The organism is Thermobifida fusca NBRC 14071 = JCM 3263 (assembly GCF_001592045.1).
GTDB classification, from domain to species: domain Bacteria; phylum Actinomycetota; class Actinomycetes; order Streptosporangiales; family Streptosporangiaceae; genus Thermobifida; species Thermobifida fusca.
In genome coordinates, this window is sequence record NZ_BCWB01000034.1 from 1 (window position 1) to 57671 (window position 57671).

The 57671-nt window shown below is 67.7% G+C and carries 45 protein-coding genes and 4 tRNA genes (1 of these 49 running past the window's edge); 36 read left to right on the top strand and 13 right to left on the bottom strand.

The window, feature by feature from the left end; translation table 11 throughout:
• The 3 genes from TF1_RS07305 to TF1_RS07315 all read left to right on the top strand — a co-directional run.
• Positions 1-859, top strand: an 859-nt coding sequence (locus TF1_RS07305) for a PP2C family protein-serine/threonine phosphatase (RefSeq protein ID WP_061783770.1), incomplete at its 5' end; no start/stop codon positions are given.
• 282 nt (positions 860-1141) lie between these two features.
• On the top strand, positions 1142-2485 hold the full coding sequence (gene mgtE / locus TF1_RS07310; protein WP_016189014.1) for a magnesium transporter: 1344 nt from the start codon (positions 1142-1144) through the stop codon (positions 2483-2485).
• 118 nt (positions 2486-2603) lie between these two features.
• Entirely contained in the window at positions 2604-2816 is a 213-nt protein-coding gene (locus TF1_RS07315; protein ID WP_011292621.1) for an antitoxin, read from the top strand.
• Between the two features lie 48 nt (positions 2817-2864).
• Here TF1_RS07315 and TF1_RS07320 read toward each other — a convergent pair whose 3' ends face one another.
• From TF1_RS07320 to TF1_RS07330, 3 genes are all read right to left on the bottom strand, one after another.
• Positions 2865-4748 (bottom strand): ABC transporter ATP-binding protein, encoded by a 1884-nt coding sequence (locus TF1_RS07320; protein ID WP_011292620.1) that lies wholly within the window; start codon positions 4746-4748, stop codon positions 2865-2867.
• 92 nt (positions 4749-4840) lie between these two features.
• Positions 4841-5344, bottom strand: coding sequence for an adenylyltransferase/cytidyltransferase family protein (locus TF1_RS07325; RefSeq protein WP_011292619.1), 504 nt, complete (start codon positions 5342-5344; stop codon positions 4841-4843).
• 412 nt (positions 5345-5756) lie between these two features.
• Positions 5757-5827: transfer RNA gene (locus TF1_RS07330), tRNA-Gly, on the bottom strand.
• A 107-nt stretch (positions 5828-5934) separates the two neighbouring features.
• Here TF1_RS07330 and TF1_RS07335 point away from each other — a divergent pair.
• The 5 genes from TF1_RS07335 to clpX all read left to right on the top strand — a co-directional run bounded on the left by TF1_RS07335 (position 5935) and on the right by clpX (position 10992).
• Positions 5935-6009 (top strand) — tRNA-Pro (locus TF1_RS07335).
• A gap of 230 nt (positions 6010-6239) precedes the next feature.
• Positions 6240-7631 carry a trigger factor gene (gene tig, locus TF1_RS07340; protein ID WP_016189013.1) on the top strand — a complete coding sequence of 464 codons (1392 nt, stop codon included), beginning with the start codon at positions 6240-6242 and terminating at the stop codon, positions 7629-7631.
• 229 nt (positions 7632-7860) lie between these two features.
• The gene (locus TF1_RS07345) at positions 7861-8448 is read left to right on the top strand and encodes a ClpP family protease (RefSeq protein ID WP_016189012.1); all 588 of its coding nucleotides are present in this window, start codon (positions 7861-7863) and stop codon (positions 8446-8448) included.
• 53 nt (positions 8449-8501) lie between these two features.
• Positions 8502-9170 (top strand): ATP-dependent Clp protease proteolytic subunit, encoded by a 669-nt coding sequence (locus TF1_RS07350; RefSeq protein WP_011292616.1) that lies wholly within the window; start codon positions 8502-8504, stop codon positions 9168-9170.
• A gap of 547 nt (positions 9171-9717) precedes the next feature.
• Positions 9718-10992 carry an ATP-dependent Clp protease ATP-binding subunit ClpX gene (gene clpX / locus TF1_RS07355; protein ID WP_016189011.1) on the top strand — a complete coding sequence of 425 codons (1275 nt, stop codon included), beginning with the start codon at positions 9718-9720 and terminating at the stop codon, positions 10990-10992.
• 35 nt (positions 10993-11027) lie between these two features.
• Here the strand turns inward: clpX and TF1_RS07360 are convergent, their stop codons facing one another.
• Positions 11028-11615, bottom strand: coding sequence for a PepSY domain-containing protein (locus TF1_RS07360; protein ID WP_061783771.1), 588 nt, complete (start codon positions 11613-11615; stop codon positions 11028-11030).
• Between the two features lie 175 nt (positions 11616-11790).
• Between TF1_RS07360 and TF1_RS07365 the strand changes: the two genes are divergently transcribed.
• The 14 genes from TF1_RS07365 to TF1_RS07430 all read left to right on the top strand — a co-directional run bounded on the left by TF1_RS07365 (position 11791) and on the right by TF1_RS07430 (position 29994).
• Positions 11791-13149 (top strand): bifunctional folylpolyglutamate synthase/dihydrofolate synthase, encoded by a 1359-nt coding sequence (locus TF1_RS07365; protein ID WP_038043976.1) that lies wholly within the window; start codon positions 11791-11793, stop codon positions 13147-13149.
• A gap of 5 nt (positions 13150-13154) precedes the next feature.
• Positions 13155-13493 carry a DUF4233 domain-containing protein gene (locus tag TF1_RS07370; RefSeq protein ID WP_011292612.1) on the top strand — a complete coding sequence of 113 codons (339 nt, stop codon included), beginning with the start codon at positions 13155-13157 and terminating at the stop codon, positions 13491-13493.
• Positions 13494-13648: 155 nt separating this feature from the next.
• Complete coding sequence (ndk, locus tag TF1_RS07375) at positions 13649-14056, top strand: nucleoside-diphosphate kinase (protein WP_011292611.1); 408 nt, start codon at positions 13649-13651, stop codon at positions 14054-14056.
• Between the two features lie 405 nt (positions 14057-14461).
• Positions 14462-14827 carry a hypothetical protein gene (locus TF1_RS07380; RefSeq protein ID WP_011292610.1) on the top strand — a complete coding sequence of 122 codons (366 nt, stop codon included), beginning with the start codon at positions 14462-14464 and terminating at the stop codon, positions 14825-14827.
• A 14-nt stretch (positions 14828-14841) separates the two neighbouring features.
• Entirely contained in the window at positions 14842-16047 is a 1206-nt protein-coding gene (rodA, locus tag TF1_RS07385) for a rod shape-determining protein RodA (RefSeq protein ID WP_016189009.1), read from the top strand.
• A gap of 222 nt (positions 16048-16269) precedes the next feature.
• A complete protein-coding gene (locus TF1_RS07390) occupies positions 16270-18204 on the top strand; it encodes a TIGR03960 family B12-binding radical SAM protein (RefSeq protein WP_016189008.1) in 1935 nt (644 codons plus the stop codon).
• A gap of 455 nt (positions 18205-18659) precedes the next feature.
• Positions 18660-19445: a TIGR03936 family radical SAM-associated protein gene (locus TF1_RS07395; protein WP_227481046.1), complete on the top strand. Its 786-nt coding sequence runs from the start codon at positions 18660-18662 to the stop codon at positions 19443-19445.
• A 118-nt stretch (positions 19446-19563) separates the two neighbouring features.
• A complete protein-coding gene (locus TF1_RS07400; protein WP_061783772.1) occupies positions 19564-22290 on the top strand; it encodes an Rne/Rng family ribonuclease in 2727 nt (908 codons plus the stop codon).
• A gap of 226 nt (positions 22291-22516) precedes the next feature.
• Positions 22517-22828 (top strand): 50S ribosomal protein L21, encoded by a 312-nt coding sequence (gene rplU / locus TF1_RS07405; protein WP_011292605.1) that lies wholly within the window; start codon positions 22517-22519, stop codon positions 22826-22828.
• Positions 22829-22843: 15 nt separating this feature from the next.
• A complete protein-coding gene (rpmA, locus tag TF1_RS07410; RefSeq protein ID WP_011292604.1) occupies positions 22844-23110 on the top strand; it encodes a 50S ribosomal protein L27 in 267 nt (88 codons plus the stop codon).
• Between the two features lie 95 nt (positions 23111-23205).
• Positions 23206-24570 carry a GTPase ObgE gene (gene obgE / locus TF1_RS07415; RefSeq protein ID WP_011292603.1) on the top strand — a complete coding sequence of 455 codons (1365 nt, stop codon included), beginning with the start codon at positions 23206-23208 and terminating at the stop codon, positions 24568-24570.
• A 28-nt stretch (positions 24571-24598) separates the two neighbouring features.
• The gene (gene proB / locus TF1_RS07420) at positions 24599-25765 is read left to right on the top strand and encodes a glutamate 5-kinase (protein ID WP_038043973.1); all 1167 of its coding nucleotides are present in this window, start codon (positions 24599-24601) and stop codon (positions 25763-25765) included.
• 216 nt (positions 25766-25981) lie between these two features.
• A complete protein-coding gene (locus TF1_RS07425) occupies positions 25982-28840 on the top strand; it encodes a bifunctional glycosyltransferase/CDP-glycerol:glycerophosphate glycerophosphotransferase (protein ID WP_011292601.1) in 2859 nt (952 codons plus the stop codon).
• Complete coding sequence (locus TF1_RS07430; RefSeq protein ID WP_011292600.1) at positions 28837-29994, top strand: glycosyltransferase; 1158 nt, start codon at positions 28837-28839, stop codon at positions 29992-29994. Before TF1_RS07425 ends, TF1_RS07430 begins: the two co-directional genes overlap by 4 nt.
• Before the next feature lie 49 nt (positions 29995-30043).
• On the opposite strand, the gene TF1_RS07435 is transcribed toward TF1_RS07430, so the two are convergent.
• A complete protein-coding gene (locus tag TF1_RS07435; protein ID WP_061783773.1) occupies positions 30044-32686 on the bottom strand; it encodes a glycoside hydrolase family 9 protein in 2643 nt (880 codons plus the stop codon).
• A 457-nt stretch (positions 32687-33143) separates the two neighbouring features.
• Here TF1_RS07435 and TF1_RS07440 point away from each other — a divergent pair, with 457 nt between their 5' ends.
• Positions 33144-34400, top strand: a complete 1257-nt coding sequence (locus tag TF1_RS07440) for a glutamate-5-semialdehyde dehydrogenase (RefSeq protein ID WP_011292598.1) — start codon at positions 33144-33146, stop codon at positions 34398-34400.
• Positions 34401-34663: 263 nt separating this feature from the next.
• Positions 34664-35263: a DUF1349 domain-containing protein gene (locus tag TF1_RS07445; RefSeq protein WP_016189002.1), complete on the top strand. Its 600-nt coding sequence runs from the start codon at positions 34664-34666 to the stop codon at positions 35261-35263.
• A 14-nt stretch (positions 35264-35277) separates the two neighbouring features.
• Here the strand turns inward: TF1_RS07445 and TF1_RS07450 are convergent, their stop codons facing one another.
• Both TF1_RS07450 and TF1_RS07455 read right to left on the bottom strand, forming a co-directional pair.
• Positions 35278-37266 carry a glycosyltransferase family 2 protein gene (locus tag TF1_RS07450; protein ID WP_011292596.1) on the bottom strand — a complete coding sequence of 663 codons (1989 nt, stop codon included), beginning with the start codon at positions 37264-37266 and terminating at the stop codon, positions 35278-35280.
• A gap of 438 nt (positions 37267-37704) precedes the next feature.
• Positions 37705-38745, bottom strand: a complete 1041-nt coding sequence (locus TF1_RS07455; protein ID WP_011292595.1) for a M48 family metallopeptidase — start codon at positions 38743-38745, stop codon at positions 37705-37707.
• A gap of 154 nt (positions 38746-38899) precedes the next feature.
• Here TF1_RS07455 and nadD point away from each other — a divergent pair, with 154 nt between their 5' ends.
• The 7 genes from nadD to TF1_RS07490 all read left to right on the top strand — a co-directional run bounded on the left by nadD (position 38900) and on the right by TF1_RS07490 (position 45466).
• Positions 38900-39538 carry a nicotinate-nucleotide adenylyltransferase gene (nadD, locus tag TF1_RS07460; RefSeq protein ID WP_011292594.1) on the top strand — a complete coding sequence of 213 codons (639 nt, stop codon included), beginning with the start codon at positions 38900-38902 and terminating at the stop codon, positions 39536-39538.
• A gap of 38 nt (positions 39539-39576) precedes the next feature.
• Positions 39577-39981 (top strand): ribosome silencing factor, encoded by a 405-nt coding sequence (gene rsfS, locus TF1_RS07465; protein ID WP_011292593.1) that lies wholly within the window; start codon positions 39577-39579, stop codon positions 39979-39981.
• 45 nt (positions 39982-40026) lie between these two features.
• Positions 40027-40653 (top strand): histidine phosphatase family protein, encoded by a 627-nt coding sequence (locus TF1_RS07470; RefSeq protein WP_011292592.1) that lies wholly within the window; start codon positions 40027-40029, stop codon positions 40651-40653.
• Positions 40654-40725: 72 nt separating this feature from the next.
• Positions 40726-40798, top strand: a tRNA-Ala gene (locus tag TF1_RS07475).
• 422 nt (positions 40799-41220) lie between these two features.
• Positions 41221-41293, top strand: a tRNA-Ala gene (locus TF1_RS07480).
• A 443-nt stretch (positions 41294-41736) separates the two neighbouring features.
• Positions 41737-43197: a pectate lyase family protein gene (locus TF1_RS07485; RefSeq protein WP_016189000.1), complete on the top strand. Its 1461-nt coding sequence runs from the start codon at positions 41737-41739 to the stop codon at positions 43195-43197.
• Between the two features lie 232 nt (positions 43198-43429).
• Positions 43430-45466 carry an ATP-dependent DNA helicase gene (locus TF1_RS07490; protein ID WP_038043967.1) on the top strand — a complete coding sequence of 679 codons (2037 nt, stop codon included), beginning with the start codon at positions 43430-43432 and terminating at the stop codon, positions 45464-45466.
• Between the two features lie 16 nt (positions 45467-45482).
• Here TF1_RS07490 and TF1_RS07495 read toward each other — a convergent pair whose 3' ends face one another.
• The 3 genes from TF1_RS07495 to TF1_RS07505 form a co-directional block, all read right to left on the bottom strand.
• Positions 45483-46004, bottom strand: coding sequence for a DUF6315 family protein (locus TF1_RS07495; RefSeq protein WP_016188998.1), 522 nt, complete (start codon positions 46002-46004; stop codon positions 45483-45485).
• Between the two features lie 181 nt (positions 46005-46185).
• Positions 46186-47430, bottom strand: coding sequence for an AI-2E family transporter (locus TF1_RS07500; RefSeq protein WP_011292588.1), 1245 nt, complete (start codon positions 47428-47430; stop codon positions 46186-46188).
• A 30-nt stretch (positions 47431-47460) separates the two neighbouring features.
• Positions 47461-47808, bottom strand: coding sequence for a hypothetical protein (locus TF1_RS07505; RefSeq protein WP_011292587.1), 348 nt, complete (start codon positions 47806-47808; stop codon positions 47461-47463).
• Between the two features lie 160 nt (positions 47809-47968).
• Here TF1_RS07505 and TF1_RS07510 point away from each other — a divergent pair, with 160 nt between their 5' ends.
• A complete protein-coding gene (locus tag TF1_RS07510; RefSeq protein ID WP_011292586.1) occupies positions 47969-49405 on the top strand; it encodes a hypothetical protein in 1437 nt (478 codons plus the stop codon).
• A 113-nt stretch (positions 49406-49518) separates the two neighbouring features.
• Here the strand turns inward: TF1_RS07510 and TF1_RS07515 are convergent, their stop codons facing one another.
• A complete protein-coding gene (locus tag TF1_RS07515) occupies positions 49519-50289 on the bottom strand; it encodes a glutamate racemase (RefSeq protein WP_011292585.1) in 771 nt (256 codons plus the stop codon).
• Positions 50290-50453: 164 nt separating this feature from the next.
• Here TF1_RS07515 and TF1_RS07520 point away from each other — a divergent pair, with 164 nt between their 5' ends.
• The 3 genes from TF1_RS07520 to TF1_RS07530 are packed head-to-tail and all read left to right on the top strand — an operon-like array spanning position 50454 to position 53650.
• Positions 50454-51866 carry an FAD-binding protein gene (locus TF1_RS07520; RefSeq protein ID WP_061783775.1) on the top strand — a complete coding sequence of 471 codons (1413 nt, stop codon included), beginning with the start codon at positions 50454-50456 and terminating at the stop codon, positions 51864-51866.
• Between the two features lie 13 nt (positions 51867-51879).
• On the top strand, positions 51880-53151 hold the full coding sequence (locus TF1_RS07525) for an SAM-dependent methyltransferase (protein WP_016188995.1): 1272 nt from the start codon (positions 51880-51882) through the stop codon (positions 53149-53151).
• Positions 53152-53203: 52 nt separating this feature from the next.
• A complete protein-coding gene (locus TF1_RS07530) occupies positions 53204-53650 on the top strand; it encodes a hypothetical protein (protein WP_011292582.1) in 447 nt (148 codons plus the stop codon).
• 207 nt (positions 53651-53857) lie between these two features.
• On the opposite strand, the gene TF1_RS07535 is transcribed toward TF1_RS07530, so the two are convergent.
• Positions 53858-55405: a long-chain-fatty-acid--CoA ligase gene (locus TF1_RS07535; protein ID WP_011292581.1), complete on the bottom strand. Its 1548-nt coding sequence runs from the start codon at positions 55403-55405 to the stop codon at positions 53858-53860.
• Between the two features lie 97 nt (positions 55406-55502).
• Positions 55503-55922, bottom strand: coding sequence for a DUF6406 domain-containing protein (locus TF1_RS07540; RefSeq protein WP_011292580.1), 420 nt, complete (start codon positions 55920-55922; stop codon positions 55503-55505).
• A gap of 789 nt (positions 55923-56711) precedes the next feature.
• Between TF1_RS07540 and leuS the strand changes: the two genes are divergently transcribed.
• Positions 56712-57671 carry the beginning of a leucine--tRNA ligase gene (gene leuS, locus TF1_RS07545; protein WP_011292579.1) on the top strand. It continues 1533 nt past the right edge of the window, so 960 of the gene's 2493 nt are visible here — the first part of the coding sequence; its start codon is at positions 56712-56714; its stop codon lies off the right edge, out of view.

Here is a 57671-nt window from a genome sequence, read left to right on the forward strand (position 1 = left end):
CGGAGTGGTGGCTGTAGTCCTCGCCTTCACCGCCTATGCACTGGACTTCAGCCAGGTGGGGCCCGGGCTGGCCGTCACCATCGGGGTGACCGCTGTCGTGGCGTACCTGCTGTCCGGGGTGCGGGAGCGTCTCGGCGTCCAAGGCCTCGACGGCGAGAAGATGCTGCTCGAACTGAGGGACCGCATCCGCACCCAAGGCCAGCTTCCCGCCCTGCCCGCCGGATGGCACGCCACCCAAGTGCTGCGGCAGGCCGGCGGCTCCTCCTTCGGCGGCGACTTCGTAGTCTCAACGCTCCGCGACGACCAGCTCGACATCGCGGTGGTCGACGTCTCCGGCAAAGGCGTCGAAGCAGGGACCCGGGCCCTGCTGCTCTCCGGCGCGTTCGGCGGCCTGATCGGCGCGGTGCCACGCGGCGAGTTCCTCGAGCACTGCAACGACTACCTGGTCCGCATCGCCGGAGGCGAGGGGTTCGTCACCGCCGTCCACCTAAGCGTCGACCTGACCACCGGAGAGTACCTGCTGGCCTCGGCCGGACACCCGCCCGCCGTACAGTTCGACCACACGACCGGAGCGTGGAGCCCTACCGAGGCCAAAGGGGTCGTGCTAGGCATCATCCCGGAGATGAGCTACACGCCGGTGCGGGGCCGTCTCCGTCCCGGCGACGCCGTCATGCTCTACACCGACGGGCTCGTGGAAACCCCGGGAGAAGACCTCGACGCAGGAGTGGACCGCCTGCTCGGCGCGGCGGAGAGCCTAGTGGCGATGGGGTTCGGACCAGGAACCGAGCAGTTCGTCGACACCCTCAGCAAGGACAAGAACGACGACCGCGCCCTCGTCGTGCTTTGGCGGACCCACTGAGCGACCACGCGAGTGCGGCACGTACGTTTTTCCTGTGAAGGGGCTGCGCGCCTCCGAGTCGCCGAGCCTCCAAAGGGAAGACTCTCCTGCTGGGGTGCACACCTGCCACGCGGGGCGCCGCTCCGCAGCCCGCAGCGACCCTGCCGCGCCCGTCCGCGCACTCTGGACGCGGCATGAGAGTGCGGTCGCTGCGCTGCGGTCCCTGCCCACGCTGACCGCTGTGAGGAGGTGCGGTGTGCCCCGGTCTTACCCGACGTCCGGAAGGTCCACACCGCGATTCAGATGACCGACGCCAAGAAGCCGATCGAGCTGGACCAGCTAGTCGCCGCCAACGACCTGGTCGGGATACGGCTGTGGCTGGCCGAACATCCGCCCTATGAGATCGCTGACGCGTTGACGCGCCTGCCCCCGCAGCGGGCCATCATCCCCTTCCGGCTGCTGGACAAGGAACGGGAACTCGAAGTCTTCGAAGAGCTCGACCCTAGTCAGCAGCAGGCGATCCTCATGGGACTGCGCGACTCGGCATTCCGAGAGCTCCTGGAGAAGATGGGGCCCGACGACCGGGCCCGGCTCATCGGGGAGGCCCCGGCCAAGATCGCTGCCAGGGCACTGGCCGGGCTGAGCCCGGCTGAACGTCGAGTGACCGCGGCAATCCTGGGCTATCCGGAGGACTCGGTCGGCCGTTTCATGAACCCCGACACGGTGATCCTCCACCGCAACCTCACCGTGGCCCGGGCCCTGGAAGTGGTGCGCGCCAAAGGGTCCGAAGCCGAAATCGTCTACGTGATGCCCGTGGTCGACGACGGGCGTCGGCTCTCCGGCATGGTGCGGCTCAGCGAGCTGGTGACGAGCAACCCCGACACCCTCCTCAAAGACCTGGTCGACGTGTTCACCCCCCGCGTCTACGCCACCGACCCGGCCGAGGATGCGGCGCGCCTCGTCCAGGAAGCCAACCTGGTCGCCCTGCCCGTGGTCGACTCCGAGGAGCGTTTCCTCGGTCTCCTCACCTTCGACGACGCCCTGGAACTGATCGAAGCGGCTGACTCCGAGGACATCGCCCGCCAGGCAGGGTCGCAGCCCATCACCGGGCACTACGCCACTGTCGGTGTCCTGCGGTTAGCCCGCGCCCGCGCCGTGTGGCTGCTGCTGCTCATCATCGCCTCCACCTTGACGATCAACGTGATGCAGGGCTTCGAAGCGACCCTGGAACAGGTGACCGCACTGGCACTCTTCGTTCCCATGCTCACCGGGACCGGGGGCAACGTCGGCTCGCAGTCGGCCACCGCGGTGGTGCGGGCCTTGGCTGTGGGCGAGGTCCGACTGCGCGACCTGCCGCGGGTCATTTGGAAAGAGTCCCGCGTCGGCCTGCTGCTGGGGTGCATGCTCGCCACGATCGCGCTCATCATCGGCTCCCTGCTGGTCGGCACCGCGGTCGCCGCCGCTGTAGCCCTGTCCGTGGTGGCGATCTGCGCTTGGGCGTCGATCATCGGCAGCACCATGCCGCTCCTGGCCCGCAGGATCGGGGTGGACCCCGCGGTAGTGTCCGCACCGCTGGTCTCCACCCTGGTGGACGCCACCGGTCTCCTCATCTACTTCTCGGTCGCCCGCACTGTTCTGGGGCTGTAGCCCGCAGCCGGGGCGGGACGCCTCTCTCGTCTGGGTGCATAAGGCCGTCTCCGCAGGGCAGGGGAGGGGGAGTGCATGACGACAGTGTCAGGCGCCCTGGCTGAGGGGAGGCCATGCCATGGGGATCAAAGACACTTTCGAGAAGGCCAAACAGCTTGCCGAAGAGCACGGCGACAAGACAGACCAGGGGGTCGACAAGGCCGCGGAAGCCGCGAAGAAGCGCACCGGGGGCAAGTACGACGAGCACATCGACACCGCACGGGAGCGCGCCAGCGACTCGCTCCGCCAACGGCAGGAAGCCGACCAGGACGACCGGAAGCGGGAGCGCTGAGCACGCGGCAGCGCACGGCTCCGGCCGCCGGCAGCGGGAGGGCGGGCGTCAGTTCGCGGTGCTGCGCCGCTCCCGCTCCTGCGGGGCGAACTGGGTCCGGTACAGGGCTGTGTACAAGCCGCCACGGGCCAGCAGCTCCTCGTGGGTCCCGCGTTCCAGGATGCGGCCGTCTTCGAGCACGAGGATCAGGTCGGCTTCACGGACCGTGGCCAGACGGTGGGCGATGACCAGCGAGGTCCGCCCGTGCAGCGCGGTCGCCAGGGCCTGCTGGACCGCGGCTTCGGACTCGGAGTCCAGGTGGGCTGTCGCCTCGTCCAGCACCACCACGGACGGGGATTTCAACAGGAGCCGGGCGATGGCCAGCCGCTGCTTCTCTCCGCCGGAAAGACGGTAGCCGCGGTCTCCGACCACGGTGTCCAACCCTTCGGGCAGGGTTTCCAGCAGCGCGTCGAGGTGTGCGGCGCGCATCGCCGCGATGAGCTCCTCGTCGGTGGCGTCCGGACGGGCGTAGCGCAAGTTCGCCCGGATGGTGTCGTGGAACAACTGCGTGTCCTGGGTGACCACGCCGACCGCATCCCGCAGCGACTGGGTGCGCACCTGGCGCAGGTCCACTCCGCCGATCCGGACCGTGCCCTCGGTGGGGTCGTACAGCCGGGACACCAGGTGGGTGAGCGTCGTCTTGCCTGCCCCGGACGGACCTACCAGGGCCACCATCTGCCCGGGCTGGACAGTGAACGTGATGTCGCTGAGCACTTGGGTGCTGACAGAGTGCTCCGGCTGTGGCACGAGTTCCAGTGACTCCAGGGTGGCTTCGGCGCCCGGGTAGCGGAAGGAGACGTTGGAGAACTCTACGGACAGGCCGCCCGCGGGGAGGTCGACCGGGTTCTCGGGTTCGGCCACGGACGGTTTCATGTCCAGCACTTCGAAGACACGCTCGAAGCTGACCAGGGCGGTCATCACATCCACTTGGACGTTGGAGAGCGCGGTCACCGGGCCGTACAGCCGGGTCAGCAGGGTCGCCAGCGCCACGAGCGTGCCCACTTCGAAAGTGTCGTGCACCACCAGCAGGCCGCCCGCCCCATAGACCATGGCGGTGGCGAGCGCGGTGATCAGCCCCAGTACGGAGAAGAGCATCCCGCTGTAGACGCTTCTGGTGACGCCGATGTCCCGCACGCGTCCCGCGCGGGCTGCGAACTCCGCGCTCTCCTCGTCGGGGCGGCCGTACAGTTTGACGAGCATGGCGCCCCCCACGTTGAAGCGCTCGCTCATCATCGAGCTCATCTCCGCGTTCACGTCCATGCTCGTGCGGTGGACTTGGGCGAGGCGGCGGCCCAGGTAGCGTGCGGGGAGCAGGAACAGCGGGATCACGAGGAGCGCGGCCGTGGTGATCGGCCAGGAGAGGGCGAGCATGGCGCTGAGCACCGCCACTACGCTCACCGAGTTGGCGACCAGCGACTGCAGGACCGAAGTGACGGCCCGCTGCGCCCCCACCACGTCGGTGTTGAGCCGGCTGATCAGCGACCCGGTCTGCGTGCGGGTGAAGAACGCCAGCGGCATGCGCTGCACGTGGGTGAACGCTTGGGTGCGCAGCCGGTAGATGACCCCTTCGCCGATGCTCGCGGACAGCCACCGGCTCACCAGGCTGAGCCCGGTCTCCAGCAGCGCCAGCACGGCCACGACCAGGGAAAGCCCGACCACGAGAGACGGATTGTTGGCGCCGATCCCGCGGTCGATGATCGTTTTGAGCAGCAGGGGGTTGGCGATGATGATGCCGGAGCCGACCGAGGTAGCCAGCACGAACAGCAGGATGCGCCGCCAGTGCGGACGGGCGTAGCTGAGGACGCGCCGCACGGTGCCCGGCTGGAGCGCTGCCTTGGCAGCCGAACCGTCGTTGACCAGCGTCCAGACTGTGCGGTGACCGCTTATCACCATCGTTGCGCCACCCTTCGTGTGGGGTCACGGAAGCGTCCGTCGCGGCGGGCACCGGGCGGCAGCCTCCGGAAAACGGCGACGCCGCCCGCGCACTACAGGGACCGGGCGAGCTGTCCGAGGGTTGCGGTGGTGGACCGGCCCAGTGTCAGCGGCAGCTCCCAAGCGAGTGCGCCTAACGCGGCCGCACCGCGTTTCTTGTTCTCGGCGTAGGGGTCTCCTTCGGTGTAGGCCAGGGCAGCCGGGCGCAGCGGGGCGAGGAGTTCGGCGTAGTGCCGCCAGCTCACCACGCTGGGGGGACCGGAGATGATGAACACCCCGTCGACACAGGACAGTTCGGCGAGGATTTCGGCCCGCTCCTCTGCGGGGTTGATCGGGCGCCCCGGTCCTTTCCAGGCCCGGACCCGTTCGTCGGATTCCACCCCTACGAGGAGGGGGAAGCCCCGGGCACGTACGCTTTTGAGGTAGCGGACGTGCCCCACGTGCAGGATGTCGAAAGCCCCGGTGACGACCGCGGGGCGTTCCGCGCTGGTCGGCCGGGAGACCCAGTCCAGCGTCAGCGAGGGCGCGGCCTCCCGCGTCGGATCGGTTCCCGTCATCTCTCACCTATCGAAGTGCCCGGGCGCACCCGCGTGCGGCCGGGGTTACCCGAGGACTGTCGTATCGGGTAGTGGCGTGCGGTTCTGACCTTTGACGATACTCCGGCACCGGAGTACAGGCGCAGCCTGCTCGCTGCGCGCCGCAGCAAGTCGCCCAGTGCGGCAGGGGAAAGGGGAAGTGCGGGCCGCTTCCCAGGGGAGGGGCGGGCGGCGGAAGACAGCCGACAATCACGGAGAAAAGTGAGATCAATCACAGCAGTGCTGTGCGGGTTCGGCCGCTGGAGTCGTGCGGACCGTCCGCCTGGAGGGTGCCCGGGAACGGAGGGGCGTCCAGGCCTGCACGGCGGTGTCAGGACGAGAAAAATCTGAAGGCCAGGCTGCGTGCATCACGCTCGCCTGGCCTTCACAGCAGAGCGGGTGACGGGAATCGAACCCGCACGGCCAGCTTGGAAGGCTGGAGTTCTACCATTGAACTACACCCGCATGGCACGGCAGCCACTGAGTTTCCTCTAGACTCGTGGAGCCGGCAGACACAAGATTACCGCCTTCGCGGCGTGGGTTGTACATTGGCCGCGAACTTGTGCAGTCCACGGGGAGTGGCGCAGCTTGGTTAGCGCGCATGCTTTGGGAGCATGAGGCCGCGGGTTCGAATCCCGCCTCCCCGACGAACGGCCGACGGCCCGCGCGGCTTCCTGCCCGACAGGGCCGTCGCTCCCTCTCGCCTGTCCTAGACTGGGCGAGATCGCAGACCGTAGAAGCATGCTGGACATCACAGCAATCTCTTGACACCCGTCGGTCGTATCGGTCGAAGCCCATCGATCACTGCCGTGGCGCGGTGCGGCGGAGAAACAGGCCGCCAGCGGGTGTCATCGCCGGAAACTAGGAGTACCGCCCCGTGAAGACCGCTGTCGAGGAGCTGAGCCCCACCCGGGTCAAGCTGACTATCGAGGTTCCGTTTGAGGAACTCGACCATGCCTTCGACGTGACCTACAAGTCGCTCGCCAAGCAGGTCCGGATCAAGGGGTTCCGGCCAGGAAAGGCTCCGGCGAAGCTCATCGACCGCTACGTCGGCCGCGGAGCGGTGCTCACCCAGGCGGTCAACCACGCGGTCCCCGAGCTCTACAGCGAGGCCGTGAGCAAGGAGGAAGTCCCCGTCCTCGGACCGCCTGAGGTGGAGATCACCCGCTTGGAGGACGGCAAGGAGCTGGCCTTCACCGCCGAAGTCGACGTCCGCCCCAAGTTCGAGGTCACCGACTACGAGGGCATCGAGGTCACCGTCGACGACGCCGAGGTCACCGAGGAGCAGGTCAACGAGCGCCTCGAGGCGCTGCGGCAGCGCTTCGCCACCCTCATCGGCGTCGACCGGCCTGCCGAGCAGGGCGACCACGTCTCGATCGACCTGTCCGCCTCGGTCGACGGCAAGAAGCTGGAGGACGCGCAGGCCAGCGGGGTCTCCTACGAGATCGGCGCCGGCACCCTGCTGCAGGGCCTCGACGAGGCGATCATCGGCCTGAGCGCGGGAGAGTCCGCCACCTTCACCACCACCCTGGTGGGCGGGGAGCACAAGGGCCGCGAAGCCGACGTCACGGTCACCGTGCACAGTGTCAAGGTCAAGGAGCTCCCCGAGCTCGACGACGAGTTCGCCCGCCTGGCCAGCGAGTTCGACACCATCGAAGAGCTGCGTGCCAGCGAAGCCGAGCGGCTCGGCGAACTGCTCCGCGCTCAACAGCTCCGCCAGGCCCGCGACCGCGTCCTTGAAAAGCTCGTCGACTCCATCGACATCCCGCTGCCGGAAAGCGTGATCAAGCAGGAGGCCGACCGCCGCCGTGAACTCCTGGACCGGCAGCTCTCCCAGAGCGGTCTGAGCAAGGAGGCCTACCTCGAGGCCCAGGAGAAGACCGAGGAGGAGTTCGAAGCCGAGCTCACCGAGAACGCCACCCGCGCCGTCAAGACCGGCTTCGTTCTCGACCAGCTCGCCTCCCAGGAGAACCTGACCGCGAGCAACGAAGAGCTGACCCAGTACGTCGTCGAGCAGGCCCAGAGCATGGGCATCTCGCCCGACCAGCTCTTCCAGAGCCTCATGCAGGCCAACCAGCTCCAGCTGGTCTACGTCGAGGTGCTGCGGGCCAAGGCACTCGACCTGGTGGTGTCCAAGGCCAAGATCACCGACGAGTCCGGCAACACCATCGAGCCTCCGACCCCGGTCCACACGGAGACCATCACGGTCGCCTCCGGGGATGAGGAGACCGAGGAGTCCGCGGCAGAGCAGGGCGAAACCGAAAAATAGGTCGCTGCTTGCCGATGTCACCGGGCCCCGCGTCACGACGGCGCGGGGCCCGCGTCGTTTCGCCAGGCGCGAAACTCCCTGGTCGCCACGGAAGAGACCTGCGCTGACAGCGAACAGAATGGGGAACTGGCACGACCAGGTCGAGGAACGGCGTTAGTGTCGCAAGCGTCGCAACCGTTTCGAATTCGCGGAGCAGGTGACGAGAGTGCCGCCGACACATAATGAGTTCATGCGAACCGACGTTCCCATGCAGCCGATGTACGAGCAGACAGCGCAGCGACTGCTGCGGCAGCGGATCGTCTTCCTCGGCCAGCAGGTCGACGACGAGATCGCGAACCGCATTGTCGGGGAGCTGCTGCTGCTGTCGGCCGAAGACCGGGAGCGGGACATCACGTTGTACATCAACTCGCCCGGGGGCTCGGTCACGGCGGGTATGGCGATCTACGACGTCATGCAGTACATCCCCAACGACGTCCGCACGGTCGGCATCGGCCTGGCCGCGTCCATGGGGCAGATGCTGCTGTGCGCGGGGACCCGGGGTAAGCGCTACGCGCTCCCGCACACCCGGATCATGATGCACCAGCCGTCGGGCGGCATCGGAGGCACCGCCTCCGACATCCGCATCTTGGCCGACCAGTTGCTCTACGTGAAGAAGATGTTCCTGGAGCGTATCTCGCTGCACACCGGGCAGCCGGTGGAGCAGATCGAGAAGGACGCCGACCGAGATCGGTGGTTCACCGCCCAGGAAGCTCTGGAATACGGCTTCATCGACGAGGTGCTGACGAACACCCCCGACGTCACGGGTGGTCGGTCCTGAACGACCCCCGCTCCAACAGCCCTTTGGACCGGCGCAGTGTGGAAGGCCAAGAAATGAGCGAGTTCAACTTTGACCCGTACCGCCGCTACGGGGGTGGGATGGCCCCGATGGCTCCGCAGAGCCGCTACGTCCTGCCCTCCTATATCGAGCGCACGGCGTACGGCGTCAAGGAGATGAACCCCTACAACAAGCTCTTCGAAGAGCGCATCATCTTCGTGGGGGTGCAGATCGACGACACGTCGGCCAACGACATCATCGCCCAGATGATGACGTTGGAGCACATCGACAGCGACCGTGACATCACCCTGTACATCAACTCGCCCGGCGGTTCCTTCACCTCGCTGATGGCGATCTACGACACGATGCAGTTCGTGCGCCCAGACATCCAGACCGTCTGCGTCGGCCAGGCAGCTTCCGCGGCCGCCGTCCTGCTTGCCGGCGGCACCAAGGGCAAGCGCACCGCGCTGCCGAACTCGCGGATTCTGATCCACCAGCCCGCAACTGAGGGGACGCACGGCCAGGCCAGCGACGTCGAGATCATGGCCAACGAGATCATGCGGATCCGCCACCAGTTGGAGACGATCCTCGCGAAGCACACTGGCCGCAGCGTCGAGGAGATCTCCCGCGACATCGAGCGGGACAAGATTCTCACGGCCGAGGAGGCCAAGGAGTACGGCATCGTCGATGACGTGCTGCCTTACCGTAAGGCGTCGTTGAAGTAGGATCGACCGCACGAGGGCGGCCTGAAGGGCCGGACGCAACCGGCTGAGGGCTCTCGGCGGTGCCGGCCCTTCACCGCTTGGGCGCAGGGGGACGACTGCGGACCGCCGCGGCGGCCCGTGGTGCACGCGAGCCATGGAGGGGACGCTCGTGGCACGTCCCAGCGCCAGCCGTACCAGGCCGTGCGGACCGTGGTGGGGCCTGCGACGGCAGCAGACGACTTCCGGTAAGAAAACACAGGAATCCGTGGCGCGTCGATCGCCTGACGCCACAGGATTCTCGACGGGCAGACCGGCGCAGCCGGTCAGACTGGACGCGGCGAGCGGTGAAGTCGGTCCGTCTCTTCGCTTAGGCTCAACAGGAACGACCTACAGACCGTCCCGTTAATGGCGGCGTCTGGAAGGCATATCCTGGGAATTGGTGGTCGTTCGGTGAGCCGGGATCGCCCCGCCTTCCCGCGGATCGCCTCGGGAATCCGGAGTGTCTGGATCCCAGGAGAGCGGGAAGGAGGCGTGTGACGGGACGGCCGACGTTTTAAGGAGTGGCTGGGTGGCACGCATCGGCGACGGTGGAGACCTGCTGAAGTGCTCGTTCTGCGGCAAGAGCCAAAAGCAGGTGAAGAGGCTCATCGCGGGTCCCGGTGTGTATATCTGCGATGAATGCATCGACCTCTGCAACGAGATCATCGAGGAAGAATTCGCGGATGCGACCGAGCTGAAATGGGATAATCTTCCCAAGCCTCGGGAGATTTACGAATTCCTGGACTCCTACGTCGTAGGTCAGGAGCAAGCAAAGAAGGCGCTATCGGTAGCGGTCTACAACCACTACAAGCGAATACGGTCCGGGGGAGATCGGTCCCGAGACGACGATGTGGAGATCGCCAAATCCAACATCCTGCTCCTCGGGCCCACCGGTTCCGGAAAGACCCTTCTCGCCCAGACCCTGGCCAAGATCCTCAAAGTCCCCTTTGCCATCGCCGACGCCACTGCCCTGACCGAAGCCGGCTACGTAGGCGAAGACGTCGAGAACATCCTGCTCAAACTCATCCAAGCCGCGGACTACGACGTCAAGAAGGCCGAGACCGGCATCATCTACATCGACGAAGTCGACAAGGTCGCCCGCAAGAGCGAAAACCCCTCCATCACCCGCGACGTCTCCGGGGAGGGAGTGCAGCAGGCGCTGCTGAAGATCCTGGAGGGCACCACCGCGAGCGTTCCCCCGCAAGGCGGGCGCAAGCATCCGCATCAGGAGTTCATCCAGATCGACACCACCAACGTGCTCTTCATCTGCGGTGGCGCGTTCTCCGGACTGGAGAAGATCATCGAGGCGCGCACCGGCAGACAGGGCATGGGATTCAACGCGGTCGTGCGCTCCAAGAAGGAGCTGGAGAACTCCGACCCGTTCCGCGACGTCATGCCGGAAGACCTGCTCAAGTTCGGCATGATCCCGGAGTTCGTGGGACGGCTCCCGGTGATCACCAGCGTGCACAACCTCGACCGCAACGCGCTCATCCGGATCCTCACCGAGCCGCGCAACGCCTTGGTCAAGCAGTACCAGCGGCTGTTCGAGCTGGACAACGTCGAACTCCAGTTCACGCAGGACGCGCTGGAAGCCATCGCCGACCAGGCGATCATGCGCGGTACCGGTGCCCGCGGCCTGCGCGCCATCATCGAGGAAGTGCTGCTCTCGGTGATGTACGAAGTGCCGAGCCGAAAAGATGTGGCGCGGGTGATCATCACCCGGGAGGCAGTGCTGGAGCACGTGTACCCGACGATCGTGCCGCGGGCCCTGCCGCCCAAGGAGCGCGAGGAGAAAACCGCCTGACGCTGGAGTCGCGGAAGACCCTGGAGGGCGGCCGGTCAGGAATCGGTCGCCACCACCTCGCCGGTCTCCGTGTCCACAGCGACCGTCCGGCCGTCGTCGACCTCGATCTTCCACACCCGGCGGCCGTTCTCCTTGTCCAGTGAAGCCTCGGTGGCCTCGCTGCCGCCGCTGTCGTCCAATGCGACCCGCACCGCCGTGTCCAGGCTGCGCGCGGACAGCCCGGCAAGGTCCGCGTCCGGACCGTCGGGCATGTCCGCCTCCAGTTCGGAGACGTCACCGCTGCGCGCGTCGACGGCGAGCGCGTGCTCGGCGCCCTCCGCGCTCACTTCCACGGTCCAGCGGTGGCTGTCCTCTTCCAGTTCCACGTCGTAGACCACCCCGTTCGGAAACTCCTCCAGGGCCGCGTCGCGGGCCCGCAGCAGGTCGATGCGACGCTCCGGGTTTGCCGGGGAAGGGGACGCCTCAGGGCTGCCCCGCTGCTCCAGCCTGCCGGTGGGACCCGGGTCCCCGCCGCCTTCATCAGGGGTAGTGTCGCCGTCGCAGCCAGCCGCCGCACCAACCGCGATGAGCAGCGCCCCCACAGCACCCACCCACCTCAGACCAGTGCTCTCCACTCGGCGCATCCGGACTCCCCTCCTCGATGAACACTCGGGGAGACCACTGACCGGCTCGGGGGAGGCCGAGCGCTAGTCAAGGACAAAGAACCGCAAAGCCTTGCCCCACGCCAGGAACAGCGCAGCCTGGCCACGGGGGAAAGGACGCGGCCGCCACCGGGGTAGGCTGAAACCGCACATCGCAATGACCAACGCTGGGAACAGGGGACACGTGCATCCGCAGTATCAGGAGGCGCAAAAAGAGATCCTTGCGCGTGCGGGAGAGTCGATCATCCATCCCACGCTGGATCGCATGCGCGCGGCCATGGACCTGCTCGGCAACCCCCAGCACAACTATCGGGTCATCCATGTGACCGGGACCAACGGCAAGACCTCCACCGCGCGGATGATCGACAGCCTGCTTCGGGAGCGGCAGCTGCGGGTCGGGCGCTACACCAGCCCGCATCTGACGAGCATGCGCGAACGGATCGTCATCGACGGTGAACCGCTCTCCGAGCAGGCGTTCGCCGACCTTTATGCCGACGTGCTGCCGTACGTGCGGATGGTGGACGAGCAGCACGACGTGCCCATGTCGTTCTTCGAAGTCCTCACGGTGATGGCGTACGCCGCCTTCGCTGACGCTCCCGTGGACGTCGCCGTTGTCGAAGTGGGCATGGGCGGCACGTGGGACGCCACCAATGTGGTGGACGCCGACGTCGCCGTCGTCACCCCGATCGCCGTCGACCACACGGACTACCTGGCCGACACGCCCGAAGGCATCGCCGAAGAGAAGGCCGGCATCATCAAACCCAACAGTGTCGCCATCCTCGCCCAGCAGACGCTGCCTGTGGCGAAGACCCTGCTGAGCCACGCCTCGGCAGTGGGAGCCGAAGTCGCCCGAGAAGGCCTGGAGTTCGGTGTCGTCCACCGCAACCTGGCTGTCGGCGGCCAGCAGATCGCGGTCAAAGGGCTGCGCGCCGCCTACGACGGGATCTTCCTGCCGCTGTTCGGCGCCCACCAGGCCACTAATGCCGCCGTGGCGGTGGCCGCGGTGGAGGCTTTCGCCGCCCCCAAGGAAGGCGAAGACGGGCTCGATCCGGAGCTGGTGCGGACTGCCCTGTCCGCGGTCTCCTCCCCGGGACGATTGGAGATCGTGCGGACCAGCCCTACCGTGCTCGTCGACGCGGCACACAACCCCGCAGGGATGGCCGCCACCGGCGAAGCGGTCCGCGAGTCGTTCACCTTCGACCGGCTGGTCGGGGTGGTAGCGGTGCTGGCGGACAAGGACGCTGAAGGCATCCTGGAACCGCTCGAGCCGCTGCTCGATGAGATCGTGGTGACCGTGAACTCGTCACCGCGGGCCCTGCCGGTAGACCGGCTTCGGGAGACCGCGGAGGCAGTCTTCGGCCCGGACCGCGTCCACGCGGCGCTGCGGCTCGACGACGCTATCGACCAGGCTGTCGCCCTCGCAGAGCGGGACGCAGAGTTCGGCGGGGGCGGGGTGCTGATCACCGGTTCGGTGGTGACGGCCGGGGACGCCATCCACCTGTTGAAGAAGGAGTAACCGTCGTGCGGACTGTCTGCGCCGTTGTCCTGGCCTTCGAAGCCATCGTGCTGGGACTGGCCGTTCCCGTGGCCATCCAACTCGGCGGCCACGCCCCCGGTTTCGCCGGAGCGGTCTGGGGCGGTCTGGCGCTCGCCGCCCTGGTCCTTGCCGCGCTCCAGCGCTTTACCTGGGGGTTCTACGCCGCATGCGCACTCCAGGTGGCGTTTCTGCTCAGCGGCTTTGTCGTACCGGGACTCATCTCCTTGGGCATTGTCTTCGTCGGGCTGTGGATTGCCGGAGTAGTCCTGGGACGGCGGGTAGAGGCAGCACAGCAGGCCGTCCACGACACGGAAAGCGCGTGAGCAGCACCGCCCTCGGAGTCGTCTCCCGCGCGCACGGGGAGGGGCCGCCGAACCGATAGGGTACCCACCACCGGAGGCAGAGCACCGCACCGGTGCGGTGCTCCTGGACCGGCAGCACCGTACACAGCCAACGACGTCTCAAGGAGAAAAGCACCGTGGAGCGCACCCTTGTCCTGATCAAGCCCGATGGCGTGCGGCGCAACATCATCGGCGAGGTCATCTCCCGTATCGAGCGCAAGGGCCTCAAGATCGTCGCCATGGAGCTGCGCACCCTGGACGAAGAGACCGCGAAAGCGCATTACGAGGAGCACGTCGAAAAGCCGTTCTTCTCGTCGCTGGTGGAGTTCATCACCGGCGGCCCGCTGGTCGCCATGGTGGTGGAGGGCAACCGGGCGATCGAGGCGTTCCGCTCCCTGGCGGGCGCCACCGACCCGGTCCTCGCCGCTCCCGGCACCATCCGCGGCGACTACGGTCTCGACGTCCAGGCCAACATCGTCCACGGTTCGGACTCCACCTACTCGGCCGAGCGCGAGATCAAGCTCTTCTTCCCTGACCTGGCCTGAACCGGGCAGAACTCTCTTACCACCGGCTACGGCACGACGCAGACCTACCGCGGCCAGGCGGAGCATTCCGCCTGGCCGCGGTGCTTTTTCCACCACGGTGCGACAAACCGGCGCGTTTGTGTAACTAACCAGATTCATAGAGTTACTCTGGGAGTGATCGGGGCAGGTAGCGCACGACGACCTGCGCGGTCGTGCCATGCCCGCAGACGGGCAGCGCTCCTGTCCGGTGCGGCGCGGACCCGGGACTACCGGGCCGATCCGCGATGCCCAGGACAGCGATCCTCGGCACGAGCGCAACCGTGGCGGGGAGAGGAACGCCAGCCCGGCCGGGTGCCGCTGGCGATAACGCCTCCACAGACAGTCCAACCGCAACCGCGCGGTGTGGCCACTAGGGGGGAGGAGGCCATGGGGGAGTCGAACAGAAGCGTCAAACGGTGGTCTCGCGGTGTCTGCGAGCACGGACCGGTCCTCGCCGCTCAGGCACTGGTGGTGTGCTTGCTGGCGCTGCTGATCGGCAGGTTGTGGTACCTCCAAGTGCCCATGGGGGAGTACTACCGGGCACTGGCCGGAGCGAACCGCGGCGAAGCCGTCTCCAGCGACCTCGAACAGCGTCTTGACGCCGTAGGCCAGCAGGACTCCGACGGAGCGGTCCTCACCGCTGCAGCCGCGGGCCAGCCAGCGACCGCGTCGTACCCGCATGACGAGACGATCCTTGCCCGCACCTCCTCGGTCTTCGGGGACGGAACGGCCGCCCGTCCGGCCGACGAATGATCCGGAAGGCCCGTATGTCGCTCCGCTTCGCGCAGGCCATGCGCCTGCCCGCACCGCTGCCGCACGTCAGCCAGGTCGCCGCCCGGATGCTGCCCCGCCACCTCGACGGGGTGCTTCTCGGAGCGGCGGTCACGCTCAGCATGGTGGGCGCCTTGCTGGTGTGGTCCGCCACCCTCCCGCCCACCGGACATGCCGGTCCGACGGTCTACGCCTGGCGACACCTGGGGCACCTGCTGCTGGCCCTGCCGCTCTGCCTCGCGCTCGCGTCGCTCACCCGGCGGGCACTCCGCGCCTACACTCCGGTGCTCTTCGTGGCCGTCACCGTGGCGCTGCTGCTCGTCCTCGGGCCCCTGGGGGAGACCGTCAACGGGTCCCGCTCGTGGATCGCACTCGGCGACTTGCGCGTCCAGCCCGCGGAGACCGCCAAGATCGCGCTCATCCTGGCCGTCGCCGCGGTGCTGGGCCGGCCCCGGCCGAGGACCCCACGGCCCCCTGCCTCAGACGTGTTGATCAGCTTGGGGGTCGCAGCGGTACCGATCGGGCTGATCCTGTTGCAACCGGACCTGGGAAGCGCCCTGGTGCTGACCGCGATCTATCTCGCTCTGCTCGCCTGCTCGGGGGCGCCGCTGCGCTGGCCGCTCGCCCTGCTCGGCTGCGGCGCGTTCACCGGTCTCGCGGTATGGCAGCTCGGCCTGCTCAAGGACTACCAGGTAGCGCGGTTCACGGCCTTCCTCGACCCGCACGCGGACCCGCTGGGCGCCGGATACAACGTCAACCAGGCGCTCATCGCGGTCGGCTCGGGCGGCCTGAGCGGCTCCGGGCTCTTCCACGGCGGGCAGACCAGCGGCAAGTTCGTCCCAGAACAGCACACCGACTTCGTCTTCAGTGTCGCAGCCGAGGAACTCGGTTTCGCGGGGGGATGCGCGGTCATCGTCCTGCTCGGAGTCGTCCTCTTGCGTATCCTGCGGGTCGCTTCCCGCTGTGACGAGGTCCACGGCCGCTTGGTCTGCATCGGGGTGGCGGCCTGGTTCTGTGTCCAAGTATTCGTCAACATCGGGATGACGCTGGGCCTCACCCCGGTCACCGGGCTCCCACTGCCGTTCGTCTCCTATGGGGGGAGCGCAGCCGTCGCGAACTTCGCCGCGCTCGGCCTGGTCATGGCGGTCCACGCGCACAACGAAGAGCGCCGTTCCCTGGAACCGGCGGGCACGAGGGGCTGATCCTGGAGCTCTGGCACGCGGCGGCCACCCGCCGCCCAGGGCGGCGAAAAATCTGTCCGAACGCTGTTCACAGTCCGGTAGCGTTGATCATCTGAGCCCGCAACGGGTACCAGGAGGACTCGACGATTCACCAGAGTCGAGGAAAGGCGCTTATGCTGACAAGCACAGGCGCTGTCTTCTGGCCGTCGTCGAACGACCGCGAACGTGAGGCCCGTTTTCCCGATGACTGTCGAATCCGTCTTCCCACAGTTGGAAGCGTTGCTGCCCCACGTGCAAAAACCGATCCAGTACGTGGGTGGTGAGCTGAACTCCGTCGTCAAGGAGTGGGACGACGCAGAAGTCCGGTGGGCACTGATGTACCCCGACGCCTATGAGGTTGGCGTGCCCAACCAGGGGGTCCAGATCCTCTACGAGATCCTCAACGAACGCGAGGGTGTACTCGCCGAACGCGCCTACGCGGTCTGGCCCGACCTGGAGAAACTCATGCGCGAGCACGGGGTCCCGCACTTCACCGTGGACTCCCACCGGCCGCTCGCCGCCTTCGACGTCCTCGGGGTCAGCTTCGCCAGCGAGATGGGCTACACCAACCTGCTCACTGCGCTGGACTTGGCGGGCATCCCGCTGCACGCGGTGGACCGCACCGACGAGCACCCGATCGTGCTGGCGGGCGGACACGCCATGTTCAACCCGGAGCCTATCGCCGACTTCCTGGACGCCGTGGTCCTGGGGGACGGCGAGGAGATCGCGATCGCGATCACCGAACTCATCCGGGAGTTCCGCCGGGAAGGGTCCCCGGGGGGACGCGACGAGCTGCTGTCCCGCCTGGCCGCCACCGGCGGGGTGTACGTGCCCAAGTTCTACGACGTCACCTACCTTCCGGACGGGCGGATCGAAAAGTACGTGCCCAACCGTCCCGGCGTCCCGTGGCGGGTGCAGAAGCACACCGTCATGAACCTCGACGACTGGCCCTACCCGAAGAACCCGATCGTTCCGATCGCCGAGTCCGTCCACGAGCGCTACAGCGTGGAGATTTTCCGTGGCTGCACGCGCGGCTGCCGGTTCTGCCAGGCCGGAATGATCACCCGCCCGGTGCGGGAGCGCAGCGAGAAGGCGATCGCCGCCATGGTCGACCACGGGCTGCGCTCCTCGGGATTCCAGGAGGTCGGCCTGCTCTCCCTGTCGAGCGCCGACCACAGCCAGATCAGCGAGATCACCAAGAACCTCGCGGACCGTTACGAAGGCACCCACACCGGGCTCTCGCTGCCCTCCACCCGGGTCGACGCCTTCAATATCGACTTGGCCAACGAGCTGACCCGTAACGGACGCCGCTCCGGGCTCACGTTCGCACCCGAGGGCGGCAGCGAGCGGATGCGTCGGGTCATCAACAAGATGGTCACCGAAGAGGACCTGATCCGCACGGTCACCGCGGCCTACGCGGCGGGGTGGCGCCAGGTCAAGCTGTACTTCATGTGCGGGCTGCCCACCGAGGAGGACGCCGACGTCCTCGCCATCGCCGACCTCGCCCGCAAGGTCATCAAGACGGGGCGTGAGGTCACCGGGCGTCGTGACATCCGCTGCACGGTGTCCATCGGCGGTTTCGTCCCGAAACCGCATACCCCCTTCCAGTGGGCGGGTCAGGCCCCCCACGAGGTCGTCGACAGCCGACTGCGGAAGCTGCGGGACGCCCTGCGCTCCGACCGGGAGTACGGCAAGTCCATCGGGCTGCGCTACCACGAGGGACGGCCGTCCATCATCGAAGGCCTCCTCTCCCGAGGCGATCGCCGGCTGTGCCGGGTCGTGGAGCGGGTGTGGCGCGAAGGCGGCCGTTTCGACGGGTGGAGCGAGTACTTCTCCTACGAGCGCTGGGTGAAGGCCGTCGAAGAAGAGCTGGCCGACGAGCCCGTGGACTTGGACTGGTACACGGTGCGCGAGCGCGATGCCGATGAGGTGCTGCCCTGGGACCACCTGGACGCCGGACTGGATCGGGAGTGGCTCTGGCAGGACTGGCAGGACGCCTTGCACGGCGAGGAAGCGGTGGAGGTCGACGACTGCCGCTGGAGCCCCTGCTACGACTGCGGGGTCTGCCCGAGCATGGGAACCCAGATCCAGACCCACGGCGTTCCGGGACGCAAACTGCTTCCGCTGAGCGTGGTATGAGGTGGGAGAAGTCGGCGAGGGGAGTGCCGGGTCGACGAAAGTACGGCCCGGCACCCCGCTCGCGCCGGGCCGTACACCTAATTGGACGTACCAGCGGTGGGGTTGGTTGGCAAAAGAACAGGGGTTTTCCGAAAAACTCCGCGTGGCCCGCGGCACCGCCGCAGCCGGCATCGTCGAAACCACGCTTTTCAACTCCGGTCACAGTGGGAAGAGCAATGACTGTGCCGGAACAACACGCCTACGGGGAAGAGTTGTACTTCAACGAGGGCAATGGCACAGAGTTGCCGGTACGCCCCGTAGGCTGAAAATAAGACGGACCTCTCCCGGGGGACCACGGACCCACATCGGGTCGATCCGCGCGGGAGTGTGAGGATTTGAGGAAAGGAGCAGAGCTGCCCCCCGCACTTGAGGGCGCCGATTCGCTCTCCAACGGAAGCCAGGCCCAACGGTTGCGTGTGCGGTACGCGAAGCGCCACCGCATGAGATTCGCGAGCCATCGCGATATCGCTCGCGTACTTGAGCGTGCACTGCGCCGGGCCGAGGTACCCGTAGCTTTTTCGGCGGGGTTCTCGCCTCATCCCAAGATCTCCTACGCGGGTGCGGCTCCCACGGGAGTGGCAAGTGAGGCGGAGTATTGCGAGCTCACTCTGGCCGAGCCGATGGACCCCGAACGTGTCCGGGAGCGGCTCAACGCCGCGATGCCGGACGGTATCGCCATCCTCGACGTGGTCCCGGCAGCGACCAGCGGTTGGGCAGACCGTCTGGAAGCATCGGAGTGGCGAATCGAACTTCCCGGTGTCGGCCCCGACGACGCCGAGGCAGCCGTTGCCGCGTTCCTCGCGGCCGAGCAGGTTGAAGTGGAGCGACTCACCAAGAAAGGGCGTCGCCGGTTCGACGTACGCCCGGCCGTGTTCCTGCTGGACGTCGCTAGGCGCGCCGCAACGGAACGACAAGAGACATATGCCATACTTCGCTTGATCGTGCGGCATACCACTCCTGTCGTACGACCCGACGACGTGGTGACCGGCCTCCGTCAGATCGCCGATCTCGCCTTGCCAGCACCGGCCAGGATGACCAGGTTGGCGCAGGGGCCGCTTGATGAGGATTCCGGAACCATCGCGGACCCGCTCGCCGTCGACGCTGCGGCCGCGAGGCCAGGCGCCACCGTCGTCAGCGCACACGCCGGATCCGCAGCGGCGCGGTCCGGATCGGGGAACGTGAGCGCAGTTCAAGGACTTTGACCGGCGTCGCCGTGATGGCGACGCCGGTGTGGATATTGACAGCGATAGTTCTCAGGCGCCGCGGCCGGGCACCTCGTGCGGGGCCGTGCCCGAGAACTTTTGACGGGAGACCGCCCGGATGCTCGAGAACGAGCCCAACAACGGTGTGGATAGCACCGAGGGGACAACTGAAATAGAGACAAGCACACGATCGAACGGTTCGACCGTCGTCGGCATGTCCGGTACGGTGCGCCTGGCCCAGCCGGTACGCCGAGGCCGAGCCGCAAGCAGGCCCGCGGGACCACCGCCCGAACCCGACCCGATCCCGGTGACGGCGCGGACGACCGTGGCTGCCACCTCTATCGAGCTGGTCACTGACCCGGCTCCGTCGAAGTCAGCCGCCGAGGACACGGCAGAGGAGGAGCCGAAACGGCGGAGTCGTAAGACCACGGCCCGTACCTCGCGCACCCGTACCCGGAGCAGGACAGCGACCACCGACGATACCGAGCCGACCGGCCAGGACACGACCCCAGGAGCGGAACGGAGCAGCGGGGAGAGCGCCGCGCAGGCCGCGCCCGCGGGCAACACTCTCGCGCCCGCGGCCCAGGACACGCGTCCTGCTGACCCTAGCGCGGTAGCCGCCGTCACCTTCCAACCGCCCATGGTGGTCTTCCAACCGCCGGTCGTGGAGTCGGTAGAGCCGGACAGCCCGCAGGACGCGGGGGAGGAGCTGGACGAGGCCGAGGATCTCAGCGCGGAGATCGAACTGGCGGTGGAGGAGCGCCCCACCCGCCGCAGGCGGCGGAGGAGGCGCAACCGGTCCCGCAGCGGGGACGACGGCGAGGCCGCTGATACCAGCGACACCACGGACGACGCGGAGACGACGGCCGACGAGACCGAGAAAGGCAGCGCGGGGGAGGCACCTGCCGCTGCCGCCGCGGACACGACCGAGGAGACCGAGGCGACGACGACCGGTACCCGGCGTCGCCGTCGGCGCCGCCGCCGTTCCGGGGTAGAGGTCACCACCGAGCCGGAAGCCGATGATCAGTCCAGTACGGCGGCCCGCACTCGTCCCGCCCGCGCTGAACGGCCGATCGAGGAAGAAGTGCAGGCGGTCCGCGGGTCGACGCGTTTGGAAGCCAAGCGGCAGCGCCGTCGGGAAGGACGGGAGCAGGGACGCCGCCGCCCCACCATCATCACCGAGTCGGAGTTCCTGGCCCGCCGCGAGTCCGTCAAACGTGACCTGATCGTCCGCCGGATCGGGGAACGCACCCAGATCGCCGTGCTCGAAGACAACGTGCTCGTCGAGCACTACGTGGACCGTGCCGACCACAAGTCGTACGTCGGCAACGTCTACCTGGGTCGGGTGCAGAACGTGCTGCCGTCGATGGAGGCGGCCTTCGTCGACATCGGCAAAGGGCGCAACGCAGTACTGTACGCGGGCGAAGTCAACTGGGACGCCACCGGCCTGGAAGGCCAGCCCCGCCGGATCGAGTCGGTGCTCAAGTCCGGCCAGTCTGTGCTGGTGCAGGTCACCAAAGACCCGGTCGGGCACAAAGGTGCCCGGTTGACCAGCCAGATCAGCCTGCCCGGCCGCTACTTGGTGTATGTGCCTGACGGCTCGATGACGGGCATCAGCCGCAAGCTGCCCGACAAGGAACGGGCCCGGCTCAAGCAGATCTTGAAGAAGGTCATGCCCAACGGGGCCGGCGTGATCGTGCGTACCGCGGCAGAGGGGGCCAGCGAAGAGGAGCTGGAGCGCGACATCGCCCGCCTGTCGCAGCAGTGGGAGTCCATCAAGCGCAAGGCGAAGTCAGCGACCGCCCCGGCGCTCCTCAGCAGCGAACCAGACCTCACCATCCGCGTGGTCCGGGACATTTTCAACGAAGATTTCTCCAGCCTCGTCGTCTCCGGCGACGATGCGTGGGAGACCATCCGCGACTACGTCAACCAGGTCGCCCCACACTTGGCGGACCGTCTGTCGCACTGGACCGAAGACCGCGACATCTTCGAGGCCTACCGCATCGATGAGCAGATCGCCAAGGCGCTGGAGCGCAAAGTGTGGCTGCCCAGCGGCGGTTCGCTGATCATCGACCGTACCGAGGCGATGACGGTCATCGACGTCAACACCGGCAAGTTCACCGGCCAGGGCGGGAACCTTGAGGAGACGGTCACCAAGAACAACCTCGAGGCGGCCGAGGAGATCGTGCGCCAGCTCCGACTGCGGGACATCGGCGGCATCATCGTCATCGACTTCATCGACATGGTGCTGGAAAGCAACCGCGACTTGGTGCTACGCCGCATGCTGGAATGCCTGTCCCGGGACCGCACCAAGCACCAGGTGGCCGAGGTCACGTCGCTGGGCCTGGTTCAGATGACGCGCAAGCGGGTCGGCCAAGGGTTGCTAGAGGCTTTCTCGCACACCTGCGAGCACTGCAACGGCCGCGGCCTCATCCTGCAGACCGATCTGCTCGAGTCCAAGTCCGGCGGGCGCAAGAAGAAGAACAAGAACAACGGCGCGAATAAGAACGGCGTCGGCGCGGAGAAAACCTCGGCAGACCAGGGCAAGGCCACGGACAAGGCGCGGGCCGGCGGAGACGCCGAGACTGCAGCGCAGGCCGAGGCTAACGGCGGTGCCACGCGTACCGCCAAAGATGTTGCGGGATCGCCCGAGAAACAGGAGGATTCGGTTCCATCCATCTCGGAGTCCGGCAGCGAGTCCTCCGCGCAGGCGAACGCTGTCCCGGAGACGAAGGAGGCTGCTGAACAGCCAGCCGAGACAGTGGCGGAACGCCCCCGGCGCCGCCGGATCCGGCGCAGGGCCGGGGTGGTCGTCTCCGAGACGGCGGTGGCTGAAGCCGGATGATCGTCAGCCGGGCGGGGCATCCCGCCCGGCTCCGACCGCTGCAGCGTGCAGACCTCCTGCGAGCGAGTGGTAGGCTGAAATACGGTGCGTCGGCGCGCCCCACATGTTCGCGCGCCTGAGACCTCCTTTCAATCCCTGCTGCCGCTTGCGGGCGGCGAGCGGGTTGATGACCGCGGTCGATTGTGAGCGCATTCTTTTCTGTAGCGAACAGGAAGTGAGTTTCCCGGTGTACGCGATCGTGCGAGCGGGCGGCCGACAGGAAAAGGTCTCCGTCGATGACGTGGTGACCATCGACAGGGTGGCCAAAGAGGCCGGTGACACGCTCAACCTCGAGCCGCTGCTTGTCGTGGACAACGGCAAGGTTGTCAGCGATGCAGCCGAGCTGAACAAGTACCAGGTCACCGCTGAGGTCCTCGGTGAAGTGACCGGACCCAAGATCAAGATCCTGAAGTACAAGAGCAAGACCGGTTACAAGAGGCGTCTGGGACACCGTCAGAAGTACACCCAGATCCGGGTCACCGGTATCGCCGCGAAGTAGCGGGAGGAGCGCGAGATGGCACACAAGAAGGGCGCGTCGTCCAGCCGTAACGGACGCGACTCCAACGCCAAGCGGCTCGGCGTCAAGCGCTTCGGTGGACAGTACGTCAAGGCTGGCGAGATCCTGGTCCGCCAGCGCGGTACCCGTTTCCACCCCGGTGACAACGTCGGTCGAGGCGGTGACGACACTCTGTTTGCTCTGGTCGCAGGCAGGGTCGAGTTCGGAAACCTGCGGGGCCGCAAAGCCGTAAGCGTCATCCCGACCCCCGTCGCCAGTGAATAGGCCCGGGGAGACGGTGTAGTAAACGTGAGGCGGGCCAGTGACACTGGCCCGCCTCACGTGCGTTCGACCACCAGACGGATCGAGGAGCCAGCGACATGTCCGATTTCGTCGACGAAGCGGTCTTGCATCTCAAGGCCGGGGACGGCGGGCACGGCTGCGTCTCTATCCACCGGGAGAAGTTCAAGCCGCTGGGCGGCCCCGACGGCGGTAACGGCGGCCACGGTGGGGACGTGATCCTGGAGGTCGACCGCAACACCGCAACCCTGTTGGAGTACCAGCGCCGCCCGCACCGCAAGGCGGAGAACGGTGCTCCCGGGCAGGGAAGCAACCGTTCCGGGGCGAGCGGCGCCGACCTGGTCCTGCCGGTCCCCGACGGCACCGTGGTGACCACCTTGGACGGGGAAGTGATCGCGGACCTGGTCGGCCACGGGACCCGGCTGGTCGTCGCCCGGGGCGGCCGAGGCGGGCTCGGCAACGCCGCCCTCGCCTCCCCGAAACGCAAAGCCCCCGGGTTCGCACTCAAAGGGGAGCCCGGAGAGAAAGTCGACATCCGCCTGGAGCTGAAGACCATCGCCGATGTCGGCCTCGTCGGTTTTCCCAGCGCGGGCAAGTCGTCGCTGATCGCGGCGATGTCGGCGGCCCGCCCGAAGATCGCCGACTACCCGTTCACCACGCTTGTGCCCAACCTCGGCGTCGTGGAAGCGGGACAGACCCAGTACGTGGTCGCCGACGTTCCCGGGCTCATTCCTGGCGCGAGCGAAGGCAAAGGACTGGGACTGGAGTTCCTGCGCCACGTGGAACGCTGCTCCACCCTGCTCCACGTCCTGGACTGCGCCACCTACGAACCGGGACGGGACCCCATCAGCGACCTCGAAGCCGTGGAACGGGAATTGGCCGTCTACGGGGAACGCACCGGCGTGGACCTGTCCGACCGGCCGCGGCTCGTGGCGTTGAACAAGATCGACGTGCCGGAGGCACGTGAGCTCGCCGAACTCGTCGAACCCATGCTGGTGGAACGCGGATACCGGGTGCTCCAGGTCTCTGCAGCCACCCGGGAAGGGCTGAAGGAACTGGCCTATGCGCTCGGCGAGCAGGTGGCCGCAGCCCGCGCCGCCCGCCCGCCGGAGGAGCCGACCCGCCTGATCCTGCGGCCGCGCGAGATCGGCGAAATCCCCTTCCAAGTCATCCCGCTCGGCAACAACGTCTTCCGGGTGATCGGCGACAAGCCCACCCGCTGGGTGCGCCAAACGGACTTCAGCAACGACGAAGCTGTCGGCTATCTCGCGGACCGGCTCAACCGTCTCGGGATCGAGGAGGCCCTCGCAGAAGCGGGCGCTACCGCAGGCGCCGAGGTGCACATCGGGGACGAGGACAACCCCGTGGTCTTCGACTGGGATCCCACGGTCGACAGCGAGCAGACTGTGCTGGGCCCGCGCGGCACCGATCCCCGGTTGAGCTGATCCCCGTGACGCGAAAGGACAGGTAAACGTGGGCACAGGCGTCGGTCAGACGCGTGCGGAAATCGCTCAGGCGCGACGAGTCGTGGTCAAGGTGGGCTCCTCCTCTCTCACCACCCCGCAAGGCGGCCTCGACCACGAGCGGATCCGCGACCTCACCGACGTGCTGGCGGAACGCCGCAAAGCGGGCACCGAAGTGGTGCTGGTCTCCTCCGGAGCGGTCGCCGCGGGAATGGCTCCCCTGGGCCTCACCCAGCGGCCCCGCGACCTCGCTACCCAGCAGGCCGCGGCCAGCGTAGGCCAAGGGCTGCTCCTGGCCCGCTACACCGCCGAGTTCGCCCGGCATTCGCTGACTGCCGCGCAGATCCTGTTGACCGCCGACGACCTGATGCGCCGCGCCCAGTACCGCAACGCGCAGCGCGCGATGAGCCGCCTGCTGGAGATCGGCGCGGTGCCGATCGTCAACGAGAACGACACGGTCGCCACCCACGAGATCCGGTTCGGCGACAACGACCGGCTCGCCGCCCTCGTCGCCCACTTGCTGCGCGCGGACGTGCTGGTGCTGTTGACCGACGTGGACGCGCTGTACGACGGGAACCCGTCCCTGCCGACGAGCACACGCATCACCCAGGTCAACGGCCCGGAGGATCTTGTCGGGGTGGACCTCGGCAGCGCGAACAAGCGCGGGGTGGGGACCGGCGGCATGATCACCAAGGTCGAATCCGCGCGGATCGCGACCGAAGCGGGGGTGGCTACTGTGCTGACCTCGGCGGCCAACGCCCGGGCTGCGCTCCGAGGTGATCCCGTCGGCACGTTCTTCGTCCCCGCGGAACACCGCCGCCCGTCCAGCCGCCAACTCTGGCTGGCCCATGCGACGGCGGGCCGCGGCAGTGTCTTCTTGGACCCGGGGGCGGTGCATGCCGTGGTCACCGAGAAAGCGTCCCTGCTGCCCGCGGGGGTCATCAAAGTGGAAGGCGATTTCAACGCGGGCGACCCCGTGGACTTGCGGGACGAGAACGGTGTCCTCGTCGCCCGCGGCCTGGTCAACTACGACTCTGCGGAGATCCCCGACTTGATGGGCCGCTCCACCCGGTGGCTGGCCCGGGAGCTCGGCGCCGAATACAGCCGCGAGATCGTGCACCGCGACGACCTGGTCGTGCTCCGCAACGGCAGCACCAGCGACCGGGAAGCCTGCTGACCGCCCCATAATCGGTGAGCTGCAGGAGCGCCGCGCGTCGGCGCTCCTGCGCTGCGCGACACGTGCAACCACCCCAACTGCCCCGAAAAGCACCTTTTGTGGAAGATTTTCGCGGCTCTGGCCGGTGCTTTCCGTCCGGCTTCTTAGGCTGCCGGTACGCATGTCCCGTGACATAGCGGCCGCGCTAGCGGTCCACGCCGGACGGACGGGGTTCCTATGGTCGACGTCAGTGTGGTGGTCATCGTCTACAACGACGAAAAGCGGCTACCTACCGCGGTGCAGTCCGTACTGAACCAGGCACTGCGGAGCGTGGAAGCCGTCATCGTCGACGACCACAGCTCCGACGGGAGTTTCGCGGTAGCCCAGAGATTCGCGGAACGCTACCCCGACCGGGTCCGCGCATTCCGCCTGCCCTCCAACAGCGGAGGCTGCGGACAACCCCGCAACTACGGCATTGAACGGGCTGCGGGCCGCTATGTGATGTTCCTGGACAGCGACGACGAACTGGACCGCAACGCCTGCCGCGCCATGGTACGGGCGATCGAGACCACCGGAGCGGACTTTGTCTCCGGCCTGTGCGTCCGCGTCCACACCACCCCGCGCGGACGCAAGGAAAAACCCTGGTACCGGTGGATCTACCGGCAGACCCGAGTGCTGGACTCGCTCACCGACGACCCCGATCCGCTGGTCTGGGACACGCTTGCCACCAACAAGTGCTATCGCCGGTCTTTCCTCCTCAACCACCGGCTCCGTTTCCCCACCGGGATCGCCTACGAGGACTTCCTGTTCACCGCCCGGGCCTGGCTGGCAGCGCGGCGCGTCGCCCTGATCCCCAACACGGTCTACTACTGGCATGTCTCCGACAGCCCGGAGCGCCGGTCGATCACGCAGCGCCGGGACGAGATCGGCAACCTCGCCGACCGGCTCGCCATGCACCGCGAAATCGACGCCCTGCTCGCCGAACGCGGCCTGGACACGGTCCACCTCGCCAAAAGCGTCAAATTCCTCAAGCACGACCTGGTCCTCCACTTGCGCGACCTTCCGCTCCGCACCGAGGAGTACCGGCGGTCGTTCCTCGACCTGGTGGGCCCCTATGTCGCGCACCTGCCGACGGAGGCCTACCACCAGCTCCGGCCGCTGCAGGCGATATGCGCCTACCTGGTCGCCCAAGGCGACGGCGACGCTCTCCTGCCCGCGGCCGACGCACTCATCAACCCCCACAAGACCGCGGTGCCCCTGGCGGAGCGGGAAGGGCGCATCTACTGGAGCACCCGGCACCTCAACGACCCGCTGGGCCGGGAGCTCCTCGACGTCACCGACCTCGGCTATCACCTCAAACCGTTGCACAAGCTCGCTCCCCGCACCGTGGTCACCGGCCAGCGGGTCGACGGCCGCTGGCTGCGGCTGTCGGGGCGCGTGACCAACCCGCTGGGCCGTATCCCCACGCCGACGAGCTCTCGGGTGCGCGGCCGCCTGGAACTCACCGCCCGCCGCGCCGGGTGGCGCGTCTTCCGTTTCCCCCTCCGCCAGCTCGTCCACCGCGGAGACCACCTCACCTGGGCGGCCGACCTCGACCTGGGGCGCGTCTTCCACCCGATCGGCATCGTCGACCACGTGTGGGATCTGCGGCTGGTCATGGATATCGACGGGACGCGCGTGCGCAGCCGCCTCACCGTCGTCCACCCCGACCTGGACACTGCTCCGCTGCCCGTTCAGCCGCTGCTGCCCGGACTGGGCGCCGACCAGGTGGTCGCGGAAGTGTCCGCCAAAGGACACCTCGCGCTGCGGGTCGTCCCGTCCACTGCGGTCCAACACCGGGCACGCACCGCTCTCGTCGCAGCAGCCGGCACCCCCGCGGGCCGGCGCAGCCGGGCGCTGCTCGCCACAGCCCGCCGCGTTCCGCGCCTGCTCGCCTCGGAACAGAACAAGCGGTGGCTCTACCACACGGTGCTGTGCCGGCTGCCGCGGCACCGCGGACTCGCTGTCTTCGAAAGCCACCTGGGGCAGCGCTACTCCGACAGTCCCCGGGCGATCTACGAAGAGCTACGCCGCCGCGACCTGCCCATGACCGCGGTGTGGTCCTATGCGCACACCCCGGACGGCTTCCCACGCGATGCGGTCCTGGTCCGCCGGTGGAGCCTGCGCTACCTGGTGGCCCTCGCCCGTGCCGAGTACTGGATCGACAACCAGGGCTTCCCTTCAGGGCTGCGTAAACCCGCCCACACCACCTACCTGCAGACGTGGCACGGCAGCGCCCTCAAACGCATGGGGTTCGACGAACCCGAAGTGCAGTTGCGGAGCCGGGCAGCGCGGGACCGGCTCCGCGCGGACCTCGGCCGGTTCGACGCCTTCTGCGTGCGGTCCCACCACGACATGGAGACACTGATCCCGGCGTTCCGTCTCAACCCCGCGGTGGCGCTCCCCGTCGGCTACCCCCGCAACGACGCCCTGGTGCGGCAGCGGCAGCAGGAGGAGCGGACCGGGCGGCGCACCTATCCGCGGATCGGTGCCGCACCGCACCTTCCCGACCACCGGCGCATCCTGCTGTATGCGCCCACGTTCCGCGGGCGGCCGCGGCGGCGGACCGCGGTGCGGCCGCTGTTCGACCTCGCGGCGTTCGCCCGCGAGTTCGGCGACCAGTACGTGCTGCTCGTCCGCTCCCACTACCTCGAGCGTCTGGTGGTGCCGCCCTCGGCAGCCGAAGCGGTGATCGACGTCTCCGCGGAGCACGACACCACCCCGCTGCTCGCCGCGGCGGATGCGCTCATCACCGACTACTCCTCGGTGATGTTCGACTACGTGCTGCTCGACCGTCCGATGATCTACTACGTGCCCGACTATGACGACTACGTGCACCATGCGCGGGGCACCTACTTCTCTCTGGCGGAAGTGGCACCCGGACCGCTGGCGTTCACCGAGGAAGAGCTGTTCGCCGCGCTCCGGGAACTGGACACAGCCGATACCGAGTACGTCAAAGCCCGCCGAGCCTTCGCCGAGCGTTTCGCTGCCTACGACACTGGGACGGCTGCGCGCGCCATCGTCGACCGGTTCTTTCTCCAGGAAGGCCGCCGATGAACAGCGCTCCCGAACGGCGACGTGACCTGTTCCTGGTCGCCAACAGCGTCAACGAGCTGGGCGGTGTCACGAGCTGGACGCACCGCATGGCCCGCCTCTTCACCGACCGGGGCCACCGCGTGCACGTGGTGGGAGTCGCCCCCCCCAATGTCGTCCAAGAGGTCGGGGAGACGCCCTATCCCACGACCACCTTGCACGCGACCCGACCCCCGTCCCTGCGGCCGCCCCGGCGGCTCCGCGACCGGCTCAACGTGGGGGCGCGCCTGCGGCGGGCCCGCTGGGAAGCGACCCGACGCGCTCACGCGGCCGTACTGTCCGACCTGCTGCAGACCGCGGCACCCGGCGGGGTGGTCATCGTCACCCAAGTGTGGGCGATGGAGTGGGTGGCTATGGCCGATACCGCGGGCTTGCACGTGGTGGGGATGACCCACGAATCGTTCGAGGAGTCCAGGCGGACCTCCAGGTTCGCTCGAGTCCAGCGGTACTACCGGGACGTGGACTGCCTGCTTGCGCTCACCCGGGAGGACGCGGACCGGTGGATCAACCAAGGGCTCAACAACCTCGACGTCATGCCCAACCCGCTGCCGTGGTACCCCGAGGAGCCGTCGCCGCGCACCGGTCGGGTGGTGGCGAGCATCGGCCGATTCGACGAGCAGAAGCGGGTCGACCTTCTCCTGGAGACGTGGGCCAAGGTGGCGCCCCGCTTCCCGGAGTGGACGCTGCGGATCTACGGGAGCGGCGCCGAAGAGCAGGAGCTGCGCGACTACTGCAGCCATTTGGGGCTGGACGACTCCGTGCAGTGGATGGGGACGACATCCGATGTGCCCGGGGCGCTGCGGGAGGCGTCGGTTTTCGTCCAGTCGTCACGCGGGGAAGGTTTCCCGCTCGTGCTGCTCGAGGCGATGGCGTGCGCGGTGCCGTGTGTGGCTTTCGATTGTGCTCCGGGGGTGCGTGAGATCGTCACCGACGGCGTCGACGGGCTGCTGGCCCCGCCCGGGGATACGCACGCCCTCGCGGACCGGCTCGCGCAGATCCTCGCCGACCAGGAGCTCCGCGACCGGTTGGGGGACCAGGCACGGCGTTCCGTGACCCGGTACGCCCCTGAGAAGATCGTGCGCCGCTGGGAAGAGCTGTTCGACTTCCTGGACCGGTAGCGGCACGGTGCCGCGGCCGCCCGCGGGGCGGACGGCCGCGGTTGCCGTGTTAGGCGAGGGCGCAGGGCTCGCCGTTGAGGGTGAAATCGGTGGGAGGTGTGTTGCTGCCGCTCCAGGAGCCGTTGAAGCCGACCTCGACGGTGGCTCCAGGCGCCAGGGAGCTGTTCCAGGACATGGGGGTGGCGGTCACGGCGGCCCCGTCCTGGCGCCACGTGGCGTTCCACCCGTGGGTGACCTGCTGGCCAGCGGGGAAGGTGAAGGAGAGCTCCCAGCTGGAGAGCGGGGCCGTGCCGTGGTAGGTGATCCGGATCGAAGCGGTGAATCCGGAGTCCCAGTCGTTGGTGCTGTAGCCCACCGTGCAGGAGGCGTCAGGCCCGCCGCCGTTCTCGGCCAGCGTGGTGAAGGAGACGGTACTCCGCTGGGAGACGTTGCCCGCGTTGTCCCGGGCCACGACAGCCGCGATGTAGGTGGTGTCGGGTTCTAGACCGGTCAAGGTGAAGCTGGTCCGGGTGGTGGATCCCACCTTCTGCTCCTGGCCTGTGCCGGCGCGGAGGAAGACGTCGTACCCGGCTACGCCGCTGCCGCCGGTGTCGCTGGACGCGGACCAGGTGAGCACGGCGCTGGTGGAGGTGACGTCCCGGACCGCGGGGGAGCCGGGCGCGCTCGGCGGGGTCACGTCCTCGCCGGGTTCTTCGCCGCCTCCCGGTCCTTCTCCGCCGCCGGGCTCTTCCCCTTCCTCGGGGGCGGTGCCCCACACCGGTACACCGTCGTCGTAGAGCACGATGTACGGGGCGGGGGCGAGTTCGTTGCCGATGCCTTGGAAGGACCAGTCGTTGGAGGGGTCCCATCCGGGGCCGCCGGCGATGCGGAACTGGACTTCGCGGCGGTGCTCCGACTGGCCGCCGGGGAAGATCTTCTCCCCGGTGCAGTCGATCTCCACGTAGTACAGGTCGCCGGAGACGTGGTGGACGTCCTCCGGGGTGGCGCACTGGTTGTAGGCGGAGCTCACCGTGATGTCCGCGGGGTCCACGCCTTCATCGAGGGTGAACCAGTACCGGAAGGTGCCCTTGTCCAGCATCCGGGCCGGCCAGCCCGACTGGTTGCGGATCATGGCTTTGATCTCGGTGAACGTGGTGCCCGGCGTGTTGATCTGGGCTTCCACGAAGATCTCCGGTCCGTCGGGCTCCTCGGTGGGCGGGAAGTCCGCCAGCGGGGTGCCGCCGTACTCTTCGACCAGCATGGCCAGCGCGCTGGAGAATCCGGCGTTGTAGTCGGTGGCGACTTCGTTGGCGACGTAGTCCTGCCGGTCGTCGGTGTAGGCGTCGTTCGGGGAGCCGGGACCGCCGACGAGGGCGCCGTAGAGGACGTGCCGGTTCTCCGCGGGCGAGGCGATGCTGTCGGTCAACGACCCGTGCGCGGTGCGGTGGTGGGGGTTGCGCGGCGGGTTGTTGCCGAAGCCCACCACGTAGCTGGAGTTCCGCGGGTTGTCGCCGAGCGCGTAGTTGATCTGCCGCACCGCGAAGTCGTGGTACCGCTGCTTGCGGACGGGGTCGTCGATCACCTTGGCGTAGACGAGGGCGACGAACGCGGTGTTAGCGGCGTAGCGCAGGGCTCCCCAGGTGTCGAGCACAGCCATCCCGCCGGGGGAGTAGGGCACGCGCTGGCCGTTGACGCCGACCGTCCAGTAGTCGAGCCACCGGTTGGCGTCGTCGATGTATTTTTGCTTGCCGGTTTCCTTGGCGAGCAGCACGTAGGTGCCGTAGGACTTGTCGTCCCAGGCGATGGTCCACCGGTAGCTGCGGAGGTCGGTCTGCTGCTCGGTGGAGAGGAAGTCGTACTCGTACTCGGCCTTCGCCAAGTAGGAGTCGTCCCCGGTGGCCTTGTACAGCCAGTAGGCGCCCCAGACGAGCTCGTCCTGGTAGCCCGACCAGGAGTTGTAGAACGCTCCGGCGGGCACGCAGTCGGAGTACACGCCGCGGTAGGTGTCGGCGAACGTGTAGAGCTGCTTGGCGTGCTGCACGAGGGTGGCCGCGTACGCAGGGTCGTCGTCGGCGAACACGATGGAGGACGCGGCCATGGCCGCGGCGGTTTCGGCTGCGACGTCGCTGCCCGGGCAGGAGGGGTCCACTTTGAAGCTGGGCCGCTCCATCGGCATGACTTCGGCCGGACCCCACCACTTGTGGTCGGCGTCGCCGTCGCCGACCTGCACGTACAGCACGTTGGGCGAGGGGTGGGCTTTGATGAAGTAGTCGTTGACCCAGCGCAGGTTGTCCTTGAGGTAGGGCATCTGGCCGGAGCGGATGTAGCCTTCCGGGCTTTCGATGGCGCCCCAGGCGAGCATGGTCGCGGTGAAGGCCATGGGGAAGCCGAATTTCACGTGGTCGCCGGCGTCGTACCAGCCGCCGGTGAGGTCGAGTCCCACGTCCGCGCCGTCGTTGAGCCCGGAGTCGCCGCGCCAGGAGACCCGGTTGTTCTCCGGGAGTTTCCCGGAGCGTTGGGCCTCGTAGAAGAACATCGACTTCTGGAGGGCTTCGGCGTAGTTGAACGCCGGTTCGGCGTGGGCGGTTCCCGTGGCCAAGGGGACGCCCAGCATGCCCGCGGTGAGGGCCGCGGTAGCTCCCAGGGAAGTGAGGAAGCGGCGCGCCCGGCTGTGACGGCCGCGTCGGCGGGGAGGAGGTTCAGTGACGGACATGGGGTCTCCAGGGGGATTGTGCGAACACACCGGTGTGGGAGCGCTCCCAGTTTGGTGTTGGCTCTCTGTGAAGTGACGTCTCCAGCATGGTGCGACGTGGTGACCGATTGCGTCAATGGGTGAACCTTAAGTAGTCGCCCTTCGCGTGCGGCTGACACGGAGCAGCGGGGGAGATCTGCTGCCGCTGCCCGTCGGAGCGGCCGCCGCGGCATCCCTGCCCGCCCAGGGTGCGGCCCCGCACGTGGCCCGGGCGCCGTGCCCGGCGGCCCACAGACCGCCTCCCCACAGCTGCAGTGGCGGCGGCCCCGCGACGCCGATACCGTTGTGCGTGGGACGGCGGAACACATCCGGACCCCACCGTCTGCGGCGCTGGGCTCCGATCCGGGGAGCGGACCGCCGCTACCCGCGCCGTCCAAAGCGGTGTGTAGGACAACCGACTGCAGAAAGCGAAGACACCATGACTGACATCGAGCGGGACGTCCGCAAGGTCGCTGAGCGCGCTCGGGACGCCGCCGCAGACCTCGCCCCGCTCAGCCGGGACGCTAAGGACGAGGCGCTCACCGCCGTGGCCGACGCCTTGCGCGAGCGGACCGAGGAGATCGTCGCGGCCAACGCCAAGGACGTCGCTCAAGCCAGGGAGAACGGCATCAGCGAGGCGATGATCGACCGCCTCACCCTGACCCCCGCCCGTATCACCGCGATCGCGGACGCGGTCCACGAGATCGTCGAACTGCCTGACCCGGTCGGCGAAGTCGTCCGCGGCAAGACCCTGCCCAACGGGCTGGAACTGCGCCAGATCCGGGTTCCGCTCGGTGTCATCGGCATCATCTACGAGGGGCGTCCCAATGTGACCGTGGACGCCGCCGCGCTCTGCCTCAAGAGCGGAAACGCTGTCCTGCTGCGGGGCTCCTCCTCCGCGTACTCCTCCAACACGGTCCTCACCGACGTGATCCGCCAGGCGCTGGCCAGCACGCGGGTGCCGGTCGACGCCGTGCAGATGGTGCCCGGCAAGAGCCGCGAGTCGGTCAAGCACCTGATGCGGGCCCGCGGCCTGGTAGACGTCCTCATCCCGCGCGGCGGTGCCTCGCTCATCCAGACCGTGGTCAACGAGTCCACGATCCCCGTGATCGAGACCGGCACCGGAAACTGCCACGTCTACGTCGACGAAGCAGCCGACCTCGACCAGGCGCTGAAGATCGTGCTCAACAGCAAGACCCAGCGCTGCTCGGTGTGCAACGCCAGCGAAACCCTGCTCGTCCACGCCGGTATCGCCGACGCCTTCCTGCCGCGGGCGCTGGCCGAACTGCGCGAGGCCGGAGTCACCATCCACGGCGATGAGCGGGTCCGCTCCTACGACAGCAGCGTGGTGCCCGCCACCGAAGAGGACTGGGCCACCGAGTACCTCTCCTTGGACCTGGCGGTCCGCGTCGTGGACTCCCTGGACGAGGCCGTGGCGCATATCCGCGCCTACTCTTCGGCGCACACCGAGGCCATCATCACCGACTCCCAGGCAGCGGCACGCCGCTTCGTCTCCCTGGTGGACTCCGCGGCCGTCATGGTCAACGCCTCCACCCGCTTCACCGACGGCGGCGAGTTCGGCTTCGGTGCGGAGATCGGCATCTCCACCCAGAAGCTGCACGCACGCGGTCCGATGGGCCTGCCGGAATTGACCACCACCAAGTACGTGGTTACCGGGGAAGGCCACGTGCGCTGACCAGCGCTGTGCCGCCGCGGCCCGCACCTCGCAGCCGGGGAGCGGAGCCGCGGCGGCTCCCGTTCCCCGCCCAGCGGGATCGTTCCGCCGCAGAGCCGCCGCGCAGCGGCACGGGGGAGAGGACAACGGCCATGGCCGAAGCGGCAGGCCGCCTCCCCGCGGCCGCTTTCGGTAGGGCGGTCCGGATGCGGGAAGGTCTTGTCACAGAGCGTGGCCGTGGTGGAGGATCACGGCGACTCCCCAGCGTCCACGAGAGGACCCCCATGCCTGAACCGGTAACCATCCCCGCCCTTCCCGCCTCGCTGACCTGGTGGAACACCCCGGTCGACTTCGCGGTGACCGGACCGGACAGCCTCTGTATCACCGCTGGAGCACGGACGGACGTGTTCAGCGACCCGAACGGGACGGTCCGCATCGCGAACGCCCCTGCCCTCCTGGCGGGACTCGACGGGGATTTCACCCTCGCTGCGCGCGTCAGCCCGAGCCTCCACGCCACCTACGACGCCGGCGTGCTGTTCCTCTACGTCGACGAGGACAACCACGCCAAGTTGTGCCTGGAGCTGTCCCCGCAAGGCCAGCCGACCATCGTGTCGGTGGTGACCCGCGACGGTGTCTCCGACGACTGCAATTCGCTAGCGGTCGAGGGGGAAGCCATGCTGCGGATCACCCGGACCGGAGGCGCCTACGCCTTCCACACCAATCTCGGCGACGGGTGGTGGCACCTGATCCGCTACTTCGCGCTCCCCGGTCCTGCCCGGGCGGGCTTCCTCGCCCAGTCCCCCACGGGAGAGGGGCAGACGGTGCATTTTACGGAGATCGCGTACACGTCCGCCCCGCCCGCGGACCTGCGTGGGGGACAGTGAACAAGACAGCGGGATCAGCGGCGGAGGCCGAGATCACGGGCTAGGCGGCCTGCCCGGCGCCGGAGCGCCCGGTAGAGGCGGCCCATCCGGGCACGCAACGACCGGGACGGGTGCTGCACCTTGACCGACCAGTGGAACAGGCCCCGGCTGAGCCGGAGCCGCAGCGGGATGGGACGCTCCGCCGTCTCCACGACGAGTTCCCACTGCCCCGGACCGGAGACGTGGGGCACGTCAGCGGTGAGGACGGAGTGCGGGTTGGTCGCGCTGGCCGAATCGGGCCGCACACTTGCCGCGCTCTCTACCTTCTCCCCGTTGCCGACCAAGCACAGCGGCAACCCGATGCGCTCGTCGCTGGTGTGCAGGGCCAGCGGGATCCGCAATTGCAGGCCGTCGCTGTTGCGGACCACAGCCGGGCGCTCCTGCGGGGGGATGAGCGCCGGGAGTTTCTGCCAGGGGTCGTCGGCGGTGACCACCAGGTGGTTCTTCGCGTTGTAGCTGGGGGTCACCAGCACCGGGGGTGTGTTGTCGAGGTGGACGAAGGCGGGGACCCGCGTGGCCTCCGCTGCGGGGGAGCGCAGCGGACCAAGCGTGAAATCGCAGCTCACGCCGCCCAAGTCGATGCGGGAGACGAACCACCACTTGCCGAGCAGGGGGCCGCCCAGGTTGCCGCGCTGGATGTCAAGCGTGACCGTCCCGACCAGCCGGACCGTGAACCGGTCCGCACCCACCGGTTCTTCGAGGAGGGTGAACGAGGTCGGCACGGTGACATCTGCGCCGAGCTTCTTATTGCGGGCGAAGGTACGCAGCTTGATCCGTTTCAGCGCCGCGGTGACCTCGGCGGCCTCGCACACCTCCGGGTGGGAGAGCACGGCGGTCGGGAGGTCCCAGTAGACCGATTCGGCGGAGCGCACGAATTCCAGGGGCCGCTGGTCGCTTTTGCGCACCAGGGTGCTCTCCACGTCCACGTACAGCACCGAGCCGTCCCACCGGTATCCGGTCACCGTGGTGTGCTGTCCCAGGTCGTGTTCGAACTCGGCGACGTGGCGGACAAGGTCGAACTGTCCGGTCCGCAGCGCGGTAGCGCGCAGCCGGGAGAACGGGTTGAGTCTGGCGTCCACCCGTTCGGGGATGCGGCGTTGGACGAGCGAGTGGGCGACGGTGTGGAGGACCTCCGCGGTCTGCTCGGGCAGCCGCAAGTATTTAGCCCCTTGCATCTGCCCTAGCAGTTTCGACCGGTACCACTGCGCCAGCAGGGTGTCGCGGAACTCTCCCGGTTCGGTTTCGGCTTCGATGATGTCGATGATCCGCTCGACACTGCCGAGGTAGTCCTCGGGGTCGGGAGGGGTGCGGAACGAGATATTCCCGAAGTTTTCGTCCTTGTGCCGCACCCAGTAGTAGCAGGTGTAGTCGTGGACTACCGAGACCGAGGCGGCGCGCAGGTAGGCGGGGAGCATGAACATGTGGTCCTCGAGCCGGACTTTCCCTTCGGGGAAGCGCAGCCCGTGGGAGCGGACGAACTCGGTGCGGAAGAGCTTGTGCACCGTCAGCGTGGTGAGCAGGATGCGGTGGGTGCGCAGTGTCGCCCCGGACAAGGGTCTTTGGAAGATCTCCCGGGGCGCTCTCCGGCCGATGCCCGCCATCCGGCCGATCACGATGTCAGCGGAGTCCTCCCGGGCTTTGGCGACCAGGCGCTCTAAGGCTTCCGCGCCGAGGTAGTCGTCATCGTCCATGAAGAAGAGGTACTCGCCTCGGGCGCGGTCGATGCCGATGTTGCGGGGGCGTCCAGGCCAGCCGGAGTTCTCGATGTGCACGACCGAGAAGTTCTCTTCGCCAGCGAGTTCCGTGTCGAGCAGCTCCCCGGTCCCGTCAGTGGAACCGTCGTCGACGTAGATGACTTCGAAGCGAGAGCGGGGCAGAGTCTGCGCGCGCAGCGATTCAAGCCCAGCTAGTACCCCCCGGCCGGTGTTGTGGACCGGAATGATGACGGTCACATCGATGGACATGATTCCCCGTTTCCCCCTGTAGTGATGCTGCCTTTGCGTGGCGCACGCGGACCAGTGCAAGAAAAGACGCATGGCAGGGCACGGTCCGTGCACTTACATCACTCGTGTTCGAGGCTTTTGGTTTACCGAGCCTTTTGCTTTCTTTTAGGCGCGGGAAACACGAGAGGGCTGGGATGGCGGGGCGGTGCGGCGCCCGGACCGAGCAGCACGCGTCTCATCTGCACCGATACCCACGAACGGCAGACGTCATACGAGTGCATCCTCACCCGGACAGGTCAGATGCGGTGGAGCACATCCCTTTGATGTGAACCAATTCACATCGGAAATGGAGAGGGAGGGCTGGATTTTTCTTACATAAATTTTATATTTCTCATTTATGCAGAAAAAGGAAATCCGGGACCTGCATCCTACGGGAAATGGTCGGACCACTGGCCGGGGTCAGGCGGTGGTGCGGCGTCCCGGGCCGTTGCGCCACCGGTCGGCCATCGAGTCGAAGATCTTGCTGCCCGTGGCCGCCGCGCCGCTCACCACATCGCGCAAAGTGCCCACCAGCGGATCAGAGGTGCGCTCCCACGCCTCCCGGTACGAGCGGGCCGCGCTGCGGGCCTCCTCGCTGATGCGGGCGTCGGTATCGGTGTCCCGCCGGGGGTAGTCGCCGGTGAGGATGCGCTGGTAGGAGCCCTCTGCGATCCAGCGGTCCAGTTCCGCGAGCCGGACCACCGCGAACGGATGGGTCTGCCCCTGGGTGATGAGGAGTTTGATGAACCCGTCGCGGATGTCCTCAGCAGCGTCGTACTCCCGGGCCTGGTCGAGGAAAGCGTCGACGTTCATCTCGGCCAGCCGTGAACCCCCGGCGAGCTTCATCAGCGCCCGCTTGGCCGCTTCCGGGTTCTGGCAGGTGAGCAGCCCGGCACGGTCACAGGACAGCTCTGATTTGCGGTACCACTCCTCCAGCGCCGCAACGATCGCGCGCAGGCCGACATAGCCCAGGGGGAACCAGGCGACCCGCGCCGCCAGCCGAACCAGAGCCAGCAGCATGGTGCGGTAGACGGCGTGCCCGGACAGGATGTGCCCTACCTCGTGCCCCACCACGAACCGCTGCTCTTCAGGACCGAGCAGGTCGACCAGGCCCGTGGTCACGACGATGAAAGGACGGCTGCTGCCGATCGCCATGGCGTTGGGCTGCGGGTTCATCTGGATGTACAGCTCTGGAACCCGGTCGAGGTCCAGCACGTAGGCGGCGTCGCGCACATAGTCGTGGATGTCGGGGAACTGGCGCTCGTCGACCCGTACCGCGCTGGCCAGGAACATCAGCCGCAGCGCCCGCTCGTTGAAGAGGCCGGAGAGCCGCTTGAAGACTTCGTCGAAGCCGCGCAGCGACCGCAAGGCGACGAGGGCGCCGCGGTCCGCGGGATGCTCGTAGGCGCGCGAAGAGATGTTGCGGAGCCGGACGCGAGCACGGTCTGGAGTAGTAGCCATGCCTGAATGCTATGCGTGACTATGCCGAGAATCTACGGTTTGCGGATACGGGGAGGGCGGTGTCCAGGGGAGGGGTGCTCACAGTGGTCGAAACCGGGATGACTACTCTCGAAACCGGAGGAGTAGCCCCAACGACGGGGATGAGACGAGAGCGGTGACCGTGCCCGAGGAGAAGACGATTACGCGGGGGAAGAGAAAACCGCGCCGTATCGGAATCATGGGTGGCACCTTCGACCCCATCCACAACGGACACTTGGTGGCCGGCAGCGAGGTGGCCCACCTGTTCAACCTCGACGAGGTGATCTTTGTCCCCGCTGGAAACCCCTGGCAGAAGCAGCAGCAGGGGAAGCGGGTCACCCCGGCCGAGCACCGCTACTTGATGACGGTGATCGCCACCGCGGAGAACCCCCAGTTCCGGGTGAGCCGGATCGAGATCGACCGTGAAGGGCCCACCTACACGATCGATACGCTGCGCGAGATGCGCCGGCAGTACGGCCCTGACGTGGAGTTGTTCTTCATCACGGGAGCGGATGCGCTGAGCGCGATTTTGAGCTGGCACAACGCGGATGAACTTTTCGAACTCGCGCATTTCGTAGGCTGTAACCGACCGGGGCACCAGCTCGCCGATCCCGGTCTGCCCGAGGGGAAGGTCTCCCTGGTGGAGATCCCGGCCCTGGCGATCTCCTCGACCGAGTGTCGAGAACGCGTCCGTAAAGGCGAGCCCATCTGGTATCTGGTGCCCGACGGTATTGTCCGCTACATCAACAAGACCGGGCTGTACCTCGATGACTAGCAGGCGAGGGAGCAGCCCACGAGAGGCAGCCATTACCTGTGACCGCTACGGAACGGACTGTTGAACTTGTCACCATTGCGGCCACCGCCGCGGCCGACAAACTCGCGCAGGACATTGTTGCCTACGATGTCAGCGATCAGCTCGTCATCACTGACGCTTTCCTCTTGTGCTCCGCGCCCAACGACCGCCAGGTCAGGGCGATCGTAGACGAGATCGAGGAACGCCTGTATCGGCAGGCGAAAGCCAAGCCGGTGCGCCGGGAAGGCGAACACGAGGGCCGTTGGGTACTGCTGGACTACGTTGACCTCGTCGTGCACGTCCAGCACGAAGAGGAGCGCGGTTACTACAGTTTGGAGCGGCTGTGGAAGGACTGCCCCCAGATCGAGCTGCCTCAGGCGGCTCAGGGCGTCGACCACACCGCGAACGGCTCGAGCAGTGAGTGAGTCGTCGCCCGATTAACCGCTCTCTTCGCGGACAGGAGTGACCTGGTGACCGAAACCCGCCGCGTGATCTGCTGGCGCCACGGGCAGACCGACTGGAACATCGAGAACCGCTTCCAAGGCCAGCGCGATGTTCCCCTGAACGAGACCGGACTCGCCCAGGCGGAACGGGCTGCCCGACTGCTTGCCCAACTGCGACCCGATGCGATCGTCGCCTCTGACCTGCAGCGGGCCGCGGACACGGCGCGGGCCCTGGCCCGCATCGTCGGCCTGCCCGTGACGTACGACCCCGCGCTGCGGGAGCGCTTCGGCGGCCCGTGGGAGGGGCTGACCCGCGCGGAGATCGCCGCGGGATGGCCCGAGCGGTTGCCCACCATGGACATCCCCGGCGGTGAAGACTTGGGCACCGTCGGCAAACGAGTCGCAGAAGCCATCCAGCGCGGCTTGGAGAAAGTCCCGGAGGGCGGAACCCTCGTCGTGGTAGGCCATGGTGCCGCGTTGCGCGCCGGCATCCACACGATGCTCGGCCTCCAGGCAGACCAGTGGGAGGTGCTGGGCACGTTGAGCAACTGCTCCTGGTCTGTCCTCGGGCCGAGCCGTTCTGGCGGCTGGCGGCTGCTGGAGTACAACGCCAGGAGCCTGCCCGAGGAGAAGGTCCTGGGCGACGACCGCTAACTGTTTCGACTAACGCGGGGAATTCCGCTATTGTTCTGGAAGTCAGCGGGACACGTCCCGCGGACTCCACACGGGGCTATGGCGCAGTTGGTAGCGCGCTTCCATGGCATGGAAGAGGTCTGGGGTTCGAATCCCCATAGCTCCACTCCATAGGCACACATCACGGGCCTCACCAGCACCGGTGGGGCCCGTGATGCATTGTGCGGAGCCGGTGCAGCAAGGGCCTGTCACACCACAGCGCACCTCCCGGCACAACGGGTGCCGCCTCCGCGCTGTCTCCTGGATGAGCCCCATACGCGGGGCGGACTGGGTGAAGGCTGCTGTGCCGTCGGGAGCAGAGCTCCGACCATGGGGGTGGGAGAAAGTGAGGAGCGCCACTCACCAGTATGGGAAAGCGGTTTCTTGAAGGGGTGGGGCAGAGCCCAGGCCCGATCAAGCTGGACAGCGACCCTGGTCCATCGGGGTTTCCGGCCTTCGAGCCGAGGAGAAAGCGGTCCCGTTCCCCCGCGGCGGGAGCAAGATGTACCGACCACTCCTGGAGATCGGGTAGAGTGGGTGATGACCCAAGGGGCTATGGCGCAGTTGGTAGCGCGCTTCCATGGCATGGAAGAGGTCTGGGGTTCGAATCCCCATAGCTCCACAGCAAGACCCGCGGAGTCGGTGGAATTCTCTCCACTGCCCGCGGGTCTTTTTCCTTGCTGGACATCCTGCATCCGGTAGCGCAGCTCCCCGATCGGTCCTGGGCAGCGAGCCATGGTGCGCCCACCGGGCTCCGGAGAGCTGCGGGGCGGTCGGCACTGGCGGCCGCCCCGCTCTCAGCGGTGTCGCGCACTCGATAGGGAGTACGGCCGCCCAGCAGGCAGACCCCCAAGACGCAGGGGCGGGCAGCGTCCGTCGAGTCCTCCTGCCACCAAAAATCGGTGTGATCCTCTTGACACGGAAAGCGCTTTCTTTATGCTCAAGGAAAGCACCTCGGTGCTTACGAACTACTACGGAAGGTAAACGGTGGGACGATCAATTACGCGTCGACTCGCCTCGACGCTAGCCACAGCGGCCGTGGTGACAGCAGGTCTAACCCTACCGGTGTCCCCGGCATCGGCGCAGACCGGCAGCGCCACCGGCTACGCAGCCCTCAACGGCGGAACGACGGGCGGTGCGGGCGGACAGGTGGTCCGAGCCACCACAGGAACCGAGATCCACCAAGCCCTGTGCCAGCGGCCCAGCACCAGCACCCCAATCATCATCCAGGTCGAAGGAACCATCAACCACGGCAACACCTCCAAGGTGTCCGGACCGGGATGCGACACCGCCAGTGACAAGATCGAACTCAAGAAGATCAGCAACGTCACAATCGTCGGTGTCGGCAACGGAGCCCTGTTCGACCAGATCGGCATCCACATCCGGGAATCCCGGAACATCATCATCCAGAACGTGCACATCCGGAACGTCAAGAAGTCCGGATCACCCACGTCTAACGGCGGCGACGCCATCGGCATGGAGAAGGACGTCCGCAACGTCTGGGTGGACCACGTCACCTTGGAGGCCTCGGGCGGTGAGTCGGAGGGCTACGACGGCCTCTTCGACCTCAAGGACAACACCCAGTACGTCACCCTCTCCTACAGCATCCTCCGTAACTCTGGCCGCGGAGGACTGATCGGATCCAGCGAGAGCGACCTCTCCAACGGTTACATCACCTTCCACCACAACCTGTACGAGAACATCGACTCGCGGACGCCCCTGCTGCGCGGCGGCGTGGCGCACATGTACAACAACCACTACGTGCGCCTCAACAACTCCGGCATCAACTCCCGGGCCGGGGCACGCGCCAAAGTGGAGAACAACTACTTCCAGAACTCCAAGGACGTCCTGGGCACCTTCTACACCAACGAGCGGGGCTACTGGGAGGTCCGCGGCAACATCTTCGACAACGTGACCTGGTCCAGCCAGGGCAACGAGAACTACCCTGCCGGACCTAACCCGCAGTCCACCACATCGGTGAGCATCCCCTACTCATACCGGCTTGACGACGCCGGCTGCGTGCCGCAGATCGTGAGCCAGACCGCGGGCGCGAACAAGGGCAACCGGGTCTCCGACGGCAACTGCCGGGCAGAGGATCCGGGCAACCCCGATCCGGGCAATCCGGATCCGGGGAACCCTGACCCGGGCACCCCGCCCGGCGGCACCAACCTCAGCATCGGTGCCGACGCCGACGGCTCCAGCAAGGCCAGCGGGACCAGCTACAAGAACGTCATCGACGGCGACATGAGCACCTACTGGTCGCCGAGCGGCTCCACCGGCCGCATCTCGGTCAAGTGGGGCTCGAACGTGACGGTGTCCGCGATCCACATCCGCGAGGCGGCTGGGGCCGTGGGCAACATCGGCTCCTGGCGGGTCGTCAACAATGACACCGGCGCCGTCCTGGCCACGGGAACCGGGGCGGGAGTCATCACCTTCACCCCCACCACGCTGCGGAAGATCAACTTCGAGATCCTCAGCTCGAACGGCACTCCGCGGGTGGCCGAGTTCGAAACCTACGCCGGCTAACCGCTGAGCCAACACGCCGGCAGCCGTAAGACAGCCGGAACCAAGCTCCCCGGCACCGCGGCCCTGGCGGACACCCGCCAGGGCCGTACCGTGCCACCGCCCCAGAGGCACCCGGCACAGCGCACCGACCAGCCAGGGCGTGCCCGCGGTGAGAACCCCCGCGGGAGACCGCCCTGGCTCTCCTGTGGACAACCGGCCGAACCTGCCGCACCGACCCGGTACTGTCAGGGGCGTGTCTGATCTTCCCGACGTCGACGAGCTCCTCGACGCGGCCGTGCGCGCCCTCAACGGCACCCGGCGCGACGGCCAGGCGACCATGGCCCGCTCGGTGGCCGCAGCGATCGACAGCCGCGAACACCTCGTCGTGCAGGCCGGCACCGGAACAGGAAAATCCCTGGGCTACCTGGTTCCGGCACTGCGCCACGCGGTCGCCGCCAACGCCACGGTTGTGGTCTCCACCGCCACCATCGCGCTGCAGAACCAGCTCATCGGACGCGACCTGCCGCGGCTCACCGAGGCACTCGAACCGCTGCTGGGCCGCCGTCCCGTCTACGCGATCCTCAAAGGACGGCGCAACTACCTGTGCCGCTACCGCCTCTCCCAGGCAGCGACAGGTCCGGAAGAAGCTGAACTGTTCGACCCGCACCTGCTGTCCTCGCTCGGCCGCCAAGTGCGCCGGCTCCACGAATGGGCGGAGGAGACCCTCACCGGGGACCGCGACGACCTCACCCCGGGGGTGAGCGATCTGGCCTGGCGGCAGGTCTCCGTGGGAGCCAACGAGTGCATCGGGCCCCAGATGTGCCCGGTCAGCGACGACTGTTTTGCGGAGCTCGCCCGGGCCGAGACCATCGGCGCGGACCTCGTCGTCACCAACCACGCCCTGCTCGCTATCGACGCTGTCCAGGGCTACCGGCTGCTGCCCGACCACGACCTGCTCATCGTTGACGAAGCGCACGAGCTCGTCGACCGGGTCACCTCCGTGGCGACTGGGGTGCTCAGTGACCGGAGCATCAGCCTTGCGGCGAAGCGGGCCGCCCCGGTCTGTGACGTGGAACTCACCGAACGCCTCGCAGAGACCGCTGACGGGTTGGCGTTGATGCTCGCCGACACCCCGCCGGGCCGTCTCGACCATCTGCCGGATCCGCTGGCCACCGCCGTAGCCGCAGTCCGGGACGCCGCCCACGCCTGCCTTTCCGCGCTGCCCGAGCCGCCCCGGGACGACCCGCACGCCGCCAGCGCCCGCCGGCTCGCCCTCGCCGGCCTCGAAGAAGTCCACCGCACCGCCGAACGGATCCTCCTCTGCGTCCAGCAGCCCCTCCGGGACCGGCAGGACGTGGTGTGGTTCGCGCGCGGCGCACGGCAGACCCCCGGACTTCGCATCGCTCCCCTGGCTGTCAACCGGACCCTGCGCCAGGCCCTGTTCACCGAGCGCACCACGGTGCTGACCTCCGCCACCCTCGCTCTCGGCGGCTCCTTCGACCTGATGGCCCGGCAGTGGGGACTCGGCCCTCTGCCCGATCATGACCCGGCAGAGGCAGCAGAGCCCGCGGAAACCACTGCCACGCCCTCGGCCGAACCCAGCCCGCTCCGGTGGCGCGCGATCGACGTGGGCTCACCGTTCAACCACGCCCGCAGCGGCATCCTCTACATCGCCACCCACCTGCCCCCGCCGGGCCGGGAGAGCCTCCACCCCGAATACCTCGACGAGATGGCGGAACTCATCGACGCGGCAGGAGGGCGCACCCTCGGCCTGTTCTCCTCCACCCGGGCAGCCGTGCACGCCGCAGAAGAACTCCGGGAACGCCTGCCTTACCCGATCCTGTGCCAGGGGGACGACTCCACCGGCCACCTCGTCCAGCAGTTCGCTGCAGACGAGGCCACCTGTCTGTTCGGCACCTTGTCACTGTGGCAGGGCGTGGATGTCCCGGGACCGGCGCTGCAACTGGTCATCGTGGACCGCATCCCCTTCCCCCGGCCCGATGACCCGCTGGCCTCGGCCCGGCAGCGCGCGATCGGTGCACAAGGAGGGAACGGGTTCCTCGAAGTCGCGGCTACCCATGCCGCGCTGCTCCTCGCCCAAGGCACCGGGCGGCTCTTGCGGTCCGTCCACGACAAAGGGGTGGTCGCGGTCCTCGACCCGCGGCTGGCCACCGCCCGCTACGGGGCGTTCCTCCGCGCCTCCCTGCCCCCGTACTGGGGAACCACCGACCCCCAAGTGGCCCGGGCGGCGCTGCGGAGACTCCACGAGGCAGCGTCCCGCGCGGCCTGAACCCGCCGACCCGTACTCAGCGGGGCGCTCGGAAACCGAAGAGGCGGATCGCGTAGCCCGGACCGTCGCCGGGAGAGTGGATGTGCCACCGGTCGCTGTGCTCCCCCGTGGTCAGCTCGTACCACAGCAGGTCGATGAGTTTGAGCCGGGCCACGATCGACGAATTCGGGTCGAGGACGAGCGAGTATTTCCGGTCGCTCAATCGCTGGGTGATCATGCCGACCGGCGGACTGTCCCAGATCGCGGGAACAGGAGCGTGCCCCACCTCCACACCGCACCGGCGCAACTGGCTGATCTCCTCTTCCAACGCCTTGGCAGCCAGGGCGTTGTCTAACCGGAGCGCGTCTTCCAGTTCGTCGCGGTCCTCGTCGTCGCGCATGTAGGCGTGGTAGGTCTGCCGTCCGCAGGAGCGGCACATCCGCCGTACCACGCACCGGGCCGCACCGTGGGCAGACTGGGCCTCCCCGATACCGCGGTAGGTGGTGACCCGGCGGATTGCCCCGCAGTCACAGCACAGGGCGGTCAACTCCTGTCTCATTTCCACGACCCCTCCCACGAGTGAGTATGCGATGAGCCTCCCCCGCGGGGGAACCGATTCCACCAGGTGGTTCCTACAAACTGTCTCCACCGGTGTCCAAAAATTCCCTCTTGTTCCTCTTAGTGGCTTGTGGGGCTTGCCAGCGGGTGTTCCGGGAGAGTAGGTTGCGCCCCTCCTCTTCCTAGTCGCCCCGGTTCGTTGGGTTCGGCGGAGAAAGAGAGGCCTCAGCGGAGTCGGAGGGGTCGGCAGACGATCCGGAAGAGGACTCTGACTCCTCCGCCGTGCCCCCGGAGTCGCCCGCGCCCAGCAGCGGGTGCTCGGCCACCTCGTAGCGTCTGATGTAGAAGCTGAGGAAAGTCTGCAAGCTCGCCCCGGCAGGCAGCGCCAGCAGCGCCCCCGGCGCACCCAGGATCGCGACCCCGGCCAGGACGGAGCCGAACGCCACCGCCGGATGCATGTCCAGCGTCTTAGCGGTGATCCGCGGCTGCAGCAGATAGTTCTCGAACTGCTGGTAGACGGTGACGAACACCAGGACCCACAGCGCCGGCCAGAAACCGTCGAGGAGCGCTACGAGCACCGGGAGCGCCCCACCGATGTAGGTGCCCACGGTCGGAATGAACTGGGATAGCACCCCCATCCAGAGGGCCAGCGCGAACGCGAAGGGGATGTCCAAGAGCGCCAGCAGGATGTAGTGGGCCACCGTGCAGATGAGCGCGAGCAGCGCCCGCGAGTAGATGTAGCCGCCGGTCTTCTCGATCGCGATCTCCCAGGCGCGCAGCACCTCCCGCTGGGTGCGCGGTGGCAGCACCGAGCAGATCGTGCGGCGGAACCGCGGGCCGTCCGCACACAGGTAGAAGGTGAACAGCGCGATCGTCAACCCGTCGAAAAGCAGCGCCAGCACGGTGGATCCCGCTCCCACCACGTTGCCCGCGAGCTGGGACGCGTACTCTTCGACCAGCCCGCTGACACTCGTCAGCTCGCTCAGCAGCGTGGTGGGGGAGAAGTCGGTGTGGAACGTGGCGTTCACCCAGGCCAGCAGCGAACGCGTCATCCGGGGCAGATCCGAGACGAACGCGACGACCTGGCCGACAAGCATCGACCCCAGCACGGTGAGGAACAGCACCAGAGTGCCGGCCGCTGCCAGCATCACCGCCCCCGTGGCGAGCCCGCGCGGCCAGCGGTGCCGGTGCAGCCAGTTCACGGCGGGCTCAAGCGCCAGCGCCAGGAACAAAGAGATCAACAGCAGCAGCAACAGCCCTTGGAGCTGCACAAACAGCCACCAGGCGAGCGCCGCGAGAGTGACCACCCACACGACAAGCAGCAGCGCCCGCAGCAGCCATGGCGGCACCTGGGCGGCCGAGCCGGTGAGGGGAGTAGCGCCTTCCGAGGGTGGGCGGTGCCTCACGGATCCGGGGTCGTCACTCATCGGGGCACCACCCTTCACACTCCATCGAAGCTAGTCGAGGGACAAACGGCGCTTGTTGCGGGCCGTCCACTCCCGCATGCGCTTGGGGTAACCAACGAGGTTCACGTCGTAGGCGGGAAGAGCGAGTTTGTGCGCGACCCGGCGCAGCACCTCAGGGGAACCGACCCGTCGACGGATCCACTCCCCGTCGTGGGCGACCGCCACAGCAGTCGTGCCCGTGGCGAACGTCTCCGGCTCGACGTAGAACTCGACGCCTTTCCGACTCTTGGCGAACTCGATCAGCGCCTTGATGTCGGAATCCTCCGCAGGACGATCGTAACGCGCTTTTCTGCCTCGGCGTTGCGCTTTCCGTAGCCCGAAGCGATCCAGCCATCCCATACCGTACTTACTCCTGTCCGTGTCCGCCGCACCACACCCGACCCGCACAGCCCAGTGCCGCTGACTCTAAAGGACACCGTCAAGGACCGCTGTGTCAATCGGGCCGCTGCAGTGATCGCGTTGATACGTTCAGTGCGTGATGCGGGGAGGGAGTGCCACGATGACGTTGTGGGAATGGGTGGCGGAAGCCGCCGACAAGACACGGGCCAACGGACACGAGCAGCTAGCTACCGCGCTGGGGCGCCTGCCGGAACTGGCTGTCCTCGGCGACACCCACCGGATCACCATCGAACTGCCGGCCGCCCTGCGGGCCGCGACCGAGCCGGGGGCCCCGCTCTGGGCCGCCCACTATGTGCGGTACTGGCAGCTCGCCGCGCGTATCCTCCACCACCAGGCAGGCACAGTGGTGTTGGACGAGGTCACCGAACTGGTGCACGCCGCCCACGCCGATCCGGCCCACTGCCCGCCCGGCGCCTGCCCTGCCGTGATCGCCGCTGCCTGCCACGCCAACATCGACGGCCCTGGCCGCACCGTGGAACGGGAGCTCCTGCTCACCACCGCCTTAGAGCACGTCGAACCCGGAACACCCGCCTACACGGCGCTGACCGCGGCCTTCGCTGACCTGCTCAGCGACGTGGGACGCCCGCACGAGGCGGTCGACTTCCTCGACACCCAAGACCAGACGCTCCGCTTCACCGTCGAGCTCGCCGTGGCACGCGTGCGCGCCTTGCACCTCATGGGCCGCGACGAGGAAGCGCTGGCAGTCCTCAACCGGCTTGACAACCAGGTCCCCGTGCTGAGCGGCCCCGACGCCGCCCGCGACGACGTGCACCTCCGGATCCGTTTCGAACGCGCCCGGCTGCTGGCCCGCCTGGCCCGCACCAGACGGCAGTTGGTGGAGGTGGCTGCGGCGGCGCTGCCAGCCGTGGAACTAGCCCAGGCCCACCCGTTCCTCCGGCCGCTGTGGGTGCAGGCCGCAGAAGACCTCGACGCGGCCGGGGTAGCGCTCAACGACTGGCGGCTCGGCGTCCGCCTCACCGGGTGGGTCCGCCACCTGGAGCAGAACGGCGCGCCCCGCCGCCAACTGGAACTGGCGGTGCGAGCAGCCCGGCTCGCCCTGCGCCGCGGCGCCCGCTGGACCGCGCTGAGCATGGTCGAATACGCCCAAGCCGCGGTAGCCCAGATGTGCCGCGAGGACGCGCTCACCGCCGACCTCGCTGCGGTCCGCGCCAGTGTCCGCCAGCTCCCATCGCCGTCGCTTCCGGTCCCCGCAGCTCGCCTGGACTCGTGGCTGTGGAGCAACCACGCCCTGGACCTCAACCCCGAGCAGCGGGCCGACCTGATCTGGGCCGCACTCGCCGAATGCCCGGGGGATGCGGTGCTCCTCGAACGCCTCGGACGCGTAGCCCGGGAACTCGACCTGGCCCGTAACGCAGCGCGAGAGCAGTGGGCAAGGGTCCGCGCGCTCCCCGCCGACGCGACCACCGCGCTCAGCCTGCTGGAATCCCTGCTGCACGACGGGGACATGGAAGGGGTACGGGAACTGGTCGGCCTGCTGGCCACCCTGTCCGAGACGGGTACCGTCCGCCAGCCCTGAACAGCGCGGCACACCGCCGTGGCGCACTGCGCGGGGAATTCAGACGCTGCCGCGGAACAGAACCGGGCCGACAGCACATCCGTGCGGGACGACTACCGGCGCAGCAGACACGCTCACGCCGCGACCTCGGTGGTCAGCAGCACCCCCGCCCTGTAGGTCAGGGCTGCCTCGGGAAGCTGTGCGGGACGGCCGCTGGCATACACCCGCAGCCCACCGGTGCGGGGCGCGTCCGGTTGGGGCGAGACCCCGATTCGCCGGAGGGCCTGCGCGGCGACCGCATCCGCGGCTGTGAACAGGGTCACATGCTCGCCCAGCGCTGCGGTGATGACGTCGCTCACCAGGTCGTAGTGGGTGCAGCCGAGCACCACCGCTGACACGTCGGCAGGAGTGTGCGCGGCGGCGTGGTCGACGGCTTCCGCCACAGCAGCCGGATCGGCGCGTTCCACCGCGTCAGCCAGGCCGGGGCAGGCCACCGGGGTCACCGCGATCCCCCGCGCGAACCGGTCGATGAGGTCCCGCTGGTACGGGCTCCCCGTAGTAGCCGGGGTCGCCCAGATCGCGAACGGCGCACCCCGGTCTGCGGCGGGCTTCACGGCCGGGACGGTACCGATCACGGGAATCCGCGGTTCCAGTTCGGCGCGCAGCGACTCCAACGCGTGCACCGAGGCGGTGTTGCACGCCACCACCACGGCGTCGGGCTGCTCGTCAAGCACAGCCCGGGCCCCGGCCAGCGCCCGCGCGACGATCTCCGGAACACTGCGCGGTCCCCACGGCATGTAATCAGGGTCCATGGAGAGGATCAGGTCCGCATCCGGACGGATCCGCCGCAGCGCGGCGGCGGTGGAGAGCAGACCGATCCCTGAGTCGACTAATGCGATGCGCACGCCAGCCGATGATATGCGCAAAACCGGGAAACGCCGCGTAACATCCCCGGATTTGCCGTACTGGGAGATTAGGCTGGCCTCAAACCGGCGCCCCGACCGCCGTGCGGCGGTTCCGACCAGCCCGGAATGCCGCGCGGGAACGGCGGGGGAGAAGTGGGTGAGCAGTGAACCGTCAGTCTTCCGCGTCCAACCTCGCCAACCACATCAACGCGGTGTACGAGCTGCGCCGCGCCTATGCGCGGCTGTCCGCCGACAAGCCGGTGCGCCTGGCGAAGACCACCTCCAACCTCTTCCGCTTCCGCAGCCGGGACGATGCCGCGCGTCTCGACGTCAGCGCTTTCACCTCGGTGATCAGCATCGACACGGAGGCGCGGGTCGCGGAGGTGGGCGGCATGACCACCTACGAGGACCTGGTCGCCGCCACCCTGCGGCATGGCCTGATGCCGCCGGTGGTTCCGCAACTGCGCACGATCACCCTGGGCGGTGCGGTCACCGGGCTGGGGATCGAATCCTCGTCCTTCCGCAACGGGCTCCCGCACGAGTCAGTGGAAGAGATGGAGATCCTCACCGGCAGCGGCCAGGTGGTGGTGGCCCGGCGCGACAACGAGCACCGCGACCTGTTCTACGGTTTCCCCAACTCGTACGGCACCCTCGGTTACGCGCTGCGGCTCCGCATCCAGCTCGAACCGGTCCGCCCCTACGTCCACCTGCGGCACCTGCGGTTCACCGATGCCGCAGCGGCCATGGCCGCGCTGGAGCAGATCTGCGCGGACCGCACCCACGACGGGGAGACCGTCGACTTCGTCGACGGCGTCGTGTTCGCCCGCAACGAGCTGTACCTGACCTTGGGGACGTTCACCGACCGGGCTCCGTGGACCAGCGACTACACCGGAACCGACATCTACTACCGGTCGATCCCCCGCTACGCGGGCCCCGGCCCCGGCGACTACCTCACCACGCACGACTACCTGTGGCGGTGGGACACCGACTGGTTCTGGTGCTCCCGCGCCTTCGGACTGCAGCATCCCGTGGTGCGCCGCCTGTGGCCGCGTTCCTTGAAACGCTCCGACGTCTACCGCAAGCTCGTCGCCTGGGACCGGCGCACTGACGCGAGCCGCCTGCTCGACTACTACCGCGGGCGCCCGCCCAAGGAACCGGTGATCCAGGACATCGAGGTTGAGGTGGGGCGGGCTGCCGAGTTCCTCGACTTCTTCCACACCGAGATCGGCATGTCCCCGGTGTGGCTGTGCCCGCTGCGGCTGCGAGAAGACACAGCCGACGATACGGAACCGGTCTGGCCGCTCTACCCCCTCAAACCCCGCCGCCTCTACGTCAACTTCGGGTTTTGGGGCCTCGTTCCGATCCGTCCCGGTGGAGGCAGGACATACCACAACCGGCTGATCGAAAAAGAAGTGACCCGGTTGGGCGGGCACAAGTCGCTCTACTCGGACGCCTTCTACGACGAGGACGAGTTCTGGGAGCTCTACAACGGGGAGATCTACCGCAAGCTCAAAGCTGCCTACGACCCCGACGGTCGACTGCTCGACCTGTACACCAAGTGCGTCGGCGGCGGGTGAGAAAGGATGAGGGATGCGACTGGCGGAGGTATTCGAACGTGTCGTCGGACCCGATGCGCCCGTCCACTTCCGGGCCTACGACGGCAGCACTGCGGGAGATCCACGCAGTGAAGTCGCTATCGTGGTTCGCCACCCGGCAGCCGTCAACTACATCGTCCAAGCGCCGGGAGCACTCGGTTTGACCCGCGCCTACGTGGCGGGATACCTCGACGTCGAAGGGGACATGTACACCGCGCTGCGGGCAATGGCCGACGTGGTGTTCCAGGACCGGCCGCGGCTGTCCCCCGGGGAACTGCTGCGGATCATCCGCGGGATCGGGTGGGTGAAGTTCGTCAACCGGCTTCCACCGCCGCCGCAGGAGGTGCGCCAGTCCCGCCTCGCCGCCCTGGGCTGGCGCCACTCCAAGCAGCGCGACGCCGAAGCCATCCAGCACCACTACGACGTCTCCAACGCCTTCTACGCCCTGGTCTTGGGCGAGTCGATGACCTACACCTGCGCGGTCTACCCGACCGAGCAGGCCACGCTGGAGCAGGCACAGTTCTTCAAGCACGAGCTGATCGCCCGCAAGCTCGGTCTTGCCCCTGGGATGCGACTGCTGGATGTGGGGTGCGGCTGGGGCGGCATGGTCATCCACGCGGCCCGGGAGCACGGGGTCAAAGCCCTGGGGGTGACCCTGTCCAAAGAGCAGGCTGAGTGGGCGCAGAAGCGGATCGCCCACGAGGGCCTGGGCGACCTGGCAGAAGTCCGGCACATGGACTACCGGGACCTGCCCGACGGCGAGTACGACGCGATCAGCTCGATCGGGTTGACCGAGCACGTCGGAAAAAAGAACGTGCCCGCCTACTTCGCGTCGCTGTACCGCAAGCTCGTCCCGGGAGGCCGCCTGCTCAACCACTGCATCACCCGGCCCCGCAACGACCTGCCGCCCTTCAAACGCGGCGGGGTGATCAACCGCTACGTCTTCCCCGATGGGGAGCTGGAAGGGCCCGGCTGGCTGCAGGCGGCGATGAACGACGCCGGGTTCGAAATCCGCCACCAGGAGAACCTGCGGGAGCACTACGCACGGACCCTGCGGGACTGGCTGGCCAACCTGGACCGCAACTGGGATGCCGCGGTGCGGGAAGTGGGGGAGGGCACGGCCCGAGTGTGGCGGCTCTACATGGCCGGGTGCGTGCTCGGCTTCGAACGCAACGTGGTGCAACTGCACCAGATCCTCGGGGTGAAGCTCGACGGGACCGAGGCGCGGATGCCGCTGCGCCCCGACTTCGAACCGCCGCTGCCTTAACCGCGGTGCACAGCCGGGGGATATCAGTCGCGGAACCGGGCATGATGAGCCCATGGCTGCGACCGATGACGACCGGCACCACACCACCGTCGCCCTCGACCTCATCGACGCGTATGTGCGCGCCGACCGCAGAATGATCGGTGAACGTTCCGCGGGGATCAGCGCGGAGGCGGGGGAGCGGATCGTCTCCACCCTGAAAGTGTGCGCGGCCTTCCTTGCCCGCCGGGTCCAGGAGACCGGGGTGCCGTGGCGCGCCGCGGACTCCCGGGAAGCGGTCGCCCGCACCGTCGCCGACCTGCTGGAACCCGAGGTGGAATTCGCGGTCGTCTCCGCCTGGGAGGCGTACGCGATCGGGGAGCACGAGGCCGCCTGGGTCCGGGCGCACGGCGATCCGCTGGTCTTCGTCCACATGCTGGCCGCGTTCTCCGCTGCTATCGGCACAGCGGTCTACGGCCGTGAGGAGCTGCTGCCCACGCTGCGCAGGGTGACAGCACGATAAGCACCCCGCGCGGGAGGCGGGCCGTGCGCCTAGCCGCGCGTCGCGGTAGCCCGCAACCGGAGCCGCGGACCGGCCGGGGCCGGAAGACACCGCGGAATCCGGCACAGGGTGCGGTCCGCAGCGGTTCCCCGCGGCCCCGGCAGCACTAGGCGGCGCTGGGAAACGAGTGCGGCTGCTCCACGGCAGCGCCGCACCGCCCGCAGCTGGTCAGCGAAGTTCCCGCTTGAGGATCTTGCCGGTCGCCGTCATGGGCAGTTCCGTGCGGAACTCCACGATCCGCGGGTACTTGTAGGCCGCCAGACGCTCCTTGGCCCAGGCGATCAGTTCGTCTTCGGTGAGGGTGGCCCCCTCGGCGGGGATCACGAACGCTTTGATCTCCTCGCCGTGCGTGTCGTGCGGGACACCCACCACGGCGGCCAGGCTCACCTGGGGGTGCGTCATCAGCACCTCTTCGATCTCCCGCGGGTACACGTTGTATCCGCCGCGGATGATCATGTCTTTGGAGCGGTCGATGATGAAGTAGAAGCCTTCCTCGTCGCGGCGGGCGATGTCCCCGGTGCGGAACCAGCCGTCCCGCATCACCTGCGCGTTGGCCTCGGGACGGTTGTGGTAGCCCTTCATCACGCAGTGGCCGCGCACGGCGATCTCTCCCGGCCCTTCGCCTTCAATGGTGTTGAAGTTCTCGTCGACGAGCTTCATCTCCACGCCCCAGATGGGCAGCCCGATCGACCCCGGCTTGGCTTTGCGCTTGGGGTTGTTGAAGGACACCACGGGAGAGGTTTCGGAGAGGCCGTAGCCTTCCAGGATTTCGATGCCGAACTTCTCCTTGACTTTCCGGGCGACTTCGGCGGGAAGGGAGGCGCCCCCGGAGACCGCGGTGTGCAGGGTCTGGGAGATCTGCTTGATGTCGTGGTCCCCTTGGGCGTTGAGGAGCCCCCAGTACATGGTGGGCACCCCGGCGAAGATGGTGACCTTCTCCTTTTCCATGAGGGAGAGGGCCTCATCCCCGTCGAAGCGGGGCATCAGCACCATGGTCCCGTGCCGGTAGAGAGCCGCGTTCATCATCGTGGTCTGCCCGAAGATGTGGAAGAGCGGCAGCACGGTGAGGAACACGTCGTGGCTGTCGGGAGCCTGGTCGAAGAGGGCGCTGGAGGCGACCGCGTTGAAGAGCAGGTTGGTGTGGGTGAGCTGGGCGCCTTTGGGCTGGCCGGTGGTGCCGCTGGTGTAGATGATCACTGCGACGTCGTCGCCTTCGGTGCGCACCGACTCGAACTCGCCGGGCTGCCCGTTGAGCGCGGCCCAGAAGGTTTCTGCGCCCGGGATTGCGGACGTGGTCGCCCCCGCGGCGGCCGGCAGGTCGATGTAGAGCTCGCATTCGGCGACTTCCTGGAATGCTTGCCAGGCGCGCTCCCCGAGGGGGAGTTCCGGGGTGCCGGTGAACGCGAAGAGCGCTTTAGCGCCGGAGTCGCGGAGGTGGTATTCGATTTCGCGCGGCGTAAGCAGGACGTTCAGGGGGACGACGACCGCTCCCGCCTTGAGCGCACCGAAGTAGACGAAGGGAAAGTACGGGACGTTCGGACAGGCGAGCGCAACCTTGTCCCCGGGGCGGATACCGCGGGATACCAGGAGGTTGGCTACCTGGTTGGCGATCATGTTGACCAGGGCGTAGTTCAGCCGCATGTCGCCAAAGACGATCGCATCGCGCTCCGGCCGGTTGCGTGCGCCGTCTTCCAGCAGAACGGAGAGATTGAGCATCCTGGCTCCTCCGGGAAGTGCCGCATGTCACTGTTCTACTGAACAGTAACTTATGGGTGAGGTGCGGGACCAGGGAGCCTTCCCCCCACTGCGGGGATTACTCAGCCTTGGTGAGCGTCACCGAGACAGGCAGCGAGTCACCGAACCCCAACTCGGACACCCGCCACGGGACTCCGTCCACCTCGATCAGGTCCCCCAGCGTCACCGTGGTCTCCTCACCCGTTCCGCCCTCCGGAGTGACCTTGACCGTCACCTGCGGCTCCGCCTCGTCGTATTCGGTGATTTCCAAGACGAAAGAGTCGCCATCCTCAGCGGTGAGGGTGTACGGGGTCCCCTCCACCAGTTGGATGCGGTCGTCGTACTCGCCCAGCACGGGAGCTGGATCCTGCTCCGCCACCGTCTCAGCGGGGGAGGTGTCCGAAGAGGCCGAGCAGGCGGCCAGACTCAGGCCCACCAGGGCGGCTGCCACAGCGGACAGGGACGCCCGGACGACGGTACGCGGATCGAACAGCGGCATGTCAGTTCTCCTCTGGCGGATTCCCCGCGGATACGCGGGGCGTGGAACAGCGGGAAAGCGGACGGTGGATCCACTCTGCTGGGGTGGCGGCGCCCCGGCCCTCCCGGAACGGTGGGGTACCGGAGGTGAAGGACAGCCGTGGCACACCGCCCTGGGCGGGAGCCGAGACGCTACGGGGGAGGGAGACCGAAAGGGCGGGTGCAGCGCACCGGAGTGTCCCGCGGTGCCAGGGAAGGCCGCTGCTCCCGTATCCGGGCGGTGCTGCCCGGCACAGGCAGGGCTGCGGCAGACCACCGGGTCTGGGGCCGCCGGTCGCTGCCCTGCCGCGAGGGGAAGACGAAACCGGCACGCCGCCGTTTCCCTGCAGCAAGGGTGGGCGCGGTTCTGTGCCGCGACCGTGTTCCACCAGCGGGGGCCGACCGGTGAACTGCTGTCCTCCCCATCGATTCCCAAGACCAACGTGGCGCGGCGGGTACGGGCTCCGCCCAGCCGACACGGCCATAGAGCCAGGATGCTTTACCGCCAACGGTAGCCGGTTTTCCCGCCCTTTGCGGCTGCAGCGGCAGAGAGCTGTCCCACGCTGGCTCAGCCCGGGAAGACCGCGGGATGCCGCAGGGGAATCACGGCTGCGCTTCGGCCGTGCCGTTGCGCGCTAACCTTGAAACACAGGTGATTCGGACCGGCATCCTCAGGTCACTCGGTGAGTCGGAAGACGCTGGTCCGGCAACAGCAGTGCGCCAGATCGGAACCCGCCCCCTAGGGCAACACCGGTAGAGGAACCATCCAACCATGACAGCGGTTAGCGGCGATCAGACGACGAGTGGCTCCTACGACGTCCGGGCACTCCAGGAGAAGTGGCAGGCCCGGTGGGCAAAGGAGAACCCCTTCACGGCTAGCGAAGACCCGGCCGACCCCCGTCCGCGACGCTATGTGCTCGACATGTTCCCCTACCCCTCAGGTGACCTCCACATGGGGCACGCTGAGGCGTTCGCGATCGGCGACGTCATCGCGCGCTACCACTTCGCGCGCGGGGAGAACGTGCTGCACCCGATCGGCTGGGACTCTTTCGGCCTGCCCGCGGAGAACGCCGCCATCAAACACAACTTCCACCCGGCCGAGTGGACCTACACCAACATTGAGACCCAGGCCGAGTCGTTCCGGCGCTACGCCATCTCTTTGGACTGGTCCCGTCGTCTGCACACCAGCGACCCCGAGTACTACCGCTGGAACCAGTGGTTCTTCCTCCGGTTCTTCGAACGCGGTCTGGCCTACCGCAAGGACGGCCTGGTCAACTGGTGCCCCAAGGATCAGACCGTGCTCGCCAATGAGCAGGTCATCCAGGGCAAGTGCGAGCGCTGCGGCACCGAGGTCGAGCGGCGGGCGCTCAACCAGTGGTACTTCAAGATCACGGACTACGCCCAGCGGCTGCTGGACGACATGGAGCAGCTCGAGGGCAAGTGGCCCGAGCGCGTGCTGACCATGCAGCGCAACTGGATCGGCCGTTCGGAAGGCGCTGACGTCCAGTTCACTATCGAAGGCCGCGAGGAACCGGTCACCGTCTTCACTACGCGACCCGACACCCTGTACGGGGCGACGTTCTTCGTGGTCGCCCCCGACTCGCCGCTGGCCGACGAACTGTGCGCGCCTGAACAGCGGGAAGCGTTCGAGGCCTACCGCACCCAGGTCAGCAAGCTGAGTGACATCGAACGCCAGTCGACCGAGCGGGAGAAGACCGGCGTCTTCCTGGGC

Coding starts and splice junctions, on each gene's coding strand:
- mgtE (WP_016189014.1), top strand. CDS start 1,142: ATGACCGACGCCAAGAAGCCGATCGAGCTGGACCAGCTAGTCGCCGCC.
- TF1_RS07315 (WP_011292621.1), top strand. CDS start 2,604: ATGGGGATCAAAGACACTTTCGAGAAGGCCAAACAGCTTGCCGAAGAG.
- TF1_RS07320 (WP_011292620.1), bottom strand. CDS start 4,748: ATGGTGATAAGCGGTCACCGCACAGTCTGGACGCTGGTCAACGACGGT.
- TF1_RS07325 (WP_011292619.1), bottom strand. CDS start 5,344: ATGACGGGAACCGATCCGACGCGGGAGGCCGCGCCCTCGCTGACGCTG.
- TF1_RS07345 (WP_016189012.1), top strand. CDS start 7,861: ATGCGAACCGACGTTCCCATGCAGCCGATGTACGAGCAGACAGCGCAG.
- TF1_RS07350 (WP_011292616.1), top strand. CDS start 8,502: ATGAGCGAGTTCAACTTTGACCCGTACCGCCGCTACGGGGGTGGGATG.
- TF1_RS07360 (WP_061783771.1), bottom strand. CDS start 11,615: ATGCGCCGAGTGGAGAGCACTGGTCTGAGGTGGGTGGGTGCTGTGGGG.
- TF1_RS07365 (WP_038043976.1), top strand. CDS start 11,791: ATGACCAACGCTGGGAACAGGGGACACGTGCATCCGCAGTATCAGGAG.
- TF1_RS07380 (WP_011292610.1), top strand. CDS start 14,462: ATGGGGGAGTCGAACAGAAGCGTCAAACGGTGGTCTCGCGGTGTCTGC.
- rodA (WP_016189009.1), top strand. CDS start 14,842: ATGTCGCTCCGCTTCGCGCAGGCCATGCGCCTGCCCGCACCGCTGCCG.
- TF1_RS07390 (WP_016189008.1), top strand. CDS start 16,270: ATGACTGTCGAATCCGTCTTCCCACAGTTGGAAGCGTTGCTGCCCCAC.
- TF1_RS07400 (WP_061783772.1), top strand. CDS start 19,564: ATGCTCGAGAACGAGCCCAACAACGGTGTGGATAGCACCGAGGGGACA.
- rpmA (WP_011292604.1), top strand. CDS start 22,844: ATGGCACACAAGAAGGGCGCGTCGTCCAGCCGTAACGGACGCGACTCC.
- obgE (WP_011292603.1), top strand. CDS start 23,206: ATGTCCGATTTCGTCGACGAAGCGGTCTTGCATCTCAAGGCCGGGGAC.
- TF1_RS07425 (WP_011292601.1), top strand. CDS start 25,982: ATGGTCGACGTCAGTGTGGTGGTCATCGTCTACAACGACGAAAAGCGG.
- TF1_RS07430 (WP_011292600.1), top strand. CDS start 28,837: ATGAACAGCGCTCCCGAACGGCGACGTGACCTGTTCCTGGTCGCCAAC.
- TF1_RS07435 (WP_061783773.1), bottom strand. CDS start 32,686: ATGTCCGTCACTGAACCTCCTCCCCGCCGACGCGGCCGTCACAGCCGG.
- TF1_RS07440 (WP_011292598.1), top strand. CDS start 33,144: ATGACTGACATCGAGCGGGACGTCCGCAAGGTCGCTGAGCGCGCTCGG.
- TF1_RS07445 (WP_016189002.1), top strand. CDS start 34,664: ATGCCTGAACCGGTAACCATCCCCGCCCTTCCCGCCTCGCTGACCTGG.
- TF1_RS07450 (WP_011292596.1), bottom strand. CDS start 37,266: ATGTCCATCGATGTGACCGTCATCATTCCGGTCCACAACACCGGCCGG.
- TF1_RS07455 (WP_011292595.1), bottom strand. CDS start 38,745: ATGGCTACTACTCCAGACCGTGCTCGCGTCCGGCTCCGCAACATCTCT.
- TF1_RS07495 (WP_016188998.1), bottom strand. CDS start 46,004: ATGAGACAGGAGTTGACCGCCCTGTGCTGTGACTGCGGGGCAATCCGC.
- TF1_RS07500 (WP_011292588.1), bottom strand. CDS start 47,430: ATGAGTGACGACCCCGGATCCGTGAGGCACCGCCCACCCTCGGAAGGC.
- TF1_RS07505 (WP_011292587.1), bottom strand. CDS start 47,808: ATGGGATGGCTGGATCGCTTCGGGCTACGGAAAGCGCAACGCCGAGGC.
- TF1_RS07510 (WP_011292586.1), top strand. CDS start 47,969: ATGACGTTGTGGGAATGGGTGGCGGAAGCCGCCGACAAGACACGGGCC.
- TF1_RS07525 (WP_016188995.1), top strand. CDS start 51,880: ATGCGACTGGCGGAGGTATTCGAACGTGTCGTCGGACCCGATGCGCCC.
- TF1_RS07530 (WP_011292582.1), top strand. CDS start 53,204: ATGGCTGCGACCGATGACGACCGGCACCACACCACCGTCGCCCTCGAC.
- TF1_RS07535 (WP_011292581.1), bottom strand. CDS start 55,405: ATGCTCAATCTCTCCGTTCTGCTGGAAGACGGCGCACGCAACCGGCCG.
- TF1_RS07540 (WP_011292580.1), bottom strand. CDS start 55,922: ATGCCGCTGTTCGATCCGCGTACCGTCGTCCGGGCGTCCCTGTCCGCT.